We start from the raw sequence: 41768 nt of genomic DNA, 5'->3' as shown, positions 1-41768 counted from the left end.
GGTCGCTCCCGCCCGCATCGCGTCTACCGCGACCGCGACATTGTTGTGCGCGGTCAGCACCAGGATCGGCAGCGCCGGGCGGCGCGCGCGGATTTCGCGGATGAGGCCGGCGGGCTCATAGTCCGGGCTCCACTGGTCGAGCAGGATCGCATCGAGCTGCATCCCGTCCTGCGTGCCGAGCGTCGCGATCGCGGTTTCCCCGTCCGACTCGAAGACGGTGCGCCAGCCCGCACGCGTGGCAAGCGCCGACACCAATCGGCGTTGTGCCGGTTCGTCGTCGATCAGCATCAGCATCGGTACGCCGTCGCGCGTCATCCGGACCCCTCTTAAATGACAGGGGACCGAGCGTAGCGGCGGCGGGTAAAGGCCCGCTTAACCCACCCAAGATTTTCTTGCGCTCCCTTGGGTTGAGGGGAAGCCCCCTTGCCGATAAGGGTTGGCGCTCAACGACCGCATGAGGGGAAGCATTATGGCGTCCAACGACATGAAAAGCGCGAACCAGACCTATTCCGGGTTCGTCGGCCTGGTGAAGTGGGGCACGATCGCCAGCGTGGCGGTGGCTGCCGTGGTGGTGCTGCTGATCTCGAGCTAGGCTGCTCGACAATTTAACGGGGAGGGGGCCGCGATAATGAAAATAGCGGTGGTAAAGGAACAGGCGGCGGGCGAAAGGCGCGTTGCCGCGACGCCGGAAACGGTCAAGAAATTCAAGGCGCTGGGCGCGGACGTGGCAGTGGAGGCCGGATCGGGCCTCACCGCCTCGGTCGCCGACGCCGATTATGCGGCGGCGGGCGCTGTCGTCGCCGACCGCGCGGCCACGCTCGCCGGGGCGGACATCGTCCTTGGCATTCAGGGGCCCGCGCCCGAAAGCCTGGCCGGGGTGAAGCCGGGCGCATGGATCGTCGCGGGCCTCAACCCGTTCGGAGATCGCGCACGGATCGACGCCTATGCGGCGGCGGGGCTGGAAGCGCTGGCGATGGAATTCATGCCGCGCATCACCCGCGCGCAGTCGATGGACATCCTTTCCTCGCAATCGAACCTGTCGGGCTACAAGGCGGTGCTCGACGCCGCGGCAGAATATGGCAAGGCGTTTCCGATGATGATGACCGCCGCGGGTACCGTCTCGGCGGCGAAGGCCTTCGTCATGGGCGTGGGCGTCGCGGGGCTTCAGGCGATCGCGACCGCGCGCCGCCTGGGCGCGCAGGTCAGCGCGACCGACGTGCGTTCGGCGACGAAGGAGCAGATCGAATCGCTCGGCGCCAAGGCGATCTTCGTGGAAAAGGTCGCGGGCATCGAGGGTGAAGGGTCGGGCGGCTACGCCACCGAAATGTCGGACGAATACAAGGCCGCGCAGGCCGAACTCGTTTCCGCCCACATCGCCAAGCAGGACATCGTCATCACGACCGCGCTCATCCCGGGCCGCGCCGCGCCGCGCCTCGTCACCGATGCGCAGATCGCGACGATGAAGCCGGGCAGCGTGATCGTCGACCTCGCGGTCGAACAGGGCGGCAATGTCGAAGGCGCGGTCGCGGGCGAAGTGGTCGAACGCCACGGCGTCAGGATCGTCGGCCATCGCAACGTGCCCTCGCGCCTCGCCACCGACGCATCGGCGCTGTTTTCGCGCAATCTCTACAATTTCCTGTCCGCTTTCTGGGACAAGGAAAAGAACGCGCCGGTGCTGGACGACGAAATCGGCAACGCCATCCGCCTGACGCAGGGCGGCAGGATCGTCAACGAACGCCTGCTGGGCTGACGCCTGCATGACAAGGGCGCGCGCCTGCCAAGGGGGTGGGGGCGCGCGATAGCGGTTCCGCGCGAACGCCCGGACCAAACGGGGAGTAGGAACGATGGACTTCATCTCCATCCTGTCGATTTTCGTGCTGGCGTGTTTCGTCGGCTATTATGTGGTGTGGTCGGTCACCCCGGCGCTCCACACGCCGCTGATGGCGGTCACCAACGCCATTTCGTCGGTCATCATCGTGGGCGCGCTGGTCGCGTCGGCGGAAGCGGGCAGCATCGCGGCCAAGATACTGGGCCTGCTTGCGGTCGTGCTTGCGTCGGTCAACATCTTCGGCGGCTTTGCGGTCACCGAACGCATGCTGGCGATGTACAAGAAGAAGGAGCGCAAGTGATGCACGAACTCGCGCCCGTCTCACCCTTCGTCGCGCTCGCCTATCTGGTCGCGGGCGTCCTTTTCATCCTTGCGCTGCGCGGGCTGTCCAGCCCCGCGACCAGCCGTCGCGGCAATCGCATGGGCATGGTCGGCATGGGCATCGCCGTCGCCACCACGCTCTATACCCATGACGTGGTGAGCCTGCCCGAGATCGTCGGCGCCATCGTCGTGGGCGGCGGCATCGGTTTCGTGATCGCCCGCCGGATCGAAATGACCGCGATGCCGCAACTCGTGGCGGCGTTCCACAGCCTCGTGGGCCTCGCTGCCGTGCTGGTGGGCGCAGCCGCCTATCTCAATCCCGGCGCATTCGGCATTCTCGATCCGCTGACGGACGAAATCCACAACGCCAGCCGGGTCGAAATGGGCCTGGGCGTCGCGATCGGCGCGATCACCTTTTCCGGGTCGATCATCGCCTTCCTCAAGCTGAACGGCAACATGTCGGGCAAGCCGATCATGCTGCCGGGCCGCCACCTCATCAACCTTGCCACGCTCGCCGCCATTCTGGGACTGGTTGCCTATTTCGTGACCGACCAGAGCCCGTGGGTGTTCTGGACCGTGACGGCCTTGAGCTTTATCATCGGTTTCCTGCTCATCATCCCCATCGGCGGCGCGGACATGCCGGTCGTGGTGTCGATGCTGAACAGCTATTCGGGCTGGGCCGCCGCCGCCATGGGCTTCACGCTCGGCAACAGCGCGATGATCATCACCGGCGCGCTGGTCGGGTCTTCCGGCGCGATCCTCTCCTACATCATGTGCAAGGCGATGAACCGCAGCTTCATCAGCGTCATCGCGGGCGGCTTCGGCGCAGAAGCCGGGCCTTCGGGCGGCGGCGCGGCAGCGGTCGACCGCCCCTACAAGCGCGGCAGCGCGGAGGATGCGGCATTCCTGATGAAGCAGGCGGACAGCGTCATCATCGTGCCCGGCTACGGCATGGCCGTATCGCAGGCGCAGCACGCGCTGCGGGAAATGGGCGACCTGCTCAAGAAGGAAGGCGTATCCGTCAAATATGCCATCCACCCGGTCGCGGGCCGGATGCCGGGCCACATGAACGTGCTGCTGGCCGAAGCCAACGTCCCCTATGACGAAGTGTTCGAACTGGAGGACATCAACAGCGAATTCGGTCAGGCCGATGTCGCCTTCGTCATCGGCGCGAACGACGTCACCAACCCGGCGGCCAAGACCGACAAGACATCGCCTATCTACGGGATGCCGATCCTGGACGTCGCCAACGCCAAGTCGGTCCTGTTCGTCAAGCGCTCCATGGGCGGGGCGGGCTATGCCGGTGTCGACAACGAAGTCTTCTACATGGACAACACCATGATGCTGCTGGCCGACGCGAAGAAGATGGTCGAGGAAATCGTCAAGGGGCTTGCCCACTGAGCCGGGCTTCCCCTAACCATGACCGGGACGGCGGAGCGACGCGCTGCGCCGTCCCTTTTCATTTTTCAGGGGGCACAGGGGCATCATGCGCAAACTCGGCCTGATCGGCGGTCTCAGCTGGATCTCGACCGCGCGCTATTACCAGATCATCAACCAGGCCGTGCACCGCGCGAAGGGTGGACAGCACAGTGCGCCGCTGCTGATCGAAAGCCTCGACTTCGCCGATGTCGCCGGATGCGCCACCCAGAACGACTGGGACTGCGCGGCGGAACAGCTCATCGCCTCGGCGCGGCGTCTGGAGCAGGCGGGGGCGCAAGGCCTGCTCATCTGCGCCAACTCCATGCACCGCGTCTACGATCAGGTGCAGGCGCAAATCGGCGTGCCCATCGTCCATATCGCCGAAGTCGTGGGCGCCCAAATGCAGGCGGACGGCGTCGAAAAGGCGGCGCTCATCGGTACGCGCAACGTCATGATGGAAAAATTCTATCGCCAGCGCCTCGTCGCGCACGGCGTCTCGCTGCTGCCCGCCGACATGGAGCTTGCCGAACGGATCGACCGCATCGTCTACGACGAATTGACCGTGGGGAAGGTCAGTCGCGAATCGGAACGTTTCATGAAGTCGGAACTGACCGACATCGCCAAGCAGGACGTGCAGGCCGTCGTCCTTGCCTGCACCGAACTGGAACGCATCGTCGATGTGAAGGCGAACATTCTGCCCATCTACGACTGCACCGGCATTCACGCGAAGGCGGGGGTGGATTTCATATTGGGATAAAGGCCCGGTCGGGCGGGCGGATGGCTTAAGGACTTGCGACTGCCGCAGGGATGCTCGCGGTGCCGACCGCCCGGTCGAATATCGTTGGCGCCGCCTATCCCCCGCTTTCCGGCTCGCCGATCTCCATGTCCGCAAGCGCGAGGCGCAGCAGTTCGGTCATGGCGTTCCGCGCCGCCGCCGTGTCCCGCGCCGCAATCGCCTGCAATACGGCGCGATGGTCGGGCAGGGGGTCGCGCGGCATCATCTGCTTGCGATGCTTGAACTTGGTGGTCCAGCTGACCGCCGCGCCCACCGAACTCGCCAGCGCCGCCAGCGCGTCGTTATGCGTCGCGGCCAGCACCGCATGGTGAAAGCGCTGGTCCGCCGCGCGTCCCTCCGCCGTCGACAGGCCGGCCCGCCCCATGTCGTCGAGCGCGGCGTCCATCACCGCCAGTTGATCCTCGGTGCGCCGCCGCGCTGCAAATTCCGCCGCCGCCGGTTCGATGACGCCGCGCAGTTCGAACAGGTCGCGGATGAAATCCGCATCCGGCTCGCCCGCGAACATCCACGCCAGCATTTCGGGGTCAAGCACATTCCAGCGATATCGCGGCAGCACGCGGGTGCCCGCCTTGGGGCGGCTTTCCAGCATTCCCTTGGAAACGAGGATGCGCACCGCCTCGCGATAGGCAGTGCGTGACACGCCCAGGCGCTCCGACGCTTCGATCTCGCCTTCGAACAGGTCGCCGGGGCGGTGCCGCCCGGTGAGAATGGCGGTGCCCAGATCGCGGGCAATCGCCTGATGGATGCGGAGCGCGCCTTCTTCCGGTCCGTCTTTGCGCGCGCTCGTCATGGCCTGTGTCCCCGCTCCCTCAATCCTCGAACGCAGCCGTAGGGCAATGCCGCCCGCAAAGGAAGGCGTCCGCCACCAGACGCAGCGGCGCAAGGTCCACGTCGATGGCGCGATCCGCCACCAGATCGACGAAGCGGCGATACATGGCGGGATATTCCTCGTCCGGCGCTTTCACCTGCACCGCGCCGTCGAGCCGCAGCATGTTGCCGCCCTCGGACAGGAGCAGGCTGCCCCGGTCGGTCTCGACCGCAATGTCCCACGTTTGCGGGCCGGTCTGCCGCCAGTCGAACACCGCCGCAATCGGCGCGCCCGACGCCGTCGCCATCCGGATTTCCGCACCGATGGGCGCGTCCTTGTTCTGCGGGACTTCCAGCATCGCCGACAGCATCGTCACGGGTTCCGCCACGATCTCGGTCAGAATCGACAACGCGTTGATGCCGGGGTCGAACACGCCGAAGCCGCCCGCTTCCCAGATCCACGGCTGGCCGGGGTGCCAGTGCCGCACATCCTCACGCCATTGTATATCGATGCTCTCGACCGTCCGCTCGCCGATCCAGTCCTTCGCCTGGGCGACGGCGGCGGCGTAGCGGCTGTGCCAGCTGGCATAGAGCGTCACGCCCTGCTGCTGCGCCAGCGATACGAGCGCGTCGACTTCCGATACGGTCGCGCCCGGCGGTTTTTCCATGAACACATGCTTGCCCGCCAGCAACGCCTGCCGCGCCGCATGATAGCGCGCCTGCGGCGGCTGGCACAGGATGACGGCGTCCAGATCCGCCTCGCCCGCCAGCATCGCGCCGAGGTCGGGGTAGTTCGCTACCCCGTCCCCTTGCGCGTTGCGGCTGGCGACGGCGACCAGTTCGATCCCGCCCGTGCGTTCGATCGCGGGCAGATGCTGGTCGCGCGCGATCTTGCCGAGGCCGACGAGCCCTGCCCGGATCGTCATGCGGCGACGCTCAGCTTGCCTTCGACGCGGCGCGTCAGGCCCCAGGGATTGGCTTCCTGAAGCGCGGGCGGCAGCAGCGCGTCGGGCACGTCCTGGTAACAGACCGGCCGCAGGAAACGCATCATCGCCAGCGTGCCGACCGAAGTCGAGCGCCCGTCGGCGGTGGACGGGAAGGGGCCGCCATGCACCATCGCGTGCGTCACCTCGACGCCGGTGGGCCAGCCGTTGGTGAGGATGCGACCGACCTTGCGCGACAATGTGGGCAGCAACGCGGCGGCATGCGCCTCGTCGCCCGATCCGATCTGGAGCGTGGCGGTCAGCTGGCCTTCGAGGCCCGCGATGGTCGCGATCACTTCCTCGATGCTGCCGCAGCGGATGAGGACGGAAGACGATCCGAACACTTCCTCCGCCAGCACCGCATTGCCTTCGAACGTCGCGCGATCGGTGGCGAAGAACGCCGCCTGGCCGCGATTGACGCCGTCCGCTTCCGTGCCGCGCGCGACGGTGGTGACGCCGTCCGCGCCCGCCAGCGCCGCCACGCCCTTTTCATAGGCTTCGTGGATGCCCGGCGTCAGCATGACCTGCGGCGCGGCGCCCGCCATCGCCTGCGCGGCGGCCGCGATGAACGTGTCGAGATCGGGACCGTCGAGTGCGATGACGAGGCCGGGGTTGGTGCAGAACTGGCCTGCGCCCATCGTCAGCGAACCGACGAACGCCGTGCCCATCGCTTCGGCCCGGTCCTGAAGCGCGCCGGGCAGCAGCACGACCGGATTGATCGACGACATTTCGGCATAGACCGGGATCGGTTCCTTGCGTTCCGCCGCGATCTTCATGAGCGCGGTGCCGCCCCCGCGCGAGCCGGTGAAGCCCACCGCCTTGACGCGGGGATCGGCGACCAGCGCGCCGCCCAGCGCGCGGTCGTTGCCGGGCAGGTAGGAAAAGACGCCTTCATGCAGGCCGCACGCCGCGACCGCAGCCTGAATCGCGCGCGCGACCAGCTCGCCGGTGCCGGGGTGGGCGCTGTGTCCCTTGACGATCACCGGCGATCCCGCCGCGAAGGCCGCCGCCGTGTCGCCGCCCGCGACGGAGAAGGCGAGGGGGAAGTTGGACGCGCCGAACACCGCGACCGGGCCGACCGAATGGTTGACCCGGCGCAGGTCCGCGCGAGGCAGCGGCTGGCGATCGGGCATCGCGCGGTCGACGGTGGCGTCGAGCCAGTCGCCCAGGCGCACATAGGACGCAAAGAGGCGCAACTGCCCCACCGTGCGGCCCCGCTCGCCTTCCAGGCGCGCACGCGGCAGGCCGCTTTCGGCCATCGCGGTTTCGATCAGCAGGTCGCCGATGCCGACGATATTGTCGGCGACGGTTTCGATGAAGGTCGCGCGCGCGTCGGGCGACAGGGTCGAAAAGCTGTCGAACGCGGCGTCGGCCAGCGCGGCGGCTTCCTCGACCTCGGCGGGCATCGCGCTCGAAAAGGCGACCTCGCCCTTTTCGCCTGTCGCCGGGTTGATGGCGTGGAAAGGCGTTCCGCTATGGCGCTCGCTCGCGCCGATGAGGATGGCTCCGTTGAACATGGCTGTCTCCTGATGGGGGATCGGAAAAGGCGGGGTCGGGCATCAGATGGCCCGCCGCTCCCCGCCTTTCAATAGAATGACGGTAGCGCTATCAATGATTGTCGCGGGGCAGGCCCATGGTCTGCGCGATCCGCTGATATTTCTCCGCGCCCTCCAGGATCGCGCCGGTGTCGAGCTGTCCGACGACCGAGCGCTGAATTTCCTGCCAGGGAGTCTGCGAGGCGGGATAGCGATAGCCGCCCTCGGCCACCAGCGCGGCGCGGCGGGCGTCCAGTTCCGCATCGGGGATGAGGACGTTCACTTCCCCGGCCTTGAGGTCCATGCGAACCCGGTCGCCGTCCTTCAACAGGGCAAGGCCGCCCATCGCTGCCGCTTCGGGGGAGGCGTTGAGGATGGAGGGGCTTCCGCTCGTGCCCGACTGGCGCCCGTCGCCGATGCACGGCAGCGCCGACACGCCTTCGGTGATGAGGTAGGCGGGCGGGCGCATGTTGACGACTTCCGCCGCGCCCGGATAGCCGATGGGTCCCGCGCCGCGCATGAACATCAGGGTGTCGGGCGTAATGCCGGTGGCCGGATCGTCGATGCGGCGGTGATAATCCTCCGGCCCGTCGAACACGATCGCCTGCCCTTCGAACGCGTCGGGATCGTCGGGGTTGGAAAGGTAGCGATCGCGGAATTCGGCGCTGATGACGCTGGTCTTCATGACGGCGGCGTCGAACAGATTGCCCGTGAGGACCAGGAACCCCGCGTCCTCCATCAGCGGCTGGACGAAGGGACGGATGACCTTTTCGTCGCCGATCTCCACGCCCCGGCAATTGTCGCCCATGGTCTTGCCGTTGACCGTCATCGCGCCCTCGCGAATCAGGCCCTGATCGATCAGCTGGGCCACCACGGCGGGCACGCCACCCGCGCGGTAATAATCCTCCGCCAGATATTCGCCTGCGGGCTGGAGGTTCACCAGCAGCGGGATTTTGTGACCGACCGTTTCCCAGTCCTTGAGCGGCACGTCCACGCCCATATGGCGTGCGATCGCGGTCAGGTGGATGGGCGCGTTGGTCGATCCGCCGATGGCGCTGTTGACCGCGATGGCATTGTGGAACGCGTCCACCGTCATGATGTCGGAAGGCTTGAGGTCTTCATGCACCATTTCGACGATGCGCTTGCCGGTCAGATAGGCCGCTTCCTGCCGGTCGCGATAGGGCGCGGGGATGGCGGCGGAGCCGGGCAGCATCATGCCCAGCGCTTCGGCGAGGCTGTTCATCGTGCTCGCCGTGCCCATCGTGTTGCAATAGCCGGTCGACGGCGCGGACGACGCGACGAGCTTGATGAAGCCTTCGTCGTCGATCTTGCCCGCCGCCAGCAACTGGCGCGCGTGCCACACGATGGTGCCCGATCCCGTGCGCTCCCCCTTGAACCAGCCGTTCAGCATCGGACCGACCGAAAGGGCGATGGCCGGAATGTTGACCGTCGCCGCCGCCATCAGCAGCGCCGGCGTCGTCTTGTCGCACCCGGTCGTCAGGATGACGCCGTCGAGCGGATAGCCGTACATCGCCTCGACAAGGCCGAGATAGGCGAGATTGCGGTCGAGCCCTGCGGTCGGGCGCTTGCCCGTTTCCTGGATCGGGTGGACCGGGAATTCCAGCGCGATGCCGCCCATTTCGCGAATGCCGTCGCGCATCCGTTCCGCCAGTGCCAGATGGTGGCGGTTGCACGGAGACAGGTCGCTGCCGGTCTGGGCGATGCCGATGATCGGCTTGCCGCTGCGCAGTTCGTCCAGGCTGAGGCCGAAATTCAGGTAGCGCTCCAGATACAGCGCGGTCATGTCAATATTGTCTGGGTTGTCGAACCAGGCACGGCTGCGCAATTTGGGGGCGGGCTTGGACGAATCGCTCATGGGGCTTCCTGACGCAGAAAATAGGGGCGCATGGACGCGCTCGCCATTCCGATATACTCATACATATTCCATTTCAAGGACCGGAAACGCCATGGCGCGCCGCACCGACGATTTTTCTCCCCCGACCGATCCTGCAATCCGCTTCGCCATCCTCGGCGACTGGGGCACCACCCGGCTGCGCTTGTTCCGGGTGGAGGAGGGGCGTGTCGTGGACCGCGTAACGGGTCCGGGCATCGGCCAGGTCGGCGGCGCGGCGGAAGCGGCGCTGGCTGCGGCGCTCGAACCGTGGATGGAGCGGGGGGGGGCGAGCGGGCTGACGCTTTGCGGCATGGCGGGCGCGCGCGACGGTTGGCACGAAGCGCCCTACGCCCCATGCCCCGCCGACGCTGCGGCATGGGCGGGGCAGGCCGTGCGCTTCGACTGGCGCGGCATGCGGGTGGCGATCCTGGCGGGCCTTGCGTGCGAGGGCGTCGACGGCCTTCCCGACGTGATGCGCGGCGAGGAAACGCAGATATTCGGCGCCTGCCGGATCGACCCGGCGCTGGCGCACGGACGGCGCACCCTCATCCTGCCGGGTACGCACAACAAATGGTGCGCGATGGAGGATGGCCGCCTGCTGTCCTTCCGCACCGTGCCGACCGGCGAACTCTTCGCGCTCCTGCGCCACCGTTCGACGCTCGCGCCGCCGTCGGGCGCGGTGTCCGATCCCGTCGCGCAGGAGGATGGCTTTGCCGAGGGGCTCGAGCGCGCAGGCGCGGGCAAGCTGTTGCCTTCGCTGTTCGCCGCCCGCGCCATGCGCCTTCGGGCCGGGCGGCCCGACGACTGGGCGGCGGGCTATCTGTCGGGCATCCTCATCGGCTGCGAGGTTGCAGATATGCTGGCGATGCTGGGGGAGGCGGACGATATCACGCTCATCGGTGACGAAAGCCTGACCGGGCGCTACGCTCGCGCGCTGGGCGCGGCGGGTCGCCCGGCTCGGACGATGGATGGCGACGCCTGCGCGCTGGCAGGCCTTCAATCGGCAGGAGAATATGCATGACGCTCGACCAGTTGCTTGCCGACGGTGCGCCGCCGGTCTGCGCCATCCTGCGCGGCATCCGCCCGCACGAAGCGCTCGACATAGGCGCGGCCCTGATCTCTGCGGGCATCCATATTCTCGAAGTGCCCCTCAATTCGCCCGATCCGCTTGCCAGCATCGCCGCGATGCAGGACGCCTTCGGCGATCGCGCGCTGATCGGCGGGGGCACGGTGTTGAGCGTCGCAGCGGTCGAGGCGCTCCATGGCGCGGGCGGACGCATCATGGTGACGCCCAACACCGATCCCGCCGTCATCGCGCGGGGCGCGGCGCTGGGCCTCGATCTGCTGCCCGGTTTCATGACGCCAAGCGAAGCCTTCGCCGCCATCGCCGCCGGGGCGCGCCGGATCAAGCTGTTTCCCGCAGCGCGGCTGGGCGGCGATTATGTGAAGGCGGTGCGCGACGTCTTGCCGCGCGATGTCGGTGTCTGGGCGGTGGGGGGCACGGGCGCGGACACTGTCGGCGCATGGCTGGAGGCGGGATGCGAGGGCATTGGCGTCGGCGGCGCGCTCTACCGTGCCGGGGACGACGCTGAACTGGTGGGCGAGCGCGCCCGTGCGCTCGTCTCGGCGTGGCGCACGCTCGGCTGAAACATGGCAGGGGCGGGCGGCCTTACTCCGCGCCTTCCGGCTCGGCGATGGGACGGTCGAGCAGCGCCCGCACTCGCGCGGCCAGATCGGCATAGGTGAACGGCTTGGGCAACAAGTCGATCCCCGCGTCCAGCCGACCGTCATGGACGATGGCATCGCGGGCGTAGCCGCTGGTGAACAGCACCTTGAGGTCGGGCCGGCGTGCATGGACCGCGTCGGCCAGGTCGGCGCCGGTCATCCCGCCCGGCAGCACCACGTCCGTGAACAGCAGGTCGATCTCCTCCTGCGCCTTTTCCAGTTCGGCGAGCGCGGACGGCCCGTCTTCCGCCGGCAGCACCCGGTATCCCAGTTCGCTCAGCACCTCGACCGAATAGGCGCGCACCGCCTCGTCATCTTCGCACAGCAGGATCACCTCATGCCCCTGCGGCGGCGTGTCGGCGGTCCCTGCGGGAGAGAGCGGCGGCATGTCGGCTCCATCGGCGTGGCGCGGCAGGTACAGGCGCACGCTGGTGCCATGCCCCGGTTCCGACGCCACCTGCATCTGCCCGCCCGACTGGCGGATGAAGCCATAGACCATCGACAGGCCGAGCCCGGTGCCGCGCCCTACTTCCTTGGTGGTGAAAAACGGCTCGATGGCGTGAGCCAGCGTCTGCGCATCCATGCCCTCGCCCGTGTCCGCGACTTCGATTAGCACATGGGGACCGGGTGCGATGGTCTCTCCATTATCGTCTTCGCGCGCCTCGACGTGGCAATTTTCGACCCGGATGGTCAGCGCGCCGCCTTCGGGCATCGCATCCCTCGCGTTGACCGCAAGGTTCAGCAGCGCATTTTCCATCTGGTTGACATCGACCTCCACCGGCCAGGCGTCCGGTGCCTCGACCGTGTGCACTGCGATCGTCTCGCCCAGCGTCCGGCGCAGCAGTTCGGACATGCCCGCGACCAGCCGGTTGGGGTCGGCCCGGCGCGGGTCGAGCGGCTGGCGACGCGAAAAGGCAAGCAGCCGCTGCGTCAGCACCGCCGCCTTGTCCGCACCCGCCATCGCCCGTTCCACCATGGCGCGCAATCGCACGGCATCGGACGGCAATCCCCGCCGCAACAGGTCAAGGTTGCCGCACACCACCTGAAGCAGATTGTTGAAATCATGCGCGACACCGCCGGTCAGCTGGCCCAGCGTCTCCATCTTCTGCGCCTGCCGCAGCGCCGCTTCGGCTTCGGCGAGCTTGTGGGCATGGTCGCGCTGCTCGGTCACGTCGCGCGCAACGCAATAGAGCAGGTCGCCTTCCGGCACCGCCGTCCAGCTGAACGTGCGATAATCGCCCGACTTGGTGCGGAACCGGTTGTCGAAGCGCAGGACGGGGATGCCGGCGGAAAGGCTCTCGATCTGCTCGCGGGTGTCGGCCCGGTCGTCGGGATGCTCCATCCATTCCGACGTTCGACCGACAAGCTCCGCCTCGCTCCACCCGAGCAGTTCCGTCCAGGCCGGACTGACCGCCAGCCACACGCCCGCCGCATCGGCGATCAGGAACGGGTCCCGCGCCAGTGCCCAGAGCCGGTTGCGGTCGGCGCGCATCGCGCGTTCGCCCCGCACCCGCTGCGTCGTTTCGCTGACGATGCAAAGCACGCCGCCGATGGACCCGTCCGCTTCGTAGACGGGCGAATAGCTGATGTCGAAGAAGACCTCCTCGCCCTGTCCGCCGTCCCGCTCGATATAGAAGGGCCGGTCCTTGGCATGGATCGTCTCGCCCTTTTCCAGCACGGACCGCAGCAGCGGCTCGAGGTCGTCCCACAATTCCGCCCAGCCTTCGCGCGCCGGTCGGCCCAGCGCGCGCGGGTGCTTGTCGCCGATGGTCGGGGCATAGGCTTCGTTATAGAGCGCGCACAGATCCGGCCCCCAGAACAACACGATCTCCGCGCGCGACGACAGAAGAAGCCGCACCGTCGAAACGAGCGCGGGAGACCATCCGGCCACGGGGCCGAGCGGCGACGACTTGTCGATCGCAGCGGTCAGGGCGCCCAGCGGCCCCTGTGTCGCCATCATCGCGGCGGTGTCCGCCGTTCGGTCCGTCATGGGAAGTCCCTGTGTTTCGGCATCCTCTTCATGCTCTTCATACGTCTTCCCGACCCAATTGGTTTCCCGCCCATCGCACAGGTGGGACGAACTGACCCATTCGGCCCGCTTGAAAAGGCGCGGGGTTGGGCGCATGGACCCGGCATGACCCGCGCATCCCGCTTTTCCGCGCCGCGCCCGCAGGCCATTGGCCGCTGGCTGCTCGGCGTCGCCGCCCTCGTTTTTTGCATGGTCGTGGTGGGCGGCATCACCCGCCTGACCGAATCCGGCCTGTCGATCACGCAATGGAAGCCGATCACAGGCGCGATCCCGCCGCTCACCCACGACCAGTGGATGGATGCCTTTCGCCTCTACCAGCAGATCCCCGAATATCGGGAGATCAACCGGGGCATGAGCCTGTCCGATTTCCAGTTCATCTTTTTCTGGGAATGGCTTCACCGCCTGCTCGGTCGCGTCATCGGACTGGCGTTCGCGGTGCCGCTCATCTGGTTCGCGTGGACGCGGGCGATCCCGCGGGGCTATGGCCCGCGCCTCGTCGCGCTGCTGGCGCTGGGCGGATTGCAGGGAGCCATCGGTTGGTGGATGGTGAAGTCGGGCCTGTCGGTCCGTACGGATGTCAGCCACTATCGCCTCGCCGTCCATCTCCTCACCGCTCTGTTCATCATGGGCGGACTCATCTGGACCGCGCTCGACCTTTTCGCGCTCGCTCGTTCGCCCTCCGCCCGCCCTGCGCGCCTTCGGCCCGTCGCGCTGGTCGTTCTGCTGCTGCTCGCGGTCCAGCTGATGCTGGGCGCATTCACCGCCGGGCTGGACGCGGGCTATGTGTCGAACAGCTGGCCGCTGATGAACGACCGTCTCGTGCCCGAAGGGATCAGCTGGATGGGATCGCTCTGGACCACGGTGTCGAGCGACCCCTATCTCGTCCACTTCCTCCATCGCTGGTGGGCGTGGGTCGCGGCGGCGGGCCTGTTCCTGCTCGCCGCGCGCGCGAAGCGGGCGGGGGAGCGTCGCGCCGCGATCGCCGTCCACGCCAGCGTCGGCACGCAGATCGCGCTCGGCATCGCCACGGTGGTAAGCGGCATCGCCCTGCCGCTCGCGGTGCTGCACCAGGCGGTCGGCGCGCTGGTGGTGGCCTCCGCCGCCTTCGCCGCCCATGCGGTGGGCACGCGGCGCGCATGATCCGCGCGCTCCTGGCGCTGGCGGCGCTTGCGGTTCCGGCAACGGCTTTCGCCGAAACCGTCGCGATCCCCTTCGCGCCGCCGCTGGGCAAGGCGTTGCACTACCGCATCGACCAGCACCGCGCGCTCGCCGACCGGCCCTTCCATTTCGTAACCGACCGGGATGTGCGGTTCGAGAAGGAGGGCGATGTCCTCCTCCTCGTCGCGACCTTGCGCCGGCTCGACACCGATGCGCCGTCCGCGCAGGCCGCGCCCTATCGCGCCGCGTTGCAGCCGCTGACCGGGGTCGAGATGCGCTTCGTTCTCGATCCTGCCGGGCGGATCGCTTCGCTGCGCGACGGCGACGCGGTGTGGGCGAAGGTGACGGGCGGCCTTGCCGACATGTTGCGCACCCTGCCGGAAAAGAGCGAGGACCGCGCCGCCGCGCTTCGCGTCAGGGCGCTGTTCGACAGCCTGGGAGCGGAAGGGCGCATCGCGCTGCTTGCCGGGGAATATCAGCCGCTGTTCCTCTTTGCCGGCTCCGGCGTGGAGGACGGACCGGGCCGGGGCGTGCGCACCGTCGCCGGCAGCCCGCTAGCCCGCCCGGTGCCGGTCGAAGGCACGCTGCGCGTCACCGGGCGTGCTCCCGACGCGCTCGACCTGGAGGAAAAGCTGGCCGGGCAGGGGGTGGAACTGGGCGTCCGCTATCGCCTTTCCACCGTCACGGGCCTTGTCGAACGGCAGGACCGCACGCTTGCGGCAGGGCCCCGGACCTTGACCGAAAACCGCACCCTTACACCCGCCGATTAGCCGAAGGTATTATTTTACCCGTCGCCAATCGCCCCGAATCTCTTGACTTCCATGGCCATCTCCATCATCAGCGCCCCACTTCCGGGTGTCGGCAACGACGCCAGGTTCCTTTTTATCGTTTGGAGCATAAGCACCATGAAGGCGCTGATGAAGACCACCAAGCCGGCGACCCCGGCCACGGTCGAAAAGAAGTGGATCCTGATCGACGCGGAAGGTCTCGTCGTCGGCCGCCTCGCCTCGACCGTCGCAAACATCCTGCGCGGCAAGCACAAGACGTCCTTCACCCCCCATGTCGATTGCGGTGACAATGTCATCATCATCAACGCGGCAAAGGTGAAGTTCACGGGCCGCAAGCTGACCGACAAGGTCTATTACAAGCACACCGGCTATGCCGGCGGCATCAAGGAAACGACGCCTGCCAAGATCCTGGAAGGCCGCTTTCCCGAGCGCGTCCTGGAAAAGGCCGTCGAGCGTATGATCCCCCGCGGTCCGCTGGGTCGCCAGCAGATGCGCAACCTGCGTATCTTCGCCGGTGCCGACCATGTCCATGAAGCCCAGAACCCCGAAGTGCTCGACTTCGCGTCGCGCAACCGCAAGAACAAGGTGGGTGCATAATGTCCGATAACCGCCAGTCCCTGTCCGACCTCGCGTCGCTGACCGCCAACGCTCCCGCTCCTGCCGCCGCTGCCGACGCACCGGCTGCCGCGCCCGTCGAAGGCGGCGAAGCGCCTGCCGCTCCGGTTCAGCCCTCCGCCCCGCTGCGCGCGCAGGAAATCGACGGCCTCGGTCGCGCCTATGCCACCGGCCGCCGCAAGGACGCCGTCGCCCGCGTCTGGGTAAAGCCCGGCACCGGCAAGATCACGGTCAACGGTCGCGATCAGGAAATCTATTTCGCCCGTCCGACCCTGCGTCTCGTCATCAACCAGCCGTTCGGCGTGACCGAGCGCGAAGGCCAGTATGACGTGATCTGCACCGTCAAGGGCGGTGGCCTTTCGGGTCAGGCCGGCGCGGTCAAGCACGGCATCGCCCAGGCGCTCAGCAAATATGAGCCGGCGCTGCGCAGCGCGGTCAAGGCCGAAGGCTTCCTGACCCGCGACAGCCGCGTCGTCGAACGTAAGAAGTACGGCAAGGCGAAGGCCCGCCGCAGCTTCCAGTTCTCGAAGCGCTGATCGTTTCGATACCGTTACAAAAAAGGGGCCGGTTATCCGGCCCCTTTTTTGTTGTCCTGAAAATATGCGTTCAGCTGTCTACTTCGTTGTCTCGGAACCGGCGTCCTGCGGCACCGCCACCTCCACCGCGCCCGCCGCGATCTTCACCGTCGCGGGTGTCTTCGCCAGCACTTCCCCGTCGATGGAGATGCGTTGGCGGGGCTTGGTATCGATGCGGAAGCAGGTGCCGTGAAACTCCTCGGTATGGCTGTTCTTGTCCCGCAGCTTCACGAACTTTGCGTACCAGTCCCAGGCGAGACGAGGCTTGCTGCGGCCTACGACCGCCTGGATGACGATCTTCCCCGTATCGACCGCCGCCGAATCGGACAATTCGACGCCGCCATGATAGGGGCCGTTGAGGACGCGGACTTCGGTCGACCACATCCGGCGTTCCTTCTCGCCATCGTCGATGACCAGGCGAAAGGCGCGGAACCCGACCGAGCATTTCACCGCCCAGAGCAGATAGCCCACTCTCCCCAGATAGCGCTTCAGCTTATGCGGCACCGTCCGCCCGATGATGGGCGACAGGCCGAGCGATGCGGCATTCACGAAATAGTCGCGGTCGATCATGCCCAGGTCCACGCGCCGCCGCTTGCCGGTCGCGATGGCCTTGACCGCGCCGTCGATGTCCAGCGGCAGGCCCAACGTCCGGGCAAAGCTGTTCGCGGTGCCGAGCGGCAGCACGCCGAACACGCAATCCTTGCCGACCAGTTCGTCGACCGTGCCGGACAACGAACCGTCGCCGCCGCCCACGATCACCATCGGCGCGCCGTCGGCCACTGCCTTTGCCACCGTCGATGCCATCTGTTCGGGGTCGTCGACTGCGTGGGCCGCGATCAGGCGCACGCCCGCCGCCTCCAGCTTGTCGCGCGCCTGCTCGAAATGATCCTGGCCGCGCCGACTGTGCGCATTGACGATCAGCACGGCGTCCTTGGGAAGTGGCTTCGTTTCCATGCCGCAATAACACGGGCGCCCGGATTAAGGTCCGCGTGGAAACCATCGGCGAAGGATTCGTTTCCTTACCCATGGTCCGCATCGCTCATCTGTCCGACATCCACTTCGGCGCGAACGATCCCCGCATCGTCGACGCCGCCACCGCCTGGCTGGAGGAACGGCGTCCCGACCTCGTCGTCATCAGCGGCGATTTCACGCAGCGGGCGCGGGTCGGCCAGTTTCGCGCCGCGTCCGGCTGGCTCAACCGGTTGCGCGCTTCGGGGCTGCGCACGCTGGTCGTGCCGGGCAATCACGACATCCCGCTCTACGATGTGGTCCGACGCTTCGTCGCTCCGCTTGACCGCTACGAACGCTATATCAGCAACGTCCTTTGTCCCTGGTATGAGGATGACGAGGTTGCAATCCTGGGCCTCAACACGGCCCGCTCGCTGACGATCAAGGACGGGCGAATCAACCACGACCAGCTCGATCTGCTCCGTGAACGGTTCGCGCCCGTCGCTCGGGACAAGACCCGTATCCTCGTCACCCACCATCCGCTCTTCGCGATGCCCATCGGCAAGGGCAACGAACTGAGCGAAGCGGTCGGTCGGCATGACGACGCCATCAAGGCGGTGTGCGAGGCGGGGGTGCATGTCGCGCTTGCGGGGCATTTCCATCGCACCTATGCGGAAGCGGCGGAAAAGATGGTCGATCACAGCGGCGGCGCGCTGGTGATCCAGGCGGGCACCGCCACCTCGACGCGTCTTCGCAACGAGGAACCGCAAAGCTTCAACTGGTTGCATGTCCGCCGCAACAACCGGATGGAGTTGCAGGTCATCGTCTGGGACGGCAACGCCTTCCGCCGCGCGAGCCATGTCGAATATTGCCGCCACGGCGTGGACTGGGGCCACCGCGACATGATCGATCCACCCACGGTCGGCTCCTCAGCGGCGCACCATGCCCGTGCCTAGCCTTTGGTCTTGAGCGCGGCGGCCAGCGAAACCGTGGCGCTTCCCCGCCGGGCGGGTTTGGCTTGGCTGGCGTCAGGCTTCCATCCGGACAGATAGACCACCGCCATCTGTTCCGCCGTCCGTCCGTCCGGGTCGGCTGCCTCGGCAAAATGCGCCGCCGCGCGCATGATCGTGGTGCGGGTAAGCGACGGCGCGCGCGTCGACAACACATTGCCCGACCCCATGCCGCGAAGGTCGTGCATCAGCCGCAACACGTCGCCATAGCGGATGGTCAGCACGTCCCCGTCCGCCACCGGCATGGCAAAGCCCGCCCGGCCGAGCAGGTCGCCCGCCGACCGCACGTCGACCTGTGGGTGCGCATGCTGGCCCGGCCGATCGCCCTCCGCCGCCAGCAGCGCGCTCTTGAGCCGGGACAGGCTGCCAGCGCCGCTGAACGCCGCCAGCATCAACCCGTCGGGCCGCAGGATGCGCTGCATCAGGATAAGCGCGCCGGGCAGATCGTTGACGCTGTCCAGCGTGCCGCAGGCGACGATCAGGTCGAAACTCTCGTCGGCAAAGGGCAGCGCGTCTTCATCGACCTGCATCCCGCCGTTCGTCCGGGCCGCCAGAAAGCCCGGATCGGCGCACGCCACTCGCTTGCCCATCGCCTCCAGCGCCGCTCGCGCGCTGCCGTCGGGCGTTCCGATCACCAGCGCTTCGGGCAGGGGGCGCTGCACGTCGCCCAGCCGGTCGAGCAGTTCGTCCAGCATCGCGCGATACAGGAAGTCGTGCGCGGCAAAGCGCGGCATCATCCGGTCGCGCTGGCGGGCGCGGCGGGCGCGGTCGAATATGTCGGGGTGGTCGTCCATGGCGGGCCTTGTGCAGAAGGCGGGAAGCGGGGACAAGGCAGATGATGCCTCTCGCTCCGCTTCTCAAGGCCGCACTGCGCCCCGCGCTCGATTATGCGCTGCCGCCCCGCTGCCCCGGATGCGGCGTGATCGTCGGGGAAGACCACGCCTTCTGCCTCGACTGCTGGAGCGGCATGGCATTTCTGGGCGAGCCCTGCTGCGCACGGTGCGGCATTCCTTTTCAGCACGATATGGGGGAGGGCGCGCCATGCGATGCCTGCCTTGCCGATCCCCCGCCCTGGGACAGCGCGCGCGCCGTGCTGGCCTATGGCGATGTCGCGCGCATGGTTGCGCTGCGTCTGAAATACGGGCGGCGCGTCGCGCTCGCCGGTCTCATCGCACGACAGATGCAGCGCCATGTCGGTCGGTTCGAGGGCGCGGACGCGCCGGTGATCGTTCCCGTGCCGCTGCACCGCTGGCGGCTGTGGTGGCGCGGGTTCAACCAGGCGGCGCTGATCGCCGACCATCTCGGGCGGCTGACGGGCTGGCCCGTGGACAAGCACGCTCTCCTTCGCACCCGCCGCACGAAGCCCCTGCGCGCCATGAAACCCGCCGCCCGCGCTCGCGCTGTGAAAGACGCGTTCGCGCTGCGGCAGGGCCACTCCTTGTCCGGGCGCCCGGTGTTGCTGATCGACGATGTGCACACCAGCGGCGCCACCGCCGCCGCCTGCGCACGCGTGTTGCGGCAGGGGCAGGTGCGCGCCGTCCACCTATTGTGTTGGGCGCGGGTCATGCCCGACGATCACGGGGCCGATTGACAAAGCGGCGCGTTCACCCAATTTGCCGACCGAAGGAGCACATCATGGCGAATGTCGAAATCTATACCAAGGCGTGGTGCGGATACTGCGCCCGCGCCAGAAAGCTGCTCGACGGCAAGGGTGTCGAATATCAGGAATATGACATCACGATGGGCGGCCCCAAGCGGGAGGAGATGCTGGAGCGCGCGCCCGGTCGCACCACCGTGCCCCAGATTTTCATCGACGGTCGCCATATCGGTGGCAGCGACGACCTGATGCAGCTCGACCGCGACGGCAAGCTGGACGAACTGCTCGGCCAGTGACGACGATGCGCGCCGCGATCTTCCAGATGACGAGCGGAGTCGATCCTGCCCGCAATGCCGCCGCCATCGTGGACATGGCGGCGCGCGCGAGGGGCGAGGGGGCGGATATGCTCTTCACGCCCGAAATGGCGGGCTGCCTCGACCGCGACCGGGCACGGGCGGCGGGCAATTTGCGGCGTGAGGCCGAAGACCCCGTGCTCGCTGCGGTGCGCGAAGCGGCGGCGCGCGAAAAGCTCTGGATCCATCTCGGGTCCCTGCCGCTCAAGGACGAGCCGGCGGACGGCCGCCTCGCCAACCGCAGCTTCCTGATCGACGACAGCGGCGAAATCCGCGCGCGCTATGACAAGATCCACCTGTTCGATGTCGATCTTGCGACCGGAGAGAGTTGGCGCGAATCGGCGGTCTACGGTCCGGGGGAGCGGGTGGTGGCCGCCGACACGCCATGGGGGCGGATGGGCTTTTCCATCTGTTACGACATGCGTTTCCCCGACCTCTATCGCGCGCTCACCGATGCGGGCGCGACGATCCTGCTCGCGCCTGCCGCCTTCACGGTTCCGACAGGCCAGGCGCATTGGCATGTGCTGCTCCGCGCCCGGGCGATCGAGGCGGGCTGCTTCGTCATCGCCGCTGCTCAGAGCGGCACGCATGAGGACGGACGGACGACCTATGGCCACAGCCTGATCGTCGATCCCTGGGGCGAGGTGCGGCTCGACATGGGGGAGGGCGCGGGGCTGGGCCTTGCCGATCTCGACCTTGCGAGCGTAGAGGATGTGCGCAGCCGCGTGCCAGCCATCGCCAATCGCCGCCCCATCCCCAAGGATGTCGTCATCTCGTGATCGTGTTCGACTTGAAATGCAGCGCCCATGGCCATGTGTTCGAAGCCTGGTTCGGCTCCAGCGCGGACTATGAGCAGCAGAAGGAGCGCGGCCTTATTGCCTGCCCCTTTTGCAACGACACTGCCGTCGCCAAGGCGGTGATGGCACCCGCCGTCGCGCCCAAGGGCAACAGCCGCGCCATCGCGCCCCGCGAACAGGCCGATGCAGCGCCCGCCATGGCCAATGCCCCCGACCCCGCTAGGCTGCACGCGATGATGGAAGCGCTGCGCACCGCGCAGGCCAAGGTTCTCGAAGGATCGACATGGGTCGGGCGCGGCTTTGCCGAACAGGCGCGGGCAATGCACTATGGCGAACAGGATCGCGGCAGCATCCACGGCGAAGTCGCGCCCGCCGAAGCCAAGGCGCTGATTGAGGAAGGCGTAGAGGTCGCTCCCCTGCCGTTCCCGGTGGTGCCCCCCCATGTCAAGAATTGACCGACAGGATCATGCGCAATAGAGCGCTGAACGGCGTGCGCCCATAGCTCAGCAGGATAGAGCGTCGGATTCCTAATCCGAAGGCCACAGGTTCGAATCCTGTTGGGCGCACCATGCATTTCCAGATGAAGCCCGGAATACGGACGATCAGCCGCGATAGCGGGCTTCCGCCAGATCCAGTTCGCGCGTCATCTTCTGGGCGACGGCGCTGGTGATCTTGCGGCTGCGGACCAGCGCGGCGAGCGCGCTGCGCTCGGCCTGAAGACCGACCAGCGCGAACTCCCGCATGAGGACATGGCCGGTCGTCATTTCTTCCGTCTGCTTGCCGCGCAGCCCCTCGATGCGTTCGCGATAGCGATCCATCACGCTGCCGCCCGCAGTCACATAGATGTCCGCTTCGCCATGCCGTTCGGCAAGGACATGCTGGTGACGCTCGATGGCCTGGATCGCGGCGGTGGCGGTGGCGATCCGCGAACTGTCTTCCTCCGCCTGCCGCGAAGGCTCCGGCGGCATGGTCAGGTTCCGGAGCAGGACGGGGAGCGTCAGGCTGGCGATGATGAGCGAAAGGACGATCACGCCCGCCGCAAGAAAAATGGCAAGGTCGCGCGCCGGAAAGGGCGTGCCGTCCGTCATCGCCAGCGGAAGCGTCAGCACACCCGCGAGCGTGATGGCACCGCGCACGCCGGCAAAGGATGTCGCCGCGACCAGCCGCCAGCTCGGGCTTGTCATGCCGCCGCCGCGCGGCGCCTGCCGCAGGATGGTGAGGCGCAACGACAGCCACACCCATGAAAAGCGCAGGGCGACGAGGCCCGCGACGATGGCGACGACATAGACCGCCAGCCACCAGGGCGATACATGGCCCGTCAGCGCGACGGTGGATTTCGCTCCCTGCACGATTGCGGGCAATTGCTCGCCCAGCAGCACGAAGATGATGCCGTTAAGGGTAAACTGGATCGTGTCCCACACCGAATTGCGCCGCATCCGCGTGACCGCCAGCGTCTGACGAGAGATTTCGGCATAGGTCATGGTAAGGCCGGCGCCGACGGCGGCCAATATGCCGGACGCATGGACATGCTCGGCAAGGATGTAGGACGCGAAGGGGATGAGCAGGCTGACCAGGATCTGCGACCCTGTGTCCTCGCCCCAGCGCTTCGTCACGGCGGCCTTGGCCCGCGTGATGCAGAGGGTCGTCGCCACGCCGATGAAGAGGCCCGCGCCCGCGACCCAAAGGAAATTCAGCGCGGCTTCTCCGGCGGAGAAGCTGCCGGTCAGCGCCGCCGCGATGGCGAAACGCAGGCAGACGAGGCCCGACGCGTCATTGAGCAGCGATTCGCCTTCGAGAATGTGCATCATTCGTTTGGGGATCGGCACGCGCGCGGCGATGGCGGACACCGCGATCGGATCGGTCGGGGACACTACGGCGGCCAGCGCGAAAGCGACGGTCAGCGGCATCGCGGGTATCATCCAGTGGATGAAGAAACCCATGCCGATCACCGTCAGCAGCACAAGGCCTAGCGCCAGTTCGAAAACCGTCCCGATATCCTTGAACAATTCGTCCTTGGGGATGCGCCACCCGTCGAGGAACAACAGCGGCGGCAGGAACAGGAACAGAAACAGTTCGGGGTCGAGGCTGACGCGGTGGGAGGAGGACAGGCCGATGACCGCGCCGAGCAGGATCTGGACGAGCGGCGTGGGAACGGAGACAGGCAACATGCGAGAAACCGCCCCGCTGACCACGACGGCCAGCAGCAGAAACAGCACGATGGAAACGGTCTCCAACCTTCAACTCCCAAATTTCCTGCAATAAGGCATCCTTAGAAAGGGGCGGGCGGGCTTTGCAACCCTCGCCGTGGCGGGGCGTGGCCGGGCCCCGGCAAGGCAAGAGGAGCAGCTTTGCACATCGCCGCCCGCAGCGACCCGTCGCTACGGACGGGGCTTTTCGCGCCGCAAGCCCCCGAGGCCGTTCAACTGGATCGCGGTGGCCAGCGCGGAAAATATGACGCCAAGGCATGCCACGGCGCTCCAGCCGCCGACGTTCCAGGCGACGGTTGCCGTTGCCGACCCGGTCGTGCCGCCCAGGAACATCGTGCCCATGAAGATGGTGTTCAATCGCGCGCGGGCTTCGGGGCGGAGCGCGTAGACGATGTGCTGGTTCGACACGAGTGCGCTCTGTACGCCGAAATCGAGCAGGATTACGCCGACGATCAGGCCCGTCACGCTGGCGATGCCGCCGAACACGGCCCATGCCGCCAGCGTCAGGCCGCTCCCCATCAGGATGACGAGATGAGGCCCGCGCCGGTCGGCGATCCGCCCGGCCATCGGCGCGGCGAGTATGCCTACGGCGCCGACGATGCCGAACAGTCCGGCGACGTCCGCGCCCAGCGCAAATCGCGGCTCTTGCAGGTGCAGCGCCAGGATGGTCCAGAACGCGCTGAACCCGGCGAATAAAAGGCCCTGCGTGATCGCCGCCTTGCGCAGGCTCCCGAACTCCAGCCACAGTCCGCCGAGCGATCGGATCAACGAACCGTAGCTGTGCGTGGTGTCAGGCCTGCTTGCGGGCAGCATCACCGCCATCAGCGCTCCGGCCCCCAGCGCCATCGGCACGCCGAGCCAGAACATCTCCCGCCAGCCTGCATGTGTCGCGACGAAGCCGGACAGCGTGCGGCTTAGCAGAATGCCGCAAAGGAGGCCCGCCATGACCGTCCCGACCGTCGCGCCGCGCTTCTCCGGCGGAGCAAGATGGGCGGCCAGCGGAACGACCTGCTGCGCGACCGTCGACAGGATGCCGACCAGCAGCGATCCCAGAAGCACCATCGCCGCACCCGGGGCTGCGGCAGTCATCGCCAATGCGATGGCCAGGCCGCAGAACTGGAGCATGATCAGGCGTTTTCGTTCGATAAGGTCGCCCAGCGGAACCAGCATGAACAGGCCTACCGCATATCCTAATTGTGTGACGGTCGGCACGAAGCTGGCCATAGGGCTTGCCAGATCCCGCTCCATGATGCCCAGCATCGGCTGGTTGTAATAGATATTGGCGACCGCGATGCCGGTCGCTGCCGCCATCGACAGGGTGAGGGCGGATCGACGCAGCATATTGCGATCCTCGCCATTGGCGGGGGCTGTCACGGTTGGGGGGCTCCTGGCTGAATGTCGTCCGGTTGAAGTCGCCCTATCCCGCTCGCCACCGCCGGTCCACTCTTGCGTCGGTCGGGTCGCGTTATGCCGCGTTGCTGGTGGACGACGCCCCTGCACAGTGGGCGCGCCTCATGGCAGGGGCCATTCCTGCCCTATGTGAGGCTTTGGCACGAATATGGCGGGGCTTCGCGACGAAATCGCTGTTGAGGCGTTGGGTAAGGGATTGGCGCGATGTGCGTCGTCCTACTCGGACCCAGAGGTTTCTCGATGACCCAGCAAAATGACCCCATGAACACCGGCTCCGGCGGCGAGACCCATCAGGTCGCCGACGGCGAAGGCACATCCGTGCTCACCACCAACCACGGCGTGGCGATCAGCGACAATCAAAACAGTCTCAAGAGCGGGGCACGCGGCCCGACCCTGCTCGAAGACTTCGTCCTGCGCGAGAAAATCTTCCACTTCGATCACGAACGTATTCCCGAGCGTATCGTCCACGCTCGTGGCAGCGGCGCACACGGCGTGTTCGAGGCGACGGACGACATATCCGACCTGTCCAAGGCTGCGGTGTTTCGCAAGGGCGAGAAGACGGAAGTTTTCGTCCGCTTTTCCACCGTGGCGGGTGGAGCCGGTTCGGTCGATACGCCGCGCGACGTGCGCGGCTTCGCCGTCAAATTCTATACGAGCGAAGGCAATTGGGATCTGGTCGGCAACAACATCCCCGTTTTCTTCATCCAGGACGCGATCAAGTTCCCAGATCTCGTCCATGCTGTTAAAATGGAGGCGGACCGGGGTTATCCGCAGGCGGGCAGCGCGCACGACACGTTCTGGGATTGGGCCAGCTTGATGCCGGAAACGACCCACATGCTGATGTGGGCGATGTCCGACCGCACCCTGCCGCGCAGCTTCCGCATGATGGAGGGGTTTGGCGTCCACACGTTCAAGCTGGTGAACGCCGAAGGCAAGGCGCAGTTCGTCAAGTTCCACTGGAAGCCGCGTCTGGGTCTGCAATCGACCATTTGGGACGAAGCGCTCAAATTGCAGGCCGCCGACAACGACTATCAGCGTCGCGACCTGTTCGAGGCGATTGACGGCGGCGATTTCCCGCAATGGGATCTGGGCATCCAGGTGTTCGATCAGGCCTTCGCCGACGCGCAGCCTTATGACGTGCTCGATGCGACGAAGCTGATCCCGGAGGAGGACGTGCCCGTCCGCCTCATCGGCACGATGACGTTGAACCGGAACGCCGACAATTTCTTCGCCGAAACCGAACAGGTGGCGTTCCTGCCGTCGAACATCGTGCCGGGCATCGACTTCTCGAACGATCCGCTGCTGCAGGGGCGGCTGTTCAGCTATCTCGACACGCAGAATTCGCGCCTCGGAACCACCAACTTTCATCAGATTCCCATCAACGCGCCACGCTGCCCCTTCGCCAATATGCAGCGCGACGGCAAGATGCAGACGCTGGTTCCCAAGGGGCGCGCCAATTACGAGCCCAACAGCTTGGCCGACCATGGCGAGGATGGCGGACCGCGCGAAAGCCCGAAACAGGGCTTCGTGACCACCAATCTCGAAACCGGCCCGGACGAGACGGGTGACAAGCTGCGCGTGCGTTCTGAAAGCTTTGCCGACCATTACAGCCAGGCGCGGCTCTTTTATCGCTCGCAGGATGCGCATGAGCAAGCGCACATCGCCTCCTCCTTCGTGTTCGAACTGTCGAAGGTCAGTTCGCTCGATCAGGTGCCTGTGCGGATGCTCGCCAACCTTCGCAACGTAGACGAAGACCTGGCGCAGCGTGTGGCAGACGGTCTGGGTCTCGAATTGCCAGCCAAGTCGGCTGCGGCGAAAAAGCCCATCGACATGCCGCCTTCGGACGCCTTGTCCATCCACAAGAATATGAAGGCGACGATCGAGGGCAGGACCGTCGGCATCCTCATCGCGGACGGCACCGACGCCGCCGTCCTCGACAAGGTCGTGAAGGCGGTGGAAAAAGCCAAGGGGAAGCCGTTCCTGGTCGCGCCCAAGGTCGGCGGCGCGAAACTGTCGGACGGAACGCAGCGCAAGGCGGACGGGCAACTCGCTGGATCGCCGAGCCAGCTTTTCGACGCGATCGCGGTTATCCTGTCGCCCGATGGCTGCGATATGCTGCTGAAGGAAAGCGCCGCTGTCGAATTCGTGATGAACGCCTTTGGACATCTTAAGGCCATCGGCGCGAGCGACGCGGCGCAGCCGCTGCTCGACAAGGCGGGCGTCGAACCGGATGAAGGCGTCGTCGGTCTGGACGATGCCTTTGTGAAAGCGGCCGCCCGGCGCTTCTACGACCGCGAACCGGGCGTCAGAATATTGGCCTGACCTGCAAATCGCGACGGCTGCCGACCAGGGGCAGCCGTCGCGATACCCCCATGCCGCTAGCCGCCCGACAATATTCGAAGGGTGGCTTCATCGCGCTTTCCATGAAAAAACCGCGCCAGCGCTTCCTGGAACATAGTCGACGGTTCGACCGCGTCGAACAGGGTAAGCGACGATCTCAATTTCATGGCGTCCGTCGCGCCGAACACATCCACAGCATCGGCGGGCGCAAGTTCGTTAAGTGCGGCAACGCACGACCTGTAACGGGCTCCGAGCAGAACATGGTCGAGATAAAGGCGGGCTTCCTCAAGAGACGCGATTCCGTAATGCTGCGCCATCGCGCTATGACCTAGGCCGCGTAACTGCGGAAAGATGAACCACATCCAGTGCGTTCGTTTCCGCCCCGACGCGATTTCGGCCAACGCCGTCTCGAACACGCCGTTTTGAGCTTCGACGAAGCGGGACAGATCGGGTTGGGCCACGGGATAGGCTCTTTCTGTAAGGTTCCGGCAGGAAATGAGATGATCGAAACCGCCTGCGGTTCCCCAGCCGCATCCCGACGGGAGCTTCGATGGACGCGATGCGTTTGCAGGGGGCCAGACCGTGATCTGTCAACGCCCACCCATTCGTGGAGACCATCGTGCCCAAAACCACCATCGCCGACCTGTTCGCCCACACCCTCCATCTCGCCGGGGTCGAACGGATCTACGGGGTCGTGGGCGACAGCCTCAATGGCCTTACCGACAGCCTGCGCCGACAAGGCAAGATCGAATGGGTCCATGTCCGTAATGAGGAGGCTGCGGCCTTCGCGGCTGGCGCCGAAGCGCAACTGACGGGCAAGCTGGCGGTATGCGCGGGATCGTGCGGGCCGGGCAACATGCACCTCATCAACGGTCTTTACGACTGCAACCGCTCCCGTGCGCCGGTGCTGGCAATCGCCGCGCAGATACCGAGCGGCGAGATAGGCTCCCAATATTTTCAGGAGACGCGGCCCGAAGCGCTGTTTCGCGAATGCAGCGTCTATTGCGAAACCGTCTCCGATGCGGACCAGATGCCGCGAACGCTCGATACCGCGATCCGCGCGGCGGTTGGGCATCGCGGCGTGTCGGTCGTGTCCATGCCGGGCGATGTCGCGTTGCGTCCGGCAGAGGGGCTTCCGGCCCGGTCGTCGGCGGCGCTACTGCCGCCGCCCGCCATCGTCGTGCCGTCGGGCGACGATCTTCATTCCCTTGCGACGCTACTGAACGATGCAGGACGCGTCACCATTTTGGCAGGACGCGGTTGCCGCCTCGCTCATGCCCAGCTTATCCGCGTGGCGGAGCGTCTTCAGGCACCGGTCGTCCACGCCCTGGGCGGCAAGGAGTTCGTGGAATATGACAATCCTTACGATGTCGGCATGACAGGCCTCATCGGTTTTTCGAGCGGCTACGACGCGATGATGGGCTGCGATACGTTGCTGATGCTCGGCACCGACTTTCCCTATCGCCAATTCTATCCGACCGAGGCGAAGGTCGCGCAGATCGACCTTCGCCCGGAAAATCTGGGCCGTCGCACGGCGATAGACATCGGGCTGGTGGGCGATGTGGGCGCGACGATCGACGCCCTGCTGCCGCTGCTCCGGGCAGATCGCGACGGGGCGTTCCTGCAGGAGGCGCGCAAAAACTACGCCAAGGCGCGAGAAGGGCTGGACGATCTGGCCCATGGCAAGCCGGGGAGCGGTGTCGTCCATCCCCAGCAGGTCGCACGGGTCGTCAGCGAGCTTGCTGCCGATGACGCGGTGTTCACGTGCGACGTGGGAACGCCCACCATCTGGGCGGCGCGCTATCTGAAGATGAACGGACGTCGCAGGCTGTTGGGATCGTTCAATCACGGATCGATGGCCAATGCGCTGCCGCAGGGGATCGGCGCACAGGCGGCATTTCCCGCCCGGCAAGTCGTCACGCTGTCGGGCGACGGCGGCCTTGCGATGCTGATGGGCGAATTGCTGACGGTCCGGCAGCTTGGCCTGCCGGTCAAGATCATCGTCTTCAACAACGGAACGCTCGGCTTTGTGGAAATGGAAATGAAGGCCGCCGGTCTCATCGAAACCGGCGTCGCGCTCGACAACCCCGATTTCGCCGCGATGGCGCGCGCCATCGGTCTACACGGCGTGCGTGTCACCGACCCCGGCGAGGTCGAGGCAGGGGTGCGGGAGGTTCTGGCCCATCCCGGCCCCGCCTTGCTCGACGCGGTCACGGCGCGAACCGAATTGTCCATGCCGCCCAAGATCACGCTCGAACAGATGAAGGGCTTCACTCTCTACATGGCGAAGGCGATCATCAGCGGGCGGGGCGACGAGGTGCTGGAACTCGGCAAGACCAATGCCGGGCTGCTATCCCGCCTTTTGTGAACTCTGCGCTCACGGCAATGCGGAGGGGATGTTCAGCCCCAGGGCATCCTCGTCCGCCGTCGCTGCCGCGAGTTCCGTCCGGGCCGCAGCGACGCGGGCCTGCGCTTCGATCAGCTTCACCGCCGCGTTCGTCTCGCTTTCCTCGCGCTGGTTGACGAGGAAAAAGTCGCTCGACCCCAGGTCGAATCGACGGCGCTCGGCAGATGCGAGCCGCTGGGCCAGTGCCAGTTCCCGCTCCGTCGTCCCGATCAGCTGCCCGGCAGTCTCCACCTCGATGCCGATCTGCGTCACTTCGGCGCGTATCTTTTCCGCCAGGAACCGCTGCTTGACCGTCAGTTCGTCTATCTTCGCCTGCGTTTCGGCGAGCTTACCGCTGGCTTTGCGATTCTGGAGCGGGATCTTGAACGTCACGCCCACGATCATCTCCAGCGGGGTGCGACTGGCTCCGCCTAGTCCTTCGGGGCCGACATCCTTCGCGACTTCGCCGGACAGATCGAGCCGAGGGCGCATGTCGTTGCGCGCCAGCGCCAGCCGGACCGTCGCCTTGTCGATTTCCTCCAGCATGATGGCGAAGTCGGGGCGGCCTTCCAGGTTGAAGGCGGGGTCCGTCCTCATCCCGCCCAGCGCCGTGGCATCGCCGGGCAGCCGCGCTTCGTCTACGACGACCGGCGCGCCATCGGCATCGCGATAGTAAAGCGACAGCTTCACCGCCGCCGCGCGAAAATCCTGCTGCGCCTCGACCACGAAGGCCTGCCGCTTGACCAGGTTCGCCTCATTCTCGGTCAGCAGGATGGACGGCTTGGCACCCAGTTGCACCTGGCGTTCGATCCCGTTCGTCCGGTCCTGCGCTAACGCAAGCAGCGACTGGTAGATTTTGAGCTTCAATCCGGCGGCAACCCATTTCTGGTAAGCCTCTGCGGCGCGCGCCTGCACGCCGATGCCGGTCGCTTTCGTTTCGAATCGCGCAATGTCGATATCGTTGTTCGCCAGCCGAAAGTCCGACCGCCTCGCATCGATCAGGCGGTCGCGCAGCAGGGAATATAACGCGCCGACCTTAACCTCGCCCAGGCGGTTGGTATAGGCCTTGTCCTCATAGACGGGGAAATCCCCGCGCGACGCGCGATATTGTCCGTAGACATATCCGCCGTTGCCGGTGAACGGCTGCTCGGTCTTTCCAGCAAATTCCGTGCCGTCATAATAGCCTGCGACCCGGCTGCGCGCTTCCACGGCGAAGACAGTGTCGAACGCACCCTGTGCCGACAGCGCGCGGGCTTCGGCCTGCCGGTTGCGGGCCAGTGCCGCGATGATGTCGGGCGCCGACCGGGCCGACGATTGCAGTACTTCGCGCAACGTCAGGGGCGCGTTCGGTCCTGTCGCCGATGGAGGGGCTCTGTCTGCCTGTCCCCATGCCGCAGGCGGCGCGGCAAAGACCAGCAGCGCGCTCATGCCGATCACGATGCGCATCGCTATTTCTTCTTCTTTTCGATCGAGCTTTTCTCGGTCTTCTCCTGTGTTTTCTGAGCGACCTGATCCTGCCCGAAATTGAGGGGGAAATCGTTGAGTTGCCGCCACAGTTCGTACCCGACCGTGACATTGTCGCCCTGTATCCAGCCCAGCACCTTGCCGCCCTGCCGCACGAAGCGCGCCGATGGCCAGGCGGGCGTGCCGGGTTTGGGTTCGACCAGCACGCGGAACAGGCCGTCCGGGCGCGGCGTGGGATCGACCGACCGCACCTGCCCATCATAGATGCCGAGCGCGAAGGCTGGCCAGCCGCTGAACTGGAATGCGGGGAAGCCTTCGAACTCCAGGCGCACCGGACGCCCCTGATCGACCAGGGGAATGTCCCTGCCGTCGACATAAAGCTCGACCGCGCGCTCGATCTGTTCGGGTGCGATCAGCGCCAGCACCGTACCGGCGGAAATCAGCGCACCGCCCGCCGCCGCGTTCAATTCCTGCACCCGGCCGCTGCGGGGGGCGGAGACGATCTGCGCGGATTGCCGCATTTGCCGAACCTCGATCTGCTTAAGCTTCGCTTTCGCTTCGGCGAGTTTCGCGTTGGCTTCGGCGACCTTGATCTGCGTCTGCTCATAATCGCGCCGCGCGGCGAGACCCTCGGCGAACAGCTGGCCCGTACGGCCCACGTCGATGGAGGCGACCGCGCGCGATTGCTCGATGGCGGCGATCTGGGCTTCGACTTCCGCCTTTTCCGCGGCCAGCCTTTCGAGGAAATTGGGGTCCACATCGACCACCTGCACGATCGGATCGCCGGCCTTCACCAACTGCCCATCCTGCACGAAAAAGCGCTGCACCCGACCGTCGACCAGCGAGGACACCTGCTGCGGACGATCGTCGGGGTCGAGCGAGATCACCTGCCCGCGACCCTGCGCCGTCTGCCGCCAAGGCACGAAGAGGATGGCGACGGAAAGGCAGATGCCGGCCAGGATCAACCATGCCAAGACGACAGCCACGCGCGGCGGATTGAGGCTGGCGAGGGAACGGAAATGCGTCAGTTGCGCGGTATTGATCGTCACGCCTCCGCCTCCTTGCCCGACAGGAAGCGGGCCAGCTCCGCCTGGTCCGCAAATCGATGCTGCTCGCGCGTCCCGACCCAGAAGATGCTGTCGAGATGCAGCGTCTCGGGACGACCGCTAAAGAGCAGGACGGTGGTTCCATGGTCGCGCAACATGGCCAGCGTCGCGTGCAGCGGTTCGGCAGGCATCATGTCGTAGAGTTGCGACAGCAGCAAAAGCCGGGGGCGGCTGATGAGCGCGGTCGCGGCTTTCAGTTGCATCACCTCCACGATGGACAGGGGCGACCCGGAACTCGCCAATTGCGTATCCAGCCCGTGGGGGAGGCTGGAAATGCGCGCGGCAAGGCCGACCACCTCCAGCATGGCGAGGATCATGGCATTGTCCGCATTGCCCCCCGCCGCAAGGTTCAGATATTCGCGGATCGTGACATCGACGATCGTGGGGCGGTTCAACACCATCACGGCGGATCGCAGCAGATACATGTCGAAACTGCCCAGATCGCTCCCGCCGATCGTTAAGAGCCCCCGGTCGGGATGGGCATGGCGTTTCAGCAGCAACGCGATCTGGCTTTCGACTCCGGGTTCCGCCAGCACCACCGTTTGCTCGCCGCTGTCGATGGCGAAATCGAAGCGGGCGTCGTCCAGTTCGACATTGCGGAATCGCACCGATCCGTTAGGCGGCGCTTGCCCGCTTAGCCCGGCCGGCTCCTGCGGGATCGCGAAAATCTGCGACAATTCCTCCGAACTCGCCACCAGATCGTAGAATGTGTCGAGATACCATCCCAGCTGCGAGATGCCGTAGAAGACCCCGGACAGGATCAGCTCCGCCGCGACGAGCTGTCCGATCGACAGCTGCCCCGCCAGGATGAGGTTGCCCCCCAGCGCGAGCAGCGCGGCGGCGGCGAACGCATAGACCAGGAAATAGCCCAGCGCCTGCGCGAAGCTGTAGCGGAAATAATGGCGATGCGCGCGGATATAGTCCGCCGTCACCGTCTCCGAACGGTCCATCGCGAAATCGAGGTGCCGCGCGGACTTGTAGAACCCGTTCGACGCGCCCACGCTTTCCAGCCAGTGCGCGGCGGCATGTTTGGCGTGGGAAACGCCGACCGCGCCGGTGATCGCTCCGTGCCGCCAGACTATCCAGATGAGCAGACATGTCGCCACGAGGACGATGTTGAACGCAAGGAAGAAGGGGTGGTAGAAACTCGTGACGACGAGGCCGACGACCCCCTGGAGCACGATCGTGAAAGCGCCGATGACGAGGCTGGGCACCGATTTCTGCACGACCACCATGTCGAAATAGCGGTTGAACAGGCTGCCGCGGCTGTCATCGGCGAAAAAGGGGTTCTGCGCATGGACAGCCCGCACCGTGACTTCCGCCACGACCCGCGCAAAGATGCGACGTTCGAACACCGCCAGAAGATAGACGCGCAGCGCGCTCAGGCACGCGACGAGAAGCAGCAGCGCCAGCAGCACGCCCGACAGGATCCACAAGGGCGCGACCAGCGCCGTGCGCGCCACTGAATTGATGAGCAGTTGCACTGAAATCGGCGTCGCCAGAGATAGCAGCGTGATCGCCAGCGTGTAGACAATGCCGACGTTCACATAGCCCCTGTCCGGGCCGACAATCTCCTGAAGCCAGGCGGCAGCTTGCCGCAGACCAAAACGCTCCCCAGCCACCGTTCGACCTCTTCGTTTGCCGGTTGCGCCTTTACGAAAAGGCCGTGGACTTGCACAAGTTAACAATGCTGCCCTGCAACATTTAATAACCTGATTGCAACGAACGCCCGGTTTGCCGTTGGGATGGGCGAAATGACGCCTGTTCGATATCCCTAATCCCAGCGGTGCGTCCCATGAGATAACGTAACATCTTTGTTGACGATTCCGCGCTCACGTCGCTAGGTGCCCCCTCAAATGAGATTCTGTCTCATCTTGGTCAGGGGAACATATGCCGATCCGTCTTGTAAAGCGCACGCGCCGTGCGCTCGCCGTCCTGCGCCGTCTCGCGCTTGCCATGCCGATGCTGAGCGTCGCCTGCTTTCCGGCATATGCCCAGACCGGCGACGCGGTCCACCACGCAAATGAAGGGGAGGGCGCAATCACGGTGACCGGCGTGCGCCAGGCCTATCGGGGCGATTTTGCGATGCAGGAAATTCCCCAGTCCATCGCGGAGATCGGCAGCGAGACGCTTCAACAGAACAACATCCTGCGCCTGACCGACGCGCTCGATATGAACGCTTCGGTCGCGCGCCAGAATACGCTGGGCGGACTGTGGGACGCCTTTGCCATTCGAGGGTTTGCGGGCGACGAAAATCTGCCCAGCGGCTATCTCGTCAACGGGTTCAATGCCGGGCGCGGTTTCGGCGGTCAGCGCGATGTCGCGGGGATCGAACGGATCGAGGTGTTGAAAGGTCCGGCGGCGGCGCTGATCGGGCGGGGCGAGCCGGGCGGCACGATCAACATCGTCACCAAGCAGGCGCGGATCGGGCGGACCTTCGGCAGCGGCACGCTCCAATATGGCAGCTACGACCGGTTTCGGGCCGACGCGGACGCCAATCTGGCGCTGACGGGCGGCATTACCGCGCGCCTTATCGGCTATTATGAAAAGGGCGACACGTTCCGCGACACGGTGGAGCAGAAACGCTGGGGTTTCCTCCCTTCGGTGGGCGTGGCGCTGGGTGACCGGACGCGCCTCACCTACGATTTCGAATGGACCCGCGTCGAAGTGCCGTTCGACCGGGGAATCGTCGTCCTGCGGGGCGATTTCGATACCGTTCCGCGCTCCCGTTTCCTGGGCGAGCCGGGGGATGGCGACACCGTGGCGCGCGCGACCGGCCACCAGTTGCGCCTCGAACACCAGTTCAGCGACGACTGGAGCCTGCTGGTGGGCGCCAGCCACCGCGACACGCTGCTGACCGGATTTTCGTCCGATGCCGAAACGGTCGCGTCGCGACAGACGCTGTTCCGGGATGGGCGGTCGCTTTCCCGCCAGCGGCGCTCGCGCCGTTATGACGCGGAACATAGCGTGCTGCGCGCCGAAATCGCGGGCGCGTTCGCGACCGGGGCGCTGCGACATCGCGTGCTGTTCGGCGGTGACTTCGACCGGTTTACCTATGACAATTATTTCACCCGCTTCCGCCCCCCGCTGGTCAGCAGCGCGCCGAGCGATCGGGCGGCCTATGTGATCGACATCGACAATCGCGTCTACGGTCGCTTCCCGCTGCCCGTGACGACGGTGACGACCAATCGGCTGGACACGCAGCGCAGCTACGGCTTCTATGTGCAGGATCAGATCGAACTGACCGACCGGCTTCAGGTGCGCATCGGCGGCCGATACGACAATCTGACGCTGAAGGTCGACAATCGCCTGCTGGCCACCGCGCTGCGCTATACCGAGCGGAAGGTGGATCGTTTCAGTCCGCAGGCGGGCATCGTCTACCGGCTGAGCGATCCCGTCACGCTCTACGCGGCCTATGGGCAGGGCTACCGCGCCAATGTCGGCGCGGACGTGCTCAACCGGATCTTCGATCCCGAAACCAGCGAATCGATCGAGGCCGGGGCCAAGCTTTCGACTTTCGGCGGCGCGCTTACCGGCACGCTTGCGGTCTATCAGCTGACAAAGGCCAATGTGCTGGCGAGCGACGCGAACAATCCGGGCTTCTCGGTCGCCATCGGCAAGGCACGCAGCCGGGGCATCGAACTCGACCTCAACGGCCATCTGCCCGGCGATGTCGATGTGATGCTGAGCTACGCCTATACCGACGCGGAAGCGCGATCGAGCGTGCTCGACCCCAATTATTCGTTCCGCATTAATCCGGGCGATCCGCTCATCAACATTCCCAAACATAATCTGAACATGCAGGTCGCCAAACATATGAAGCTGGGCGACCGGGAGGCTCAGCTGGGAGCGGGGCTGCAATATGTCGGCCGGCGATCCGGCGAGACCGGCACCGACTTCATGCTGCCCGCGCACACGCTCGTCCGCCTGTTCGGCAATGTCGGACTGACCGAGGGGGTGGAACTGTTCGGGACGGTCAGCAACCTTTTCAACGAACGCTGGTTCGCGAGCAGCTATACCGCGCTCTGGGTCCAGCCGGGCACGCCGCGCACCGCCACCGTCGGTGTGCGCGGTCGGTTCTGACCTGGAGAAAGGCCCCCATGATCCGCATCCCTTCGCGCCTCATCGCCGCCACCGCGCTCTGCCTTGCCGCGCCGTCCGTCGCCACGTCCCCGGCTCCGCTCGACGGACTGCCAGGGGCGGTGCTGCCGCCCGCCCTGCCGTGGAGCGGCGCCAGCGAAAAGCTGGTCGCGCGCAAGGACGATCCCTGGATCACGCCTGCCGAGCAAGCCGGGTTCGCCACCACGCCGCGCTATGCCGATGTCGCCGCCTGGATCGAGCGGCTGGCCGCCGCATCGCCCCTCATCCGCGTCGAGCCGTTCGGTCGCACCGGGGAGGGGCGGGACATGCTGCTCGTGCGCGCCAGCAAGGGCGGCGATGCGGGGGGCGCGGCGAAGCCTGTGGTGCTGGTGCAGGCGGGTATCCATGCCGGGGAGATCGACGGCAAGGACGCGGGGCTCATGCTGTTGCGCGACATTGCGTTGCGCGGCAAGGACGGGCTGCTGGACAAGGTCGATCTCGTTTTCGTGCCGGTCTACAACATCGACGGGCACGAACGGATGAGCCGGTGGCATTTCCCCGCGCTGCGCGGCCCTGCGGAAAAGGGCTATGTCGGCACCAGCCGCAACATCAACCTCAATCGCGACTATGCGAAGGCCGACGCACCTGAAACCCGTGCGATGATCGCGCTGCTGCGGCGGCTCGACCCCATCCTCTATGTCGATTGCCATGTCAGCGAAGGGTTCGACATGCAGTATGTCATCACCTTCACCTATGCGGGGTGGGGGCGCTATGCCTATCGTCGTGCGACCGCCGACTGGCTGCAAGGCCGCTTCGGCCCGGGCGTGACCGCCGCATTGGAAGCAGCAGGGCATATCCCCACCAGCTACCCCAGCCCGATCGACACGCGCGATCCGACCAAGGGCATCCGCCAGGCGTCCGAAGGACCGCGTTATTCGACAGGCTATGGCGACTTTATCGGCGTGCCGACCGTGCTGGTCGAAAACCACATGCTCAAACCCTATCGCCAACGCGTGTTGGGCACTTACGTCCTGCTCGAAGCCGCGCTGAAGCTGGCGGGGCAGGATGCCGCCGTCATCGCCGATGCCAAGGCCCGCGACCGCGCATCGCGTCCGACGGACATGCTTACGCGCTGGAAGCCCGCCGCCCAGCCGATCGGCTGGGTCGAGCGGTTCCGGGGCGTCGCCTTCGACACCTATGCCTCCCCCGCCAGCGGGCGCAGGGAGCAGCGGTGGCTGGGCCGCCCCGTGACCTGGCGGATGCCGATCATCGGCCAGGAACCGGTCGAAACCGTCACGCTGCCCCAGGCGTGGTGGGTTCCGGCTGGGCAGGACGCGGTGATCGATCGCCTGACGTTGCACGGTATCCGCTTCGAACGGCTGAACGCGCCGCGCACGCTGACGCTCGACCGGGCCCGCCTGATCGATCCCAAGCTGTCTTCCCCGCGCGACGCGCGCATTCCGCTGGAAACGAAGGTGCGGCACGAGGACGTGACCGAAACGCTGCCCGCCGGGTCGGTGCGCGTGCCCGCCGACCAGCCGCTCGGCCTTCTTGCCGCAGCGTTGCTGGAACCCGAAAGCCAGGATAGTTTCCTGGCCTGGGGCTTCTTCCCCGAAATCCTCGCCGCGCCTCCGGGGGACGAGGATTTCGTCCGCGCCCCGCTGGCCGATGCGCTGCTGGCGCGCGACCCGCAAGTCAAAGCCGCGTTCGAGGCGAAGCTGGCCGCCGACCCCGCCTTCGCGGCGGACGCCGACTCCCGGTTGAACTGGCTTTCCGACCGCTTGCCGGGCCGCAGCCCCTATCACGGTCTTTATCCCGTCATGCGGGAACGCTGATCGACGCAAAATGTCGAGGGAATAGATGGCCGCCGGGGGGCGTAAGCACCCCGTCATGGCATCGCATTTCCACCGAACACGATCGATCCTCTCCTCGCCTTCGCCCCGCAAAGCGGATCGTCCGCTCCGCGTCGCGTTGTTTTCGGGCAATTACGACTGCGTGCGGGACGGTGCCAATCAGGCACTGAACAAGCTGGTCCATCATCTGGAATCAAAGCATCGTGCGACCGTGCGCGTCTATTCTCCCCGCGCCCGCATCCCCGCTTTCGCGGCGGAAGGCGATATTCGCGCGGTGCGCTCGCTCGGCCTGCCGGGACGGCCCGAATATCGGCTCGCCCTGGGGTTGCCCCGTGCGACGCGTGCCGATCTCGACGGTTTTTCGCCCGACATCGTCCATCTGTCCGCGCCCGACTGGCTGGGGTGGCAGGCACTGGGCTATGCCCGCCGCATGGGTATCCCCGCCGTTGCCAGCCTGCACACCCGCTTCGAAACCTATGCCGATTATTACCGATTGTCCTTTCTGCGTCCTGTCATCGAACGCTATCTCGACCGTTTCTATGGCCGGTGCGACCGCATCCTCGCCCCGACGCGCTCCATCGCCGAAGATCTGGCGCGGGTCCATGGCGAGGATCGCGTCGGCATCTGGGGCCGGGGCGTGGATCGCGCGCGCTTCCATCCCGCCCTGCGGTCCGACGCATGGCGCGCAAGCCATGGATATGACGGCGACGATGTCGTGCCGCTTTTCTTCGGGCGGCTGGTGCTCGAAAAGGGGCTGGACCTGTTCGCCGAGACCATCGCGTCGTTGCGGGCGCGGGGCCACAGGTTGCGTCCGCTGATCGTGGGCGAAGGCCCGGCGCGCGGTTGGCTGGCGCAGCGGCTGCCTAACGCGACCTTCACCGGCCACCTGGAGGGGGAAGAGCTGGGCCGCGCAATCGCCAGCGCGGACATCCTCGTCAACCCCAGCGTCACCGAAGCGTTCGGCAACGTCAATCTGGAGGCCATGGCCAGCGGTCTTTGCGTCGTGTCGGCCAATGTGCCGAGCGCGTCAGCGCTCGTGACGCACGGACGCACGGGGCTGCTGGTGGACCCGACCGACGCTGCGGCCTACGCCGATGCGGTCGAGCAGTCGATTCGCCAGCCGCACCGCCGCCGCTGGATGAGCGCGATGGCCAGTGCACAGGCGGATCGCTATGACTGGGGCGAGATATTGTCGCAGGTCTACCGATCCTATGTCGATTGCCTCGGCGATCCGCCCACGTCCGCCACAGCCGAAGAGCTGACATCGTGCGCTGGCTGAAACCGGGCAGGGGCGACGCAATCGGCGACGACCTTGTCGTCATGCGCCGTTATGCCCGGTCGCTGGCGCGCGACGATCAGGATGCCGACGATGTCGTGCAGGACGCGCTCGTCCGCGCCATCGAGCGGCAGGGGACATTCCAGCCGGGGCGCGGGCGGCGGCAATGGCTGCTCGCCATCGTGCACAACGTCTTCGTGTCGGCCAAGCGGAGGGAAGCGGCGGAGGCCCGGCGCGATGCCCGTTTCGCCCAAACCATGTTGTCCCATGTCGACGCCGATCAGGAGGATCGTGCCCGGCTCGCTCAGTTGGCGCAGGCTTTCGCAGCGCTCAGCGACCAGCACCGCTCGGTGCTGCATCTGGTGGCGGTGGAAGGCATGACCTACAGGGAAGCGGCGGATATTCTCGACGTTCCGGTCGGCACGGTCATGTCGCGGCTCGCACGTGCGCGAACGGCGCTGCGGGACCGGCAGGGCGGATCGGGCGAAAGGATGCTGCGCGTGGTTGGAGGACAGGATGACTGAAACGCCCGCCGATCAGGAACTGCACGCCTATGTGGACAACGAACTGGACGACTTGCGCCGGTTCGCGGTCGAAAGCCATCTGGCCGATCATCCCGAACTCGCAGCGCAGGTGATGGGCGACATGAGCGCGCGCACCGGCCTGCGCCTGCTCGCCCGCCGGGCGGAGGATGCGCCGGGGCCATTGTCGAACGCGGCGGCGGCGCTCGCCTCGCCCGGCTTTCGGCCCTTCTGGCGCAGGGCAGCACCCGTCGCCGGACTGGGTGTCGCCGCCGCTCTGCTGTTGGCGCTGGTCGCAAAGCCCACGCCGCCGGGCTATGTCGACATGGCGGTGGCGTCGCATCGCGTGGCGATGATGCGCGCCCGCATGGTGTCGCAGGTCGAAGCGCTGGCGCTCGACCACCGCGAAATCCTATCGCGCACGCATATCGACCTGCCTGCGCTGCCCGGAGACTGGCATGTGACCGACGTTCAGCTTTTCCCTACCGGCGGCAGCCCCGCGCTGCTGGTCGCGGTGAAGACGGCGGCGGGCAAGCGGCTGTCGATCTTCGCCACGCGCGAGAAAAGCGATGCGCCCGCCATTCCCGACGCCGTGCGGGAGGGTGCGGAGTCCGTTGCCTACTGGCGTCGCGGCGACATGTCCTACGCGCTGACCGGGGACGACGATCCCCGCGCGATCGACCGGACAGCCGAACAGCTCAACCGGTCCTGGTCCTGACGGCGAGCGAAGCCATCCTGTTCTAGAACTGCCGGATCACACGCAGCCCGGCGTGAGGCCGCCCCTTTTTGCCGCGATCCTTGTGGAAGCCCAGGCCCGCCTGAACGCCCATCGCCTCTGTCATCGTCAGGTGAAGCTGCGGCATGATGAGCATATGGCCTTCCTGTCCGCCCAGATAGTTGATTTCCAGGCCGATCACGCTCGCGTCCGACGCGTCGTAGAACAGCGACTGGTTGACGATTGCAGCATTGCGCCCGGTGCGGCGTTTGGTGTCGATATCCCACAGCCCGGCCATGCTGACGCCGCTCCACCGGTCGGAAAACCGATGGACCACCATATAGGCAAGGCTGCTGGAATAGCGCTGCTCATGCCGGTCGTAGATGCCAAGATACTGCACGCCATGCGCGCTCCGTCCGCCGTCGAAGCTCCCGAACGCGGCCTGTAAGCCCAGCTTATATTCGACCGGTCGCCCGTTTTCGAACGGCAGCTCCCCCTCTATGGCAAAGCCGTCGGCCAGCGCATATTCGACCTCCGGCGCCCAACTGAGCGGGCGGTCCGGCCCGGAAAGCGGAGCGGTGGCGAGTATGTTCGCCTCCAGCTCGCCGCGCCGCGCGCCGAGCGGGCGCATCATGTCGAATATCATCGGTTCGGGCACGGCGGGATAGTCGCTCGCCCGTCCATGCCCGCTCACGCCGACAGCCAGAGCCGCCACCGTCAGGCGCATCCACGCCCGACATAGATGATATGATCCGGTCCTCACTCTGTCCCACCCGCATTCAGTCTCGATCCTTTACGAGGCCGGGCGGCGATCTATTCCGTCGCAGTGCAGGCGCCGCCGCGTGGTGAGACGCAACCGATTGCACGGATGGCGCTTCTGTCGCCTGCGACGGGGCGGTGACCTGCGCTCTATCGAGAGCGTCATCGGTGGGCGGGCATGCGTGCGGCGCGTCAGGCCAGCGCGTCCAGCGCGAGCGCGACCGCGCCCAGCGGCCCTGCCTGATCGCCCAGTGCGGGCGTGCGAACGATGCGCTCCACGCTCGCCTCGTCCACGAAGGGGAGGTAGCCGTCGAGCACGCCGAGCAGCTTCGCGCGGACCATGGGGATCAGGTGCGGTCGCCCCATGCCGATCCCCCCGCCTATTAACACCTGCCGCGCGGCGGTGGTGAGCAGGACGCTGGCGACAAGCTGCGCGATGTCGCTCGCCACATTGTCCCATCCCGGCGCGTCGT

The 41768-nt window shown here is 66.3% G+C and carries 39 protein-coding genes and 1 tRNA gene (1 of these 40 running past the window's edge); 24 read left to right on the top strand and 16 right to left on the bottom strand.

All coding sequences use genetic code 11. The annotated features are described in order from the left end of the window. Positions 1 to 315: response regulator (locus tag DI606_RS05265; RefSeq protein WP_293980350.1), on the bottom strand; the 315-nt coding region annotated here is incomplete at its 3' end. A gap of 154 nt (positions 316 to 469) precedes the next feature. Here DI606_RS05265 and DI606_RS05260 point away from each other — a divergent pair. The 5 genes from DI606_RS05260 (at position 470) to DI606_RS05240 (ending at position 4325) form a co-directional block, all read left to right on the top strand. Further along, a complete protein-coding gene (locus DI606_RS05260; RefSeq protein WP_293980348.1) occupies positions 470 to 592 on the top strand; it encodes an aa3-type cytochrome c oxidase subunit IV in 123 nt (40 codons plus the stop codon). Positions 593 to 628: 36 nt separating this feature from the next. After that, positions 629 to 1750 (top strand): NAD(P) transhydrogenase subunit alpha, encoded by a 1122-nt coding sequence (locus tag DI606_RS05255; protein ID WP_293980347.1) that lies wholly within the window; start codon positions 629 to 631, stop codon positions 1748 to 1750. A 94-nt stretch (positions 1751 to 1844) separates the two neighbouring features. Further along, positions 1845 to 2129 carry an NAD(P) transhydrogenase subunit alpha gene (locus tag DI606_RS05250; protein ID WP_293980346.1) on the top strand — a complete coding sequence of 95 codons (285 nt, stop codon included), beginning with the start codon at positions 1845 to 1847 and terminating at the stop codon, positions 2127 to 2129. Beyond that, the gene (locus DI606_RS05245) at positions 2129 to 3550 is read left to right on the top strand and encodes an NAD(P)(+) transhydrogenase (Re/Si-specific) subunit beta (RefSeq protein WP_293980345.1); all 1422 of its coding nucleotides are present in this window, start codon (positions 2129 to 2131) and stop codon (positions 3548 to 3550) included. Before DI606_RS05250 ends, DI606_RS05245 begins: the two co-directional genes overlap by 1 nt. Before the next feature lie 85 nt (positions 3551 to 3635). Beyond that, positions 3636 to 4325 (top strand): amino acid racemase, encoded by a 690-nt coding sequence (locus DI606_RS05240; RefSeq protein ID WP_293980343.1) that lies wholly within the window; start codon positions 3636 to 3638, stop codon positions 4323 to 4325. A 94-nt stretch (positions 4326 to 4419) separates the two neighbouring features. Here the strand turns inward: DI606_RS05240 and DI606_RS05235 are convergent, their stop codons facing one another. The 4 genes from DI606_RS05235 to DI606_RS05220 form a co-directional block, all read right to left on the bottom strand. Beyond that, positions 4420 to 5154: a FadR/GntR family transcriptional regulator gene (locus tag DI606_RS05235; RefSeq protein WP_293980342.1), complete on the bottom strand. Its 735-nt coding sequence runs from the start codon at positions 5152 to 5154 to the stop codon at positions 4420 to 4422. 19 nt (positions 5155 to 5173) lie between these two features. Further along, positions 5174 to 6097, bottom strand: coding sequence for a Gfo/Idh/MocA family oxidoreductase (locus DI606_RS05230; protein WP_293980341.1), 924 nt, complete (start codon positions 6095 to 6097; stop codon positions 5174 to 5176). Beyond that, positions 6094 to 7671 (bottom strand): aldehyde dehydrogenase (NADP(+)), encoded by a 1578-nt coding sequence (locus DI606_RS05225; RefSeq protein ID WP_293980340.1) that lies wholly within the window; start codon positions 7669 to 7671, stop codon positions 6094 to 6096. Before DI606_RS05225 ends, DI606_RS05230 begins: the two co-directional genes overlap by 4 nt. A gap of 91 nt (positions 7672 to 7762) precedes the next feature. After that, entirely contained in the window at positions 7763 to 9565 is a 1803-nt protein-coding gene (locus tag DI606_RS05220) for an IlvD/Edd family dehydratase (RefSeq protein WP_293980339.1), read from the bottom strand. A 91-nt stretch (positions 9566 to 9656) separates the two neighbouring features. Between DI606_RS05220 and DI606_RS05215 the strand changes: the two genes are divergently transcribed. Then, positions 9657 to 10604: a 2-dehydro-3-deoxygalactonokinase gene (locus DI606_RS05215; protein WP_293980338.1), complete on the top strand. Its 948-nt coding sequence runs from the start codon at positions 9657 to 9659 to the stop codon at positions 10602 to 10604. Further along, positions 10601 to 11230 carry a 2-dehydro-3-deoxy-6-phosphogalactonate aldolase gene (locus DI606_RS05210; protein WP_293980336.1) on the top strand — a complete coding sequence of 210 codons (630 nt, stop codon included), beginning with the start codon at positions 10601 to 10603 and terminating at the stop codon, positions 11228 to 11230. Before DI606_RS05215 ends, DI606_RS05210 begins: the two co-directional genes overlap by 4 nt. A gap of 22 nt (positions 11231 to 11252) precedes the next feature. Here DI606_RS05210 and DI606_RS05205 read toward each other — a convergent pair whose 3' ends face one another. After that, complete coding sequence (locus DI606_RS05205) at positions 11253 to 13433, bottom strand: PAS domain-containing sensor histidine kinase (RefSeq protein ID WP_293980334.1); 2181 nt, start codon at positions 13431 to 13433, stop codon at positions 11253 to 11255. A 9-nt stretch (positions 13434 to 13442) separates the two neighbouring features. On the opposite strand from DI606_RS05205, the gene DI606_RS05200 reads away from it, so the two are divergent. The 4 genes from DI606_RS05200 to rpsI all read left to right on the top strand — a co-directional run bounded on the left by DI606_RS05200 (position 13443) and on the right by rpsI (position 16434). Further along, on the top strand, positions 13443 to 14477 hold the full coding sequence (locus DI606_RS05200) for a COX15/CtaA family protein (RefSeq protein WP_293980333.1): 1035 nt from the start codon (positions 13443 to 13445) through the stop codon (positions 14475 to 14477). Then, the gene (locus DI606_RS05195; protein WP_293980332.1) at positions 14474 to 15265 is read left to right on the top strand and encodes a hypothetical protein; all 792 of its coding nucleotides are present in this window, start codon (positions 14474 to 14476) and stop codon (positions 15263 to 15265) included. Before DI606_RS05200 ends, DI606_RS05195 begins: the two co-directional genes overlap by 4 nt. A gap of 135 nt (positions 15266 to 15400) precedes the next feature. Beyond that, the gene (gene rplM / locus DI606_RS05190; protein ID WP_293980330.1) at positions 15401 to 15880 is read left to right on the top strand and encodes a 50S ribosomal protein L13; all 480 of its coding nucleotides are present in this window, start codon (positions 15401 to 15403) and stop codon (positions 15878 to 15880) included. After that, positions 15880 to 16434, top strand: a complete 555-nt coding sequence (gene rpsI / locus DI606_RS05185) for a 30S ribosomal protein S9 (RefSeq protein WP_293980328.1) — start codon at positions 15880 to 15882, stop codon at positions 16432 to 16434. Before rplM ends, rpsI begins: the two co-directional genes overlap by 1 nt. Before the next feature lie 78 nt (positions 16435 to 16512). Here the strand turns inward: rpsI and DI606_RS05180 are convergent, their stop codons facing one another. Beyond that, positions 16513 to 17427 carry a diacylglycerol kinase family protein gene (locus DI606_RS05180; RefSeq protein ID WP_293980326.1) on the bottom strand — a complete coding sequence of 305 codons (915 nt, stop codon included), beginning with the start codon at positions 17425 to 17427 and terminating at the stop codon, positions 16513 to 16515. A gap of 71 nt (positions 17428 to 17498) precedes the next feature. Between DI606_RS05180 and DI606_RS05175 the strand changes: the two genes are divergently transcribed. Then, a complete protein-coding gene (locus DI606_RS05175) occupies positions 17499 to 18377 on the top strand; it encodes a metallophosphoesterase (protein ID WP_293980324.1) in 879 nt (292 codons plus the stop codon). On the opposite strand, the gene DI606_RS05170 is transcribed toward DI606_RS05175, so the two are convergent. After that, positions 18374 to 19225 carry a methyltransferase domain-containing protein gene (locus tag DI606_RS05170; protein WP_293980323.1) on the bottom strand — a complete coding sequence of 284 codons (852 nt, stop codon included), beginning with the start codon at positions 19223 to 19225 and terminating at the stop codon, positions 18374 to 18376. The genes DI606_RS05175 and DI606_RS05170 overlap by 4 nt on opposite strands. Before the next feature lie 41 nt (positions 19226 to 19266). Between DI606_RS05170 and DI606_RS05165 the strand changes: the two genes are divergently transcribed. From DI606_RS05165 to DI606_RS05145, 5 genes are all read left to right on the top strand, one after another. Further along, positions 19267 to 20022, top strand: coding sequence for a ComF family protein (locus tag DI606_RS05165; RefSeq protein ID WP_293980321.1), 756 nt, complete (start codon positions 19267 to 19269; stop codon positions 20020 to 20022). A gap of 44 nt (positions 20023 to 20066) precedes the next feature. Continuing rightward, on the top strand, positions 20067 to 20324 hold the full coding sequence (gene grxC, locus DI606_RS05160) for a glutaredoxin 3 (protein ID WP_293980320.1): 258 nt from the start codon (positions 20067 to 20069) through the stop codon (positions 20322 to 20324). Between the two features lie 5 nt (positions 20325 to 20329). Then, positions 20330 to 21160 (top strand): carbon-nitrogen hydrolase family protein, encoded by an 831-nt coding sequence (locus DI606_RS05155; RefSeq protein WP_293980358.1) that lies wholly within the window; start codon positions 20330 to 20332, stop codon positions 21158 to 21160. Then, positions 21157 to 21633 carry a DUF1178 family protein gene (locus DI606_RS05150; RefSeq protein WP_293980318.1) on the top strand — a complete coding sequence of 159 codons (477 nt, stop codon included), beginning with the start codon at positions 21157 to 21159 and terminating at the stop codon, positions 21631 to 21633. Before DI606_RS05155 ends, DI606_RS05150 begins: the two co-directional genes overlap by 4 nt. A gap of 37 nt (positions 21634 to 21670) precedes the next feature. After that, positions 21671 to 21747: transfer RNA gene (locus tag DI606_RS05145), tRNA-Arg, on the top strand. A gap of 33 nt (positions 21748 to 21780) precedes the next feature. Here DI606_RS05145 and DI606_RS05140 read toward each other — a convergent pair. Both DI606_RS05140 and DI606_RS05135 read right to left on the bottom strand, forming a co-directional pair. After that, positions 21781 to 23412 carry a Na+/H+ antiporter gene (locus DI606_RS05140; protein ID WP_293980316.1) on the bottom strand — a complete coding sequence of 544 codons (1632 nt, stop codon included), beginning with the start codon at positions 23410 to 23412 and terminating at the stop codon, positions 21781 to 21783. Between the two features lie 144 nt (positions 23413 to 23556). Further along, on the bottom strand, positions 23557 to 24726 hold the full coding sequence (locus DI606_RS05135; RefSeq protein ID WP_293980357.1) for an MFS transporter: 1170 nt from the start codon (positions 24724 to 24726) through the stop codon (positions 23557 to 23559). A 330-nt stretch (positions 24727 to 25056) separates the two neighbouring features. Here DI606_RS05135 and DI606_RS05130 point away from each other — a divergent pair, with 330 nt between their 5' ends. Next, complete coding sequence (locus tag DI606_RS05130) at positions 25057 to 27117, top strand: catalase (RefSeq protein WP_293980315.1); 2061 nt, start codon at positions 25057 to 25059, stop codon at positions 27115 to 27117. A 56-nt stretch (positions 27118 to 27173) separates the two neighbouring features. Here DI606_RS05130 and DI606_RS05125 read toward each other — a convergent pair whose 3' ends face one another. Then, positions 27174 to 27596: a DUF1810 domain-containing protein gene (locus tag DI606_RS05125; RefSeq protein ID WP_293980313.1), complete on the bottom strand. Its 423-nt coding sequence runs from the start codon at positions 27594 to 27596 to the stop codon at positions 27174 to 27176. 158 nt (positions 27597 to 27754) lie between these two features. Here DI606_RS05125 and poxB point away from each other — a divergent pair, with 158 nt between their 5' ends. Further along, positions 27755 to 29503, top strand: a complete 1749-nt coding sequence (gene poxB / locus DI606_RS05120) for a ubiquinone-dependent pyruvate dehydrogenase (protein WP_293980311.1) — start codon at positions 27755 to 27757, stop codon at positions 29501 to 29503. Between the two features lie 9 nt (positions 29504 to 29512). Here poxB and DI606_RS05115 read toward each other — a convergent pair whose 3' ends face one another. From DI606_RS05115 to DI606_RS05105, 3 genes are read right to left on the bottom strand one after another with little or no spacing between them, the layout of a single operon-like run. Next, positions 29513 to 30967: a TolC family protein gene (locus DI606_RS05115; RefSeq protein ID WP_293980309.1), complete on the bottom strand. Its 1455-nt coding sequence runs from the start codon at positions 30965 to 30967 to the stop codon at positions 29513 to 29515. Between the two features lie 2 nt (positions 30968 to 30969). Beyond that, the gene (locus DI606_RS05110) at positions 30970 to 32034 is read right to left on the bottom strand and encodes an HlyD family efflux transporter periplasmic adaptor subunit (RefSeq protein WP_293980307.1); all 1065 of its coding nucleotides are present in this window, start codon (positions 32032 to 32034) and stop codon (positions 30970 to 30972) included. Then, positions 32031 to 33713 carry an ABC transporter transmembrane domain-containing protein gene (locus DI606_RS05105; protein ID WP_293980305.1) on the bottom strand — a complete coding sequence of 561 codons (1683 nt, stop codon included), beginning with the start codon at positions 33711 to 33713 and terminating at the stop codon, positions 32031 to 32033. Before DI606_RS05105 ends, DI606_RS05110 begins: the two co-directional genes overlap by 4 nt. A 268-nt stretch (positions 33714 to 33981) precedes the next feature. On the opposite strand from DI606_RS05105, the gene DI606_RS05100 reads away from it, so the two are divergent. From DI606_RS05100 to DI606_RS05080, 5 genes are read left to right on the top strand one after another with little or no spacing between them, the layout of a single operon-like run. Next, on the top strand, positions 33982 to 36174 hold the full coding sequence (locus DI606_RS05100) for a TonB-dependent receptor (protein ID WP_293980304.1): 2193 nt from the start codon (positions 33982 to 33984) through the stop codon (positions 36172 to 36174). 17 nt (positions 36175 to 36191) lie between these two features. Further along, a complete protein-coding gene (locus tag DI606_RS05095) occupies positions 36192 to 38006 on the top strand; it encodes a M14 family metallopeptidase (RefSeq protein ID WP_293980302.1) in 1815 nt (604 codons plus the stop codon). A gap of 55 nt (positions 38007 to 38061) precedes the next feature. After that, positions 38062 to 39303 (top strand): glycosyltransferase family 1 protein, encoded by a 1242-nt coding sequence (locus DI606_RS05090; protein WP_293980301.1) that lies wholly within the window; start codon positions 38062 to 38064, stop codon positions 39301 to 39303. Next, positions 39291 to 39824 (top strand): sigma-70 family RNA polymerase sigma factor, encoded by a 534-nt coding sequence (locus DI606_RS05085; RefSeq protein WP_293980300.1) that lies wholly within the window; start codon positions 39291 to 39293, stop codon positions 39822 to 39824. The genes DI606_RS05090 and DI606_RS05085 overlap by 13 nt, the downstream gene beginning before the upstream one ends. After that, positions 39817 to 40539 carry an anti-sigma factor gene (locus DI606_RS05080; RefSeq protein ID WP_293980299.1) on the top strand — a complete coding sequence of 241 codons (723 nt, stop codon included), beginning with the start codon at positions 39817 to 39819 and terminating at the stop codon, positions 40537 to 40539. The genes DI606_RS05085 and DI606_RS05080 overlap by 8 nt, the downstream gene beginning before the upstream one ends. Before the next feature lie 22 nt (positions 40540 to 40561). On the opposite strand, the gene DI606_RS05075 is transcribed toward DI606_RS05080, so the two are convergent. Both DI606_RS05075 and DI606_RS05070 read right to left on the bottom strand, forming a co-directional pair. Next, positions 40562 to 41251, bottom strand: coding sequence for a hypothetical protein (locus DI606_RS05075; RefSeq protein ID WP_293980298.1), 690 nt, complete (start codon positions 41249 to 41251; stop codon positions 40562 to 40564). A gap of 236 nt (positions 41252 to 41487) precedes the next feature. Continuing rightward, positions 41488 to 41768, bottom strand: partial view of an ROK family protein gene (locus DI606_RS05070; protein ID WP_293980356.1) — the final stretch only. Its footprint extends 610 nt past the window's final position; the window shows 281 of its 891 coding nt (coding positions 611–891); the start codon falls outside the window, past its right edge — the gene reads right to left on this strand; the stop codon is at positions 41488 to 41490.

It is taken from the genome of Sphingobium sp. (assembly GCF_003248505.1).
Taxonomy (GTDB): Bacteria; Pseudomonadota; Alphaproteobacteria; order Sphingomonadales; family Sphingomonadaceae; genus Sphingobium.
Note: the sequence above shows the minus strand (reverse complement) of the source record. Positions and strands in the feature narration are given on the sequence as shown.

What these genes read in the sequence shown, in the direction of transcription:
- DI606_RS05260 (WP_293980348.1), top strand. Translation starts at nt 470, where the DNA reads ATGGCGTCCAACGACATGAAAAGCGCGAACCAGACCTATTCCGGGTTC.
- DI606_RS05255 (WP_293980347.1), top strand. Translation starts at nt 629, where the DNA reads ATGAAAATAGCGGTGGTAAAGGAACAGGCGGCGGGCGAAAGGCGCGTT.
- DI606_RS05250 (WP_293980346.1), top strand. Translation starts at nt 1,845, where the DNA reads ATGGACTTCATCTCCATCCTGTCGATTTTCGTGCTGGCGTGTTTCGTC.
- DI606_RS05245 (WP_293980345.1), top strand. Translation starts at nt 2,129, where the DNA reads ATGCACGAACTCGCGCCCGTCTCACCCTTCGTCGCGCTCGCCTATCTG.
- DI606_RS05240 (WP_293980343.1), top strand. Translation starts at nt 3,636, where the DNA reads ATGCGCAAACTCGGCCTGATCGGCGGTCTCAGCTGGATCTCGACCGCG.
- DI606_RS05235 (WP_293980342.1), bottom strand. Translation starts at nt 5,154, where the DNA reads ATGACGAGCGCGCGCAAAGACGGACCGGAAGAAGGCGCGCTCCGCATC.
- DI606_RS05230 (WP_293980341.1), bottom strand. Translation starts at nt 6,097, where the DNA reads ATGACGATCCGGGCAGGGCTCGTCGGCCTCGGCAAGATCGCGCGCGAC.
- DI606_RS05225 (WP_293980340.1), bottom strand. Translation starts at nt 7,671, where the DNA reads ATGTTCAACGGAGCCATCCTCATCGGCGCGAGCGAGCGCCATAGCGGA.
- DI606_RS05220 (WP_293980339.1), bottom strand. Translation starts at nt 9,565, where the DNA reads ATGAGCGATTCGTCCAAGCCCGCCCCCAAATTGCGCAGCCGTGCCTGG.
- DI606_RS05215 (WP_293980338.1), top strand. Translation starts at nt 9,657, where the DNA reads ATGGCGCGCCGCACCGACGATTTTTCTCCCCCGACCGATCCTGCAATC.
- DI606_RS05210 (WP_293980336.1), top strand. Translation starts at nt 10,601, where the DNA reads ATGACGCTCGACCAGTTGCTTGCCGACGGTGCGCCGCCGGTCTGCGCC.
- DI606_RS05205 (WP_293980334.1), bottom strand. Translation starts at nt 13,433, where the DNA reads ATGCGCCCAACCCCGCGCCTTTTCAAGCGGGCCGAATGGGTCAGTTCG.
- DI606_RS05200 (WP_293980333.1), top strand. Translation starts at nt 13,443, where the DNA reads ATGACCCGCGCATCCCGCTTTTCCGCGCCGCGCCCGCAGGCCATTGGC.
- DI606_RS05195 (WP_293980332.1), top strand. Translation starts at nt 14,474, where the DNA reads ATGATCCGCGCGCTCCTGGCGCTGGCGGCGCTTGCGGTTCCGGCAACG.
- rplM (WP_293980330.1), top strand. Translation starts at nt 15,401, where the DNA reads ATGAAGGCGCTGATGAAGACCACCAAGCCGGCGACCCCGGCCACGGTC.
- rpsI (WP_293980328.1), top strand. Translation starts at nt 15,880, where the DNA reads ATGTCCGATAACCGCCAGTCCCTGTCCGACCTCGCGTCGCTGACCGCC.
- DI606_RS05180 (WP_293980326.1), bottom strand. Translation starts at nt 17,427, where the DNA reads ATGGAAACGAAGCCACTTCCCAAGGACGCCGTGCTGATCGTCAATGCG.
- DI606_RS05175 (WP_293980324.1), top strand. Translation starts at nt 17,499, where the DNA reads ATGGTCCGCATCGCTCATCTGTCCGACATCCACTTCGGCGCGAACGAT.
- DI606_RS05170 (WP_293980323.1), bottom strand. Translation starts at nt 19,225, where the DNA reads ATGGACGACCACCCCGACATATTCGACCGCGCCCGCCGCGCCCGCCAG.
- DI606_RS05165 (WP_293980321.1), top strand. Translation starts at nt 19,267, where the DNA reads ATGATGCCTCTCGCTCCGCTTCTCAAGGCCGCACTGCGCCCCGCGCTC.
- grxC (WP_293980320.1), top strand. Translation starts at nt 20,067, where the DNA reads ATGGCGAATGTCGAAATCTATACCAAGGCGTGGTGCGGATACTGCGCC.
- DI606_RS05155 (WP_293980358.1), top strand. Translation starts at nt 20,330, where the DNA reads ATGCGCGCCGCGATCTTCCAGATGACGAGCGGAGTCGATCCTGCCCGC.
- DI606_RS05135 (WP_293980357.1), bottom strand. Translation starts at nt 24,726, where the DNA reads ATGCTGCGTCGATCCGCCCTCACCCTGTCGATGGCGGCAGCGACCGGC.
- DI606_RS05130 (WP_293980315.1), top strand. Translation starts at nt 25,057, where the DNA reads ATGAACACCGGCTCCGGCGGCGAGACCCATCAGGTCGCCGACGGCGAA.
- DI606_RS05115 (WP_293980309.1), bottom strand. Translation starts at nt 30,967, where the DNA reads ATGCGCATCGTGATCGGCATGAGCGCGCTGCTGGTCTTTGCCGCGCCG.
- DI606_RS05100 (WP_293980304.1), top strand. Translation starts at nt 33,982, where the DNA reads ATGCCGATCCGTCTTGTAAAGCGCACGCGCCGTGCGCTCGCCGTCCTG.
- DI606_RS05095 (WP_293980302.1), top strand. Translation starts at nt 36,192, where the DNA reads ATGATCCGCATCCCTTCGCGCCTCATCGCCGCCACCGCGCTCTGCCTT.
- DI606_RS05090 (WP_293980301.1), top strand. Translation starts at nt 38,062, where the DNA reads ATGGCATCGCATTTCCACCGAACACGATCGATCCTCTCCTCGCCTTCG.
- DI606_RS05080 (WP_293980299.1), top strand. Translation starts at nt 39,817, where the DNA reads ATGACTGAAACGCCCGCCGATCAGGAACTGCACGCCTATGTGGACAAC.